We start from the raw sequence: 56364 nt of genomic DNA, 5'->3' as shown, positions 1-56364 counted from the left end.
GGACGTGCGCGTGGTCGGGCTGGAAATCGACCCGGATCGGGTGGTGCCGGGCCGCGACGGCGTCAGCTTCGCGCGCGGTGGTTTCGAGCTCGCCGGCCTGCGCCCGGTCCTCGTGCGCGCGTTCAACGTGCTGCGCCAATACCCGGAAGCGGCCGTCCCCGACGCCTGGTCGACCATCCTGTCCGGCCTTGCCCCCGGCGGCCTGCTCATCGACGGCACCTGCGACGAACTCGGCCGCCGCAGCGCCTGGGTCCTGCTCGACCACACCGGACCGCTATCGCTGACACTGGCCTGGGACCCGTTCACCGTCGACCGCCCCTCCGATATCGCCGAACGTCTCCCGAAGGCGCTGATCCACCGCAACATCCCCGGTGAAGGCGTACACGCACTCCTCGCCGCCGCCGACCGGGCCTGGTCCCACGCGGCGCCGCTGGCGCCGTTCGGTCCACGTGTGCGCTGGCGCGCGGCCGCAAACCTGTTGCGCGACCAGGGTTTCCCAGTGCGGGAGTACCGCAGGAGAATGCGCGACAACGTGCTATCGGTGCCGTGGGAAGTGGTGGCGCCGCTGCACCTGTATGAGCCGGTAGCCGTTCGCATCTGAGCCCGCAGACCACTCCGGTGGCACGCACATACTGGGTTTCTGCACTTAAATATTTCGGATGGAATATTCCTGGTGGGCTCCAATCTCGTTGTCTGCGAATGACTTACAACTGATTCGATAGTGCTATCGTGGTGCTCGGGGGTCTCGAGCGGTATCTGCGTGCAACAGCGAATCATCTGTCGCGGAAATGGGATGGTTGGTACCGGGCCGAAATGCCCGGATGATGCAAAAGCCCAGGATTCCTCCCGCGGCAGTGCCATTGCTCTACCCGTTTGCGGGTCGACCGGCCCGCCCTCGATGGGGAGGAACAGATGCAGGACACCACTTTGCCGCGCCGCCGACTGGGCAGTTATCTCACGGACTGGCGCACCCGCGCCGGGCTCAGCCTGAAGCAGGCGGCAGACCTACTCGGCATCGGTGCCACCAGCTTGTACCGGCTCGAGCACGGACAGAACGGCAGAGTCAACATAGGCCACGTCGAAGCGGCCTGCGAGCTGTATGGAGTGCCCGAACACCTCGTCGCCGCCTTCACCGGGCTGGCGCGGCAGACCAGCGAGAAGAGTTGGTGGCATGAGTTCGGGGATCTGATCCCCGAAAACTTCGACGTGTACATGGGGCTGGAATCTGCTGCGCAGAAGTTCATCTCGTACCACGTGGAGTTGGTGCCGGGAATCTTGCAGACTGCGGATTACACACGTGCGGTCGTGCGGGATGGGTATCCCGATAAGACCGCGGCCGAACATGAACGCCGCGTGCAGATGCGGCAGTACCGGCAGATGATCGTCACCCGCAAGCGGCGGCCACTCGAGGTCGATGTCGTGCTGCACGAATCCGTTCTGCGCCGCGTCATCGGCAGTCCCAAGATCTCCGCCGTGCAGTTGAAGCACTTGGCCGACATGAGTACTCGACCCAACGTCACCGTCTGTGTGCTTCCCTTTGCCGCAGGTGCTCCGACCACGGCGGTAAGCACCGGCCAATTCATCATCCTGAGCTTCGGCAACGACGCGACCGGAGCCCCGGCCGAGCCCTCCGTCGTCTACATCCCCGGCTACGTCGGTGACCTGTATTTGGAGAAACCTCAGGACGTGACCCGGTACCATCTGGCGCATAAGGCAATTCGGGACGCAGCCTTGGACGAAGTGGACAGCAGGGCTCTGCTCCGGCAGGTAGCGAAGGAGTTTCTAGCATGAACCTTGATCTATCCGGCGCCCGGTGGTTCAAGAGCCGCCATAGCGACGCCTCCAAAGAGTGCGTAGAAGTCGCCTTCGTCGACGGAGGCTTGGTAGGTGTCCGCGACTCCAAGAACCCCACCGGCGGCGCGCTGGTGTTCGGTCCGGGTGAGTGGGACGCATTCACCGCCGGAGTAGCGGACGGCAAGTTCGACCGCTGAGTCGTCAGAGCGGGAGCCGTGGGCAGACGTTGTCCAAGGCTCCCGTTTCACTGGTCGCTGCGTGAGCGCGCGTCGACCACAGCCCGGAGGGGCGTGGCTGCACCGTCGGCTGAGATCGCCGGCTCGGCAACACTTGCCCTAACCTTCACTATGCGCTGGGCTCTCATATTTTGAGCACTGTTGACCCGAACAGGCACTCACACCGGGATCCACCCCGGCCACCACGGGGGTACATTGTCTGGCCCGCAGACTGTCACTGGATAGTCGCCGCCCGGATTATGACGCCAGGCAAAGACAATCCAGACGATCGCCAGTACGCCGAGCAAACCCACTATCGGCGCCAGCACAAATCGTGCCGCCACTATATTGCTCCGCCGCGCAGCGAATGCGTTCACGAAATACCACCATGCACCAGCAGCCAAGAATAATAGGGGCGCATACAAAAATAGCAAAGTAAACGTATTTCCGGAATTTTCGCCGACGTCGCAAGCGCTCCAGGACCGACCGAGAAGCACAGCTCCCGAAAAGGCGGTGAGCAATCCGATGACAGTCGATCCAAGGATTCGGAGACCTGCCCCGCCCCCACCCAACGGCGCCTCGGAGCTTGTAACCGAGGTCATTTCGTAGACCGAATCTGCGGGACTTCCTGTCCGGCGACCGCATCAGCCAGAGTTACTGGGTCTACCTGCATATTCCCCTACCACCAGTCTCGACTTCGACGTTATCGAAAACCGTATCGAAACGTTCGCAGGAGCTCGGGGGCGCGTCGGTCGGCGTTCCTAACCGGCGGCCAGCGCCCGGCGCACGCGTACCGACGCCCAGGTACCCAAAGTCTCACCAGCCATGCGGATTTCGGTGGCGTCGCAGCGGTGGATGGCCAGCGCGTCGGCGACCACCTCGTCGAGGGCGGATTGGGCGATATCGGATTCGGCGAGATCGAGCACCGTACGGACGGGGGTGGTGACCAGGAAGGGGCCTGCGGATTCGAGATCGGCGCTCGGTAGTCGCCTGCGCTGTACCACCACCCGCTGGGTGACCGGTGGTCGTCCGGCGGCTGCGGACAGGTGCAGGTAGGTCGGGTGCAGCCGGCCGATTCCGTGCAGGTCGGCGGCACTCTGATGGGAGACGGCCACCGCGCCGTCGAACCAGGCCGCCCACATGGCGCATTCGTCGAGCGGGCCGTCCGGCCAGTTGGCCATCCGCAGCATTCCGACGCCGGTTCTGGTCACCGAACCGTTGCCGAGGCAGGCGCGAATCCGATCGGCGCAACCGGTGCGCAACACCTGACTGGTGGTGAAGAAGCCGGCGTGACGGCCGGCCAGCCGGCACAGCACCCGCCAACCCCGCCCGGAATCGGCACTCGAGGGCGCGAGAGGATCCGGAAGGAAACCCGGGCTGAACCGCGCCGCTTCACCGGCCATGGGAACCAGAGTACGTGGCAAACCTGTGGCTCATGTCACAATCGGTGGGTGCAGCTCCGTTACCGGTACCGCCTCAACCCCACGCCGGGCCACCGGGTGGCACTGGCGCGGGCGTTCGGGTGCGCTCGGGTCGTGTTCAACGACGCTGTCGCAGCACGGGAGGCAGCCCGACTTGCCGGCGTGCCGCTCCCGAAAGATGGGGAGCTGTCGAAAGTCCTCACGGCAGCAAAGGCCACGCCCGAACGAGCGTGGCTGGGTGAGGTGTCGTCGGTGGTGTTGCAGCAGGCGCTCGCCGACGCGAACACCGCTTACCGCAACTTCTTCGCGTCGGTCACCGGAAAACGTCAAGGCCCGCGACTCGGCACGCCCAGGTTCCGGTCGCGCCGCGACAACCGGCAAACGATCCGGTTCACCCGCAACGCCCGCTTCGCGGTGACGCCGGGCGGGAAACTTCGGCTGCCGAAGATCGGCGACGTGGCGGTGACGTGGTCGAGGGAGCTGCCGGCCCCGCCGTCGTCGGTGACGGTTATCAAGGACGCGGCAGGCCGGTACTTCGCTAGCTTCGTCATCGAGGTAGACCCAGAGCCAATGCCCCAGGTCGACACCGAAGTGGGTATCGACCTCGGGCTGGCCACATTCGCGGTGTTGTCGAACGGCAAGACAATCCTGTCTCCGAAGTTCTTCCGGCAGGCCGAACGCCGGCTCCGAAAGGCGCAGCAGAATCTGTCCCGAAAGGAAAAAGGCTCGAAGAACCGGGCCAAGGCTCGGGTGAAGGTCGCCCGGGCGCATGCACGGGTGCGGGACGCGCGGCTGGACTTCGCACACAAACAGGCCACGACAGTGATCCGCGAGAACCAAGCGGTCTACGTCGAGGACTTGTGCGTTTCCGGGCTGGCCCGGACCCGCCTCGCGAAGTCGGTCTACGATGCCGGCTGGGGGTTGTTCCTACGCCTGATAGAGGAGAAAGCCACCCGGTACGGACGCACGGTCGTGAAGATCAACCGCTGGTTCCCGTCGTCCCAGATTTGCTCGACGTGCGGCCGGGTCGATGGACCGAAACCGCTCCGGGTGCGCACCTGGGCGTGCCCGTGCGGGGTGATCCACGATCGGGATCTGAACGCTGCCATCAACATCCTCGCCGCCGGACGGGCGGAGAGACGAAACGCCTGCGGAGAGACGGTCAGCCTCCCCGCGTGAGTGGGGAGCACGACTCTGTGAAACAGGAACCCACCGAGAGCGCCGACGGCGCTGGTAGGAATCCCCGCCCTTCAGGCCGGGGAGGACGTCAAGAGACATCCCTCACCGCACCCTCAGAGCCGACACAGAAACGTCGGGAAGAATCTGGTCCATGCCCACGAAGATCCGCTCCACCCTGACGGTCAGTCGCCGCACCCTGGTGATCGCCCTCGTCGCGGTGGCCGTGCTGCTGGCGACCGTGCTGGTCGGCGGCGAGGCCTACGCGCGGCACGCGGTCTCGAGCTGCGTGAGCAGCCAGTTCGAGAAAGAGATGGGCTCCAAGATCGACGTCGGATTCGGTGCCAAGCCGATGCTGGTCACCTGGGTCGACGGCAAGTTGCCCGAGGTGAACGTCAACAGCGACGACGTGAAGTTCGGCCCGGCGGTCGGCATGCAGGTGCAGGCGACCTTCCGTGACATCGAGGTCACCGACAACGGTCGCGGGGGCGCCGCGATCGGCCGCTCCACCGCCGACGTCACCTGGAGCAACGACGGCATCGCCAAGACTCTCGGCGGGTTGGTGAGCAATGTCAGCTCTTCGGCGGCCGAGGGCAAGCTGACCATGGAGGTCCTCGGCGGCCTCGCTCAGGTGCAGGTCCAGCCGCAGGTGATCAACGGCGCCGTGCAGGTCGACGTCGAATCCGCGCACGTGCTCGGCATCGGACTGCCGACCGATCTGGTGCAGGGCATCGCCGATCTGCTGTCGGAGAGCTTGCAGATGTACCCGTTCGAGATGAAGCCGACGGGCTTGCAGGTCACCGATGACGGCATCCACGTGCAGCTGGCCGGCGGCCGCACCGAGCTGCCGGCGAGCAGCGAAGGCAGCTCCTCCTGCTGAGCGCCCGGCGTGCCCGACGACACCGCACCGGCCCGAGTTCAGGCCGCGAATCCCTCCAGTACCGCACGGGATTTGGACAATCCGAGCCGGGTGGCGCCTGCCGCGATGAGCGCGGCGGCGGCCTCGGCGGTGCGGATGCCACCGCTGGCCTTGATCCCGAGCCTGCCGCCGACGGTCTCGGCCATCAGCTCGACCGCGTGCACGTCGGCGCCGCCCGCGGGATGAAATCCGGTGGAGGTCTTCACGAAATCGGCGCCCGCCTGCTCGGCCGCCCGGCAGACCTGCACGATCGCCTCGTCCGGCAGCGCGGCCGATTCGATGATGACCTTCAGCAGCGCCCGGTCGCCGATCGCCTCTCGGACGGTCACGATATCGGCGAGCACCGCGCTGTAGTCGCCGGCGACGGCGGCGCCGACGTCGATGACCATATCCACCTCGGCCGCGCCCTGATCGACGGCGAGCCGCGCCTCCGCCCCCTTGACCAGCGAATGATGTTTGCCGGACGGGAATCCGGCCACCGTGGCCACCACCAGCCCCGGCGCGCGCACCGGCAGCATCGACGGCGACACGCAGATGGCGTACACGCCGAGTTCGCGGGCCTCGCGTACCAGTTCTTCCACCTGCTCGGCGGTCGCCTCCGGCGCCAGCAGGGTGTGGTCGATCATGTCGGCCACTTCGGCCCGGGTCAGCGACGCGGAATCTGCCATGGGGACAAAGTCTGGCATATCGCCTGCACACCGTTCGGCCCGGCGGAATCCCGATTGCGCGACGCGGGCGCTTCACGCACACTGCTGTTGGTCGGGAAGAGAGGACAACCGTGCTGATCCGACGCGAACGCGCCGGCGACACCGACGCCATCGCCGCAGTCCACCGCAGCGCCTTCGGCCCGCAGTACACCGGCCAGGAGGCCATCGAACCCCCCGAGGTCGATCTGGTCGAACGGCTACGCAGCGATCCCGGCTGGATCCCGACGCTGTCCATGGTCGCGGTGGAGCATGATGCCGTCGTCGGGCATGTCTGCCTCACCCGTGCCGCTGTCGGCCCGTTCCCGGTGCTCGCGCTCGGACCGATCGGAGTGCAGGCGGGCCATCAGGGTGACGGTGTGGGCGCGGCGCTCATGCATGCCGTCATCGGGGCGGCCGACGCTCTCGACGAACCCTTGATCGGGCTGGTCGGCCACCTGGATTACTACCCGCGCTTCGGCTTCGTCCCCGGCGCCCGCCTCGGCATCGCACCGGATGAATCGAGCTGGGCGAGCCACTTCCAGGTCCGTGCCCTCACGGCCTACGACGCCCAGATCGTCGGCGAGTTCCGTTACGCGGAGCCCTTCTACGGCTGATCGCGGTGGCCCGCGGCGCACTCGGTGCGAGCGGGCCTTGCTCACCTGCGAGGATGGGCGCATGAGTGCTGCTCCCTCCGCCCCCGACGATCGTCGTTACGTGCTGACCCTCGGCTGCCCGGACCGTCCGGGCATCATCGCCGAGATCACCTCGTTCATCGCGGGCTTCGGCGGATCGATCGTGGAGGCCGGTTACCACTCCGATGTGGAGACCGGCTGGTTCTTCACCCGGCAGGCCATCAAGGCTTCCACGGTGCCGTTCGATCTCGGTGAGCTGCGCACCCGCTTCGCCGACGTGGCGGCGAGCCTCGGCTCAGAAACCGACTGGCAACTGCTCGATTCGGGCGCGCGGCGCCGGGCGGTGCTGCTGGTCAGCAAGGATGGCCACTGCCTGCACGACCTGCTCGGCCGGGCGGCCTCCGGTGAGCTGCCCGCCACCATCGAGGCGGTGATCGGCAACCATCTCGATCTGGCCGAGATGGCCGAAGCGCACGGGGTGAAGTTCCATCATGTGCCGTTCCCGAAGGACCCGGCCGAGCGCGGCCCCGCCTTCGAGCAGGTCCGCGCCCTGGTCGACCAGCACGACCCGCACGCGGTGGTGCTGGCCCGCTTCATGCAGGTGCTGCCCGCGGAACTGTGCGAGCACTGGGCGGGCAAGGCGATCAACATCCACCACAGCTTCCTGCCCTCGTTCGTCGGCGCCCGGCCGTACCACCAGGCCTTCGCGCGCGGGGTCAAACTCATCGGCGCGACCTGTCACTACGTGACCCCCGAACTGGACGCCGGCCCGATCATCGAACAGGACGTCATCCGCATCGACCACGCCGACGACGTCCGCGACATGGTGCGTCAGGGCCGCGATATCGAGCGGGTGGTGCTGGCGCGCGGCCTGCGCTGGCATCTGGAGGGCCGGGTGCTGGTGCACGGCCGGCGGACGGTCGTCTTCTCCTGACCGGGTCGTCGCGCAGGCTCCGGCGAGTTCACACCGGCTGTGACCTGTGTGGGCTCGCCATAAGGTATGGGACGCCTCGGAATGGGATGCCGCAGCCGGCTTCGCAAATCACGGTCGAGCAAGGGGTCGCCGGCGCCCCAGCCGTCGAGATCGGCAGGCGTCGAACCGACCACGCAGGCTGGTGCAAGCTCAGCCGACGGCTTCGACCGGCTGGTACACCGAGTCGAGCACGCGCCCCAGTTCCTCGTTGAAGCGTTCGTAGGCTTCCACGTTCCCGAGGTGCCCGGTCGGCAGCACCTCATAGCGAACCAGACTGCCCACCTCCGCGAGGATTTCGGCGAGCTGCTCGGAGTGCACCGGGGGCGTCATATCGTCGAACGCTCCGGCCAGCAATGTGGTGGGGACGACCAGATTCCGTGCGGATTCGCCGAGATGCATATCGGCGAGGAGGAAGCCGAACTTCGCGCGGACCGAGGCCGGACAGGAGCGCACGACGGCCATGCTGAAATCGACCAGCTCGCGCGGGGCGTCCAGGGTCATGATCTGCCGCGCGAAGGCCCAGCGGACGGGGGCGATCGGCGGGAAGACGATGGGGGTGCCGAGGCCGAGGCGACCGAACCAGAACGGCAGCGGGATGATGCGGCCGCCGAGCCAGGACAGCGGCTTGTTGAACGGCGGCACCACGGTGGTCTCGGCGATCAGCGAATGCGGGCCGGTATTGCTGAGCAACACGGCTTCGGCCTGCGCGCGGACCCGGTCGGGATGCTTGCCCGCCCAGGCCTGCAGGGTCATGCCGCCGAGGCTGTGGCCGACGAGGACGGCGCGCTGGCCGGGACGCAGGGCGGTGTCGAGGACCGCGCAGAGATCGTCGGCGAGCAGATCGCAGTCGAGGGGGCTGGAGCCCAGTTCGCTCTCGCCGTGGCCGCGCTGATCGTAGGCGATGACGCGGTATTCGCCGGCGAAGGCGTTGATCTGCGGATACCAGTATTCGATGGCGCAGGTCCAGCCGTGCACCAGCACGATGACGTTGCCGTCGGCCGGTCCGTACGCGTGGACGCGCAGCTTGACGCCGTCCGGGGTGGTCACCGGAATGACGTCGTGCGGAACGGTCGGCGGGTTCAGTGCGGCGTTCTGGTAGGTACGTGACCGCAGGTTCGCACGGTGCACGTCCAGCAGGCCCCGAAGCTGGGTCGGGAGGCTCGCCAACGCCGTCGGCAACATTGCACGCATCGGACACTCCTTTGTGTTACTGATAGATACAGTAACCACTGGAGCGCGTGCTAGCTAGTGCTAGCAGTCAGAAAACTCCGGAGAACCGCGCGTCACCAGCGCAGACGGCAACGAAATTTTTTTCGGGTACGGCCGCTGTTCCGAAGGGCCAACCCTGGGCTGGTCAACAACCACCCACGCTGCTGCCCCAGGCCCGCGACCAGGGCAGAGTCGCGTCTTACCAGCGCGGACCGCGCTGGATCTCGTCCACCTTCGGCCGCACATCGGCGAGATAGATGCCCGTCGCGATGATGGCGATGAAGGCGAACAACCCCAGCCCCGCGAACGACAGCAGCAGAAGCAGCACCGCCACGCCGAGGATCGCCAGCCAGATCGGCTTGGTCAGCTTGTCTACCGCAGTAAACGCGTCCGGACGCTGACGTAGGGCATGAATCAGCGCGAAGATGGTCGCGCCGAAAGCCAGCAGCCACAGCACGAGCACGATAAGGCCGGTCACACCCTGCGCAATTTCCACTCCACCATGATAGGAGCAACCACCGCGGCCCACCGGCTACCGAGGGCGAGGAAACGAAAAGCGACGACCCCGCGCACCGGATCGGTACGCGGGGTCGTCGAGTAGCGCGACCGCAGGCCCATCACCGGACGTGCGGCAGGCGAATCAAGCCTTCTTCGCGGCGGTCTTGCGCGCCGGGGCCTTCTTCGCGGGGGTCTCGGCCTTGGCGGCGGGAGCCTTGGCCGGAGCCTTCTTGGCGGCGGGCGCCTTCTTGGCGGGGGCGGGCGCGGTCTCGGTGGTGACCTCGACGACCTCGGCGTCGACGACGGCGTCGGCAGCAGCCTCGGCCTCTTCCTCGACGACCTTGGCGGAACGGCCGATCAGGTCGTTGACCCGGCCCAGCACGTCCTCGGCCCGCTCGGCCGCGTCCTTGTACAGCGACTCGACCCGGCCGACCTGCTCCTCGACCAGGTGGTTGGCGCGCAGCCGCTCCACGGTCTCCTCACCGCGCACGGCGAGGTCGGAGTACAGGTCGAGAACCTGGCGGTAGTACTGCTCGGCCAGCTTGCGCAGCTCCTCGGGGGTGAACTTCTCGCGCAGCTCGGCGAGATCCTCCGGCAGCTCCGACGGCAGGCCGGAGAGGCGCTCGCGCAGCGAGTCGAACTGGCCCTGGACGTCGGCGGGGAGGTTGGCGATGCGCTCGCGGGCCTCGTCGACGCGGCCGGTGACATCGGCGGACTGGGCGCGCTCGCGCACCTGGGTCACGGCGTCGAGGACCGCGGTGTAGACGGCGTCACCGGCGCCCACGGTCGCGTAGAGCGGCTTGGTGGTGGCGTTGTCGGTCATGTTTCGTTCTCCTGGCGTGGCGGAGTGTCGGTCGTAATATGCGGAACGGCGCTGTCCCAGTCATCCCCCCCTGATTCGTTCCCTCCGTTTTCCCGGCGAAACGATTCGTAAATATCCAGCAAGACCTGCTTTTGCCGTTCACTGATCGTCGTGTCGGCGAGCAGGGCGTCCCGGACCGGGCTGTGCGGCCGTTGTTCGAGATAGCCGGCCCGTACGTACAACACCTCCGAGGACACTCGCAGTGCCTTGGCGATCTGCGCGAGCACCTCGGCGGAGGGGTTGCGCAATCCGCGCTCGATCTGACTGAGATACGGGTTGCTCACCCCCGCCAGCTGTGCGAGCTGGCGCAGCGAGACCTGGGCGGCCTCACGTTGCGCCCTGATGAAACCTCCGATGTCGTGCGCCGCGTTGGAGACGCGACCCCCCCGTTCCCCGAGACCGGAACCATCGTCCGGCTCCTCGGTGTGCTGGGCGGAAACCTCGGGCTGGTCTGCCATCACTCACCTTCTGGCGGTAGTACGTAACCAATGGTAGGACAGGGTGCTAGCTATTGCAAGCACTTGTGTTAGCACCCTTCGGGCAAATTTCCGGCAGCGCTGTCTCAGCCGCCGAACATCAGGTGCGACACCGTGTAGATGGCAAGTCCGGCAAGCGAACCGACCACCGTGCCGTTGATCCGGATGAATTGCAGGTCACGCCCGACCTGCAATTCGATCTTCTTACTCGCTTCTTCCGCATCCCACCTGGCAACGGTATCGCTGACGATGGTCGCGATCTCGTCGGCGTAGTTGGCCGCCAGATACCGTGCGCCGCGCTCGATCCAGCCATCCACTTTGCCGCGCGTGATCTCATCATCGCGCAGTTGCTCGCCGAGCGCTTGCACGTTTTCGGCAACCTTGCGGCGCAGCGTGCTGTTGGGGTCGTCGGCGGATTCCAGGATCAGCCGTTTGGCCGCGCGCCAGGTCGCCTCCGCCATACCGGTGATCTCCTCGCGGCCCATGATCTGGGACTTGATCCGTTCGGCCTTGGCGATCATCGCCTCGTCGTGCTGGAGGTCGTCGGCGAACTGCTCGAGGAAGCGGTTGGCGGCCAGGCGCACCTCGTGATCGGGCGTCGAGCGCACCTTCCAGGTGAATTCGACGACCTCGCGGTAGATCTTCTCCGACAACATGATGTTGACGAACTTCGGCGCCCACTGCGGAGCGTCGCGCAGCACCACCCGGTCGATGGTCTCCTGACTGCCGAGCGCCCATTGATGGGCGCGCTCGGCCAGCAGATCCAGCAGCGGCAGCTGACGATTGTCGGCGAGCAACTCGGCCAGCACCCGCCCGATCGGCGGACCCCACTGCGGTTCGGCGATCCGCTTGACGATGGTGTTGTCGATGACCTGCTCGACGTCCTCGTCACGCAGTACTCCGACCACGGCGCGCAGAATGGTCGAACTCTCCTGCGCCACGCGCGCGGCATTGGCCGGCTCGGCCATCCAACGGCCGACCCGCCACGACACCTGCGCCGAGTTGACCTTCGCGGTCACCACCTCGGGCGAGAGGAAATTGGTGCCGACGAAGCTGCCGAGGCTGGCACCGAGCTGATCCTTTTTGCGCTTGATGATGGCGGTGTGCGGGATGGGCAGACCGAGTGGATGCCGGAACAGCGCCGTCACCGCGAACCAGTCGGCCAGTGCGCCGACCATGCCCGCCTCGGACGCGGCCCGCACATAACCGACCCAATCGCCGCCGCCGCCGCGCGACTCGAGCCAGCGGCAGCCGAGATAGATCGCGGTCGCCAGCGCCAGCAGTCCGGTGGCCAGCGACTTCATCTTCCACAGATCACGACGTTTGCTCGCGTCATCGGTGAAGGAGGTGAAGCTGCTCGGCATCGTCGGCTGCGCGCCGGCGGCCTCGGAGCTACGGTCGCCGAGGACCGCGGTATCGCCGGGAGCGTTGTGCATGTCCTCCATTCTGCTGGCCTTTGCGCTCCGGCAGCGTCGCCGTGCGCAACCGGAGGGTCGCCGAGAGTGGCCTCATCGGTGTGACTCCGCTCGCATCCACCCCCCGAATGCGGTGATCGGCACCCCAAAAGGTCCTGCTGGGGAGTAATGGGACCTAAGCTGGGTGACACGGATCCGTTTCGAACGAGGGAGCCCACCCTGTCCACCGAAGACCTTGTCGACGTCGGTGAGCGCGCCGAGCGACCGGCGGCGGTGCGCACCGGCAACACCGATGGCCGCAAACGCCGGTGGCGACAGCACAAGATCGACCGCCGCGAAGAGCTGGTCGACGGCACCCTGGCCGCCGTACGCGCCCGCGGCAGCAGCGCCGGAATGGACGAGATCGCCGCCGAGATCGGCGTCTCCAAGACGGTGCTCTACCGCTATTTCGCGGACAAGAACGATCTGGTCCACGCCACCATGCAGCGGTTCATCGAGATCACGCTGATGCCGCGCGTCTACGGCGCGATCAGCCTGGATGCCGACGAGTACCAGCTGGTGCGCACCGCGCTCGGTGAGTACGTCGGCGCGGTCGACGAGGACCCCGAGGTCTATCGGTTCATCATGGGCAACGGCTCGGCCGACCAGTCCTCGCTGGCCGAATTCGAGAAGCTGTTCGCCGAGGTGGTCGCCGCCGCCATCATCAGCAGGGCCGACGATCTCGGGATCGAGACCGAGGGCGCGCTGCTGTGGTCGTATGTGCTGGTCGGCGGCATCCAGCTGGCGACGCACTGGTGGACCACGGACAAGACCATGTCGCGGGAGGAAGTCATCGATTACCTGTCGATGATGGCCTGGAGCGCGATCGAGGGCATGGCGCGCGCGGGCGGCTCGCGCACCAAGTTCAACGCCATGCCGCATGTGCTGCCGAAGCCCGTGGACACCCCCGAGATCGCCGAAGGCACCGTCTGAGCCAGTCGTGGCCCCGGATGTGACACGGGACTCGACATCGCGGCGCGGTTGGTTAGTCTGAACGCCAGCGGGGCGCTACAGAGGGGTTGCGTCTCCGTTCGCGCGTCGGCACCAACGGAGGTACCTCGATGGCGAAACAAGTGCCGACATCCCGGCTGGCTCGCGGGACGAAGCTCGGCGCGGTCGCGGCCGGATCCGTGCTGCGCAATCAGCGCGCGCGGCTGTCCATGCGCGGCCGCTCGGAAGCGGTGCGCGCGAAGATGGCCGAGGAATCCATGATCCGCACCACCGAACAGGTGGTCATGGTGCTTGGCACCATGAAGGGCGTGGCCATGAAGCTCGGCCAGATGATGTCGGTGCTGGATCTGGATCTGGTGCCGCCCGATCATCGCGAACGTTTCCAGAAGCGCCTCGCGGTGCTGCGCAATGCCGCGCCGACGGTGTCGTTCGAGGCCATGCGCGCGGTGATCGAGGAAGATTTCGGCCGCCCGCTCGACGAGGTGTTCGCCGAGTTCGAATCCGAACCGGTGGCGGCGGCCTCGATCGGCCAGGTCTACCGCGGGCGGCTGCACGACGGGCGCAAGGTCGCGGTGAAGGTGCAGTATCCGGGCATCGATATCGCGGTGCGCGCGGATCTGAAGAACCTGGCGATGTTTCGCCGGGTTCTGCAATCGGCGATGCCGTGGGTGACGCCGGCGGTGCTGGACGAACTTCGGCTGAATATGGAGGCCGAACTCGATTACCACGCCGAAGCCGAGACCCAGCGGCAGATCTCCGAGCTCTACGCCGGGCATCCGTTCATCGTGGTGCCCAGGCCGGTGCCGGAGCTGAGTACCCGGCGGGTGCTGGTCAGCGAATACCTGGTGGGCAGCGGTTTCGAAGAGATCAAGGAGATGCCGCAGGCCGAACGGGACCGGATCGGTGAGATCATCTACCGCTTCTATGTGGGTTCGCTGTTCGTGTTCAACGAGTTCTGCGGCGATCCGCATCCCGGCAATGTCATGCTCACCGAAGACGGGCGGGTCGGGTTTCTCGATTTCGGCCTGTTCAACCGGATGGATCCCGAGCACGTCCAGTTCGAGGCGGCGTGTCTGCGCGCGGCCGCCGAGGACCGCGCAGAAGACCTGCGGCAGTTGATGATCCAGCGGGGGGTGATCGACTCGCCCGAGGAGATCGGCCCGGAGGAATGCCTCGAGTATGTGCTCGCCGCCTCCGAATGGTGTCTCATCGATGAGGAGTTGACCATCACTCCGGAACTGGCCAGCGGCGCCTTCCTGCTCGCCGTCGACCCGCGGGCCAGCGAATTCACCGGGATGAAGCAGCAGAACCTGCCGCCGGAGCATCTGTTCTCCCGGCGCGCGGACTTCCTCACCTTCGGCATGCTCGGCCAGCTCGAGGCGACGGCCAACTGGCATCGCATCTCCCGTGAATGGCTCTACGGCGAGCCGCCGGTGACCGAACTCGGTCAGCAGCATCACCGCTGGCTGGCCGAACGCACCGGCGACGACACTGCACGATCCGGCAAGACTCGACACAAGGCATGAGGGAACATATGGCGGACAGCCGCGAATTCGATCTGATCCTCTTCGGCGCGACGGGTTTCGTCGGGAAGCTCACCGCGCAGTATCTGCTGGGCGCCGCGCCGGCGGACGCCAAGATCGCATTGGCCGGACGCTCGGTGGACAAGCTGACCAGGGTCCGCGATGAACTCGGCCCCGCGGCCGCGAAGTGGGAGCTGGTGGTCGCGGACGCGGCCGATCAGCCCGCCCTTGATGCGCTCGCCGCCCGCACCACCGTCGTGGTGACCACGGTGGGGCCGTACCTGCGTTACGGGCTGCCGTTGGTCGCCGCCTGCGCCGAGGCGGGCACCCATTACGCCGATCTCACCGGCGAGCCGTTGTTCATCCGCGAGGCGATCGACCAGTATCACGAGCAGGCCGTCGGCACCGGGGCCAAGATCGTCAATTCCTGTGGCTACGACTCGGTTCCGTCGGATCTGAGCGTGTATCAGCTGTACCGGCGAACCGTCGAGGACAATACCGGCGAACTCACCGACACCACGTTGATCGCCTCGCTCAAGGGCGGGGTCAGCGGCGGCACCATCGATTCCGGGCGCGCGATGATGGAGGCGGTGGCCGCCGATCCGGCCAAGCAGTCGGTGCTCAGCCACCCGTATTCGCTGAGCCCGGACAAGTCGATGGACCCGGATGTGGGCAGGCAGTCCGATCAGGCGTTGCAGAAGGCGAGCTCCATCGACCCGAGCCTGGACGGCTGGGTGGGCACCTTCGTGATGGCCATGCACAACACCAAGATCGTGCGCCGCTCCAACGGGCTGCTCGGCTGGGTGTACGGCAAGAACTTCCGCTACCGCGAGGTGATGAGCGCGGGTAAATCGCCGGTGGCGCCACTGGTGGCGGCCGGTATGTCGGGCGGGATCGTGGCCACGATGGCGGCGGGCGCGCTGCTCTCGCGGGTGAGCGCCGGCCGCAAGCTGCTGGATCGGGTGCTGCCCAAGCCGGGCACCGGCCCCAGCGAGCAGGCGCGTACCAGCGGCTGGTTCACCATGAAGACCTACGCGCACACCACCTCGGGCGCGAAATACGTCGCGACCTTCGCCGGGCAGGGCGATCCCGGCTATCAGGCGACGGCGGTGCTGCTCGGCGAGAGCGGGCTGTGCCTGGCCTTCGACGGGGCGAAGCTGCCGGAACTCGCGGGTGTGCTCACGCCGGCCGCGGCGATGGGCGATGCGCTCACCGAACGGCTGCGGGCGGCCGGGATGACCATCGAGGTCGAGCGCGCCTGAACCCGGCACGGCAATGAATCTCTCGCGGACAATGGAGTCGGCTCGATGAATCTCGCTCGGCGCACGATGAACAACCCGGCGCTGGCCGCGGTGTACGAACGGGCCTGGCGGCCTACGCTGTTCTATCTGGCCAGCGGCCGCACCACCGCGGCGGATCGGCGTTACGCGGCCGATTCGCTGCGGCTGCACAAGGCGCATCGGGTGCTCGATATCGCCTGCGGTCCAGGCAATTTCACGCGATATCTGAGTGAGCGGCTGCCCGAGGACGGTTACGCGGTCGGGGTGGATTACTCGCCGCCGATGCTGGCAAGGGCCGTGGCAGACAACGCGGGGCCGCGGGTGGGTTACCTGCGCGGCGATGCCCGGTTCCTGCCGTTCGCCGACGGATCCTTCGACGCGGTGTGCTGTTTCGGTGCGCTGTATCTGATTCCGGACCCGTTGGCGGCGGCGCGGGAGATGATCCGGGTGCTGGCGCCGGGCGGCCGGATCGCGATCACCACCAGCCACCGCGATGATTCGGCGTTCGGGCATGCGAGCCGGATCGTCGGCGGCTGGTCAGGTCTGCGGGTGTTCGACACCGAGACGTTCCCGGCCTTGTTCGCCGAGCACGGATTGGTCGAGATCGATCAGGAGATCCATCGGCTGCTGCAATACGTGTCGGCGACCCGTCCGGGCTGAGATCTCGCGTCGCCGGCCGGGCCGATCGCGCAGTCAGGGCGAGATCTAATTCGCTACCTCCGCTGCCGAATACGAAGTCGACCACATCAGCTTCGGCCAGCGGTGCACCGTGCTCTGCCGGGAGGCCGGTGACGCCGTCGCAGCGCGGATGTTCAAGTCGGGAGCCGATGTGGCGGTGCGGTTTTCACGCAGGTTCCGGTGGTCGGATCGGGTCCGCGAGCCACCACCACTATCGTGCGCGACATCACAGCCCGGTTCCGGTGCAGGCTTCCGAAGGCGGCGACACCGCGCATTTCCGACCGGTAGAGTCCGAATCGACGCGGCGGGGATGTGATGGACCGAGCGGAAGGGGGAGCCCAGGATGGCGGTACCGGAAACGGGGCAGAGCCGGGCTCGGCAGCTGTACGTCGCGGCGGTGGACGGCGGTGCAACGCCGTTCGAACTCGACGAGGACGTGGCCACGAATCTGGCCGCGGCCTGCGACATCCTGGTCGACGATCTGGATCGGGCCAGAGCCGGATCACATGTGATCACCGAGGTTTCCGGGTTCCCCGACCTACCCACCGGCCATGCGCTGGCCCGCGGATTCGGCATGAAGGGTCGCGAATATCTCGACACGTTGACCGCCCTCCAAGAGACCGCGCTGCTCTACAAGGCGGCTTATCTGGCGGCGGGCAAGAAGTTCGCCGACGCCGAGGCCGCCAACAAGGCCGCGATCGACCTCGTCGCCGCGCATCTGGCGCCGCGGTGAGGCGGGCCGTCGAGGGAGGAACGCACCATGGCTGACGACGCCGTACCCACCGGTGATACCGATCCCCCATACGCACCGGAGCGTGAACATTTCATCGGCTACACCCATCAGGAGATCTGGGACCGCGTGCACGAGGTGATGGATCCGGCCGCGCTCGACCGCGCGGCGGCGGTCTGGCAGGCCAATGCCACCGCGCTGGCCGAGGCGTTCCGCGTATTCGGCGATGCCACCGCTCGCGAGTTCGCGCGGTGGTCGGGACAGACCGCCGACGCGGCCGCACAGGCCACCCGTGATTTCATTCGCGTTGGCACCGATGCTCACGAGGTGTGCGCTGCGATCGCCGCGCTGTTCGAACTGGATCGCGACGCGGCGCAAACGGTTCGGGCTGCGATCCCGCCGCCGCAGCCGTATCGTCCGCTCGACGATCCCGCCGCCGAGGCCGTGCACGGCGGGCAACGAAGAATGGATCACGACATCGCGGCGGCGGCCGTCACCGCCGACGTCCAGGACCTCATGACACACGTCTACTCCCCCGCCATCCCCGCTTCGGGAGACCGGGTGCCCCGCTTCGCGGTACCCCGCACCGATTCCACCGGCGGCGGGAGCCTGCCACTGTGAAATGGGTACTCACCCCGGACGAATTCAGCTACGTCTGGCAGAACGAAACCGATCTGGATCGCCGCCCCTATCCGGTCAACATGGCGCCCGCCGCCACCGTGCGCACCGAGAGCGAACACCTGCGCCTGCGATTACCGCAGCGGTTCGCCAGACAGGCCGACCCCGATCTGGCTGCCGCGCTCATGCTGTGCGCTCGCGCCGACGCCACCACCGTCACCGTGTCCGGCGAACGCACCGCCTCAGGTAACGGAGACTGCCCCGACCGCATCTTGGCCTTCGCCGCCGTGGTGCACCAGCACGCCGCGATTCTGGTGGCCGCGCCCACCACCGTGACGGTGCAGATGAGTCATGCCCGCGCCCTCGGCGAGCTGCTGGTCGAGGTGATCGGGCCGGCGCGCCCGGGCCGGGCAGGCACGCTACGCGAACCGCAGGATGCGGTGCTCGGCGCCACCGACCACGCGGGCAATGGCCAGACCTTCTCCACCAACGGTGAGCGCGGCGCCGCCCGCTTCCGTCGCGCTCTGCGCAAACCGGTCGACGGGCGCGGCTTCATCACCGTCACGGTGGAACCGGACAATCCGATGTCGCCGCCGACCCGGCATCGCACCTGGCTCGACGTCAGCGGCGACGGACGGTATCTGCTCACCACCGCCGATGAGCTCACCCTGACACCGGTGTCCGATGCCGATTTCGCCCATCAGCTGCTCAAACTCGCCCAGATTCGCTGATCGCGCCTGCGAATGTGGTAGGTCTGACGGATGGTGAAGCACTGGTCGGTTCCGGTCCGGGAAGCATTGCAGGCCGACGGCGTGCGTATCGCCGATCTGGACACCTCCGCCCGTCCCGGTTTCGACGGCGACAGGAAGCTCGGTGAGGCCCTGCTGACCGAACGCGGAAAGGTGCTGTCGGATCTTCAGGAAAAGCTGTACGCCAACGGCCGATCCGGTGATTCACGCAGCGTGCTGCTGGTGCTACAGGGTATGGACACCGCGGGCAAGGGCGGCATCGTGCGGCATGTGATCGGGTCGGTGGATCCGCAGGGCGTCGACCACGCCGCCTTCGGGGTGCCCACCGAGGAGGAGAAGCGCCACCACTACCTGTGGCGCATCCGCAAGGAGTTGCCGCGCGGCGGCCAGATCGGCGTGTTCGACCGCTCGCACTATGAAGACGTGCTGGTGGTGCGGGTGCACAATCTCGTTCCCGCCACCGTCTGGGGTGAGCGCTACGACGAGATCAACGCCTTCGAACGCGAACTCACCGATGAGGGGATCACCCTGGTGAAGGTCGCCATGTTCGTCTCCCTCGACGAACAGAAGAAGCGCCTGCGCCAACGCCTCGAACGCCCCGACAAGTACTGGAAATTCAACCCCTCCGATATCGACGAACGCGCCTACTGGCCCTCCTATCAGGAGGCCTATCAGGCCATACTCGACCGCACGAGTACCGAGCGGGCGCCCTGGTACGTCCTGCCCGCCGACCACAAGTGGTATTCCAGGCTCGCCGTCACCGAACTGCTCATCGCGGCCTTACAGGACCTGGACCTCGATTGGCCGCCGGCGCACTTCGACGTCGCCGAGCAGCTCGCCCGCCTCGACGAGGCCTGATCAGTCAGCCGGACGGCCCGCCATCGCCTACGACCGGGCGGCCGCAGGCGATGGCGATCGACTAACGCTCGTCGACGATTTCACCGTTCTGCACGGTGCCGTCCGTGGTGAGCGCCAGGGTGGCGGTGACGGGCGGGAAGGCGGCCGAGGCGTCGAGCGCGGCCGCCAGCTGCTCGGCCGTTTCCCAGCGCCATACGTCCTGGTAGGTGCCGTCGTCGAGGCGGATGAGCCGAGTCTCGACCAAGCCGTCGAAACCGGAGCGGATGCCTGCGATCACCTGGGCGCGCTGGGCCAGCATCTGCTCGAGCTCGGCCGGATCGACGGAGTAGTGGTGCACACGAACTGCGGACATGAGGATTCCTTCTTTCTCGGGTGTGATTTCACGGGACCTGGTCAGGCCGGCTGCGGACGATTGCCGAGCACGGGCGCGGCGAATCCGGCGCCGCCCGTGGGCAGCCACGCCCGGGTGGCCAAGGTGGCGGCGGCGAATGCCATCGGCCCACCCCACTTGTCGACGCCGTCTCCGGCGGCGATGTGCGAGGCAGCGGCGCCGCCGTAGACGAACACCAGTCCGGCGTAGGCCCACTCCTTGGTGCGCGGATGACCAGGGGTCAGGATCGCGGCGAGCGCGGCCACTTTGGCAGTGCCGAGGATCGTCGCGAAGTACATGGGATAGCCGAGGTGGTCGAAAACTTCTCGGACATAGCGGATGCGGGCGAGGTCCCAATAGGAACCGACCGCCGTTTCGGCCAAGACAGCGGTGATCGGGACCCAGCGCGCGAGTCTCAGCGCACGCGAGCGCGCGAGGGTGTTCGGTCTGGTCATGGGCGTGTGGCTCCTTTCGACGAATGCGGTAACCAGATTCCGCCGTGCCAGCGCCGCGAACAACGGCGTATCCTGCAACGATCGTTAATGCCTGTGTTCACGATCGGATCGGCAGTGGAGCTACGTGACATCGAGATATTCCTGACCCTCGCCGAGGAACTGCACTTCGGGCGCACCGCCCAACGCCTGCACATATCCACCGCACGGGTGAGCCAGGCGATCCGCCTCCAGGAACGCCGGTTGGGGGCGAAGCTGTTCGAACGGACCAGCCGCCGTGTGGAACTCACCCCGCTGGGCGAACGGCTGCGCGAGGAGCTCTCGGTGGGCTACCGCACCATCCAGGGCGCGATCGATTTCGCGACGGCCACCGGTCGCGGCATCGGCGGGCTGCTGCGGGTCGGATACACCGCCGCCTGGTGCGGTACCACGCTGATCGCGGCGGCGGACCGGTTCACCGCACGTTATCCGGGTGGCGAAGTGCAGATCCGCGAGGTGCAGGTGGGCGACTACCGGCAGTTGCGTGCCAGGGAGATCGAGCTGCAAATGAGTGAGTTCCCGATCGAGGAACCGGATCTCATCACCGGCCCGGTCGTCTTCGCCGAACCGAGGGCGCTGGTCATCTCATCGAATCATCCTGTGGCACAGCAGAAGTCACTGACCATGGAGGATCTGGCCGGCATCCAGCTGATCGACGGCATCGGCCCGTCGCAGGCGATCAACAGCTTCCATTTCCCGACCCACACCCCCTCCGGCGCACCGATCCCGCGCGGCCCGGCGGCGGCCACATGGCCCGAGGTTCTCACGCTCATCAGCGCGGGCAAAGGTGCCTGCCCCTGCTCTGTTCGCGCCGCCGACTTCTACCCGCGCCCCGGGCTGAGCTTCATCCCCTTCGCCGATGCTCCACCGATCGAGTTCGGCCTGGTCTGGCATGCCGACGGCCCTGTCGCCCGGATACAAGCCTTCGTCGACACAGTGCTCGAAGGCCTGGCTGCCTGAGCGGCGAGTGGCAGGTACGTTCGAACGTTTCCTCCCGGCACCGACATGGCGCGCGGCGGCTCCGCCGTTCCATACACCCTTGTCTGGAACTGGGGCGACGTCTACCATTTAATGAGACTCCGGGTCCCAGATAATTTCCCCCGGAGCTGGCACGAGGGAGACACCGATGACGCTGTCTGTGGCACGTGAGGCCGCATCCGCTGATCAGACCTACCGCGAGGTACTCCAGGGGCTGTCAGAGGGGTCGGTCAACAAGCACTTCGACCCGTACGTCGACATCGACTGGGACTCCCCCGACTACGGCGTCGACCGCACCGATCGGCGCTGGATCCTGCCCGAGGCCGATCCGCTGGGCCGCCATCCCTGGTACAAGTCGCTGCCCGTCGAGAAGCAGATCGCGATAGGTATGTGGCGCCAGGCCGGGATCGCCAAGGTGGGACTCGACTTCGAGCAACTGCTGATCCGTGGGCTCATGCAGTACGTGGTGTCGCTGCCGAACGGCGATCCGGAATTCCGCTTCATCACCCATGAAGCCGCCGAAGAGTGCAACCACACGCTCATGTTCCAGGAGATGATCAATCGCATCGGCGAGGACGTCATCGGCATGGGCTCCATCGACCGCAAGCTGACGATGATCATCTGGCCCGCGGTGAAGTACTTCCCCGAGTTCTTCTTCACCATGGTGCTCGGTGGTGAGGAACCCATCGACCATTTGCAGAAGTCGATTCTGCGCGGCGGCGACCAGATGCATCCGATGGTGCAGCGGGTCATGCAGATTCACGTGGCGGAGGAAGCGCGGCACATCTCCTTCGCGCACGAATATCTGCGCCGCAACGTGCCGAAGATGCACCCGGCCACCCGCTTCGCGCTGTCGCTGCTGTTCCCCACCGCCATGCGCATCATGTGCGAAATGATCGCGACCCCGCCGAAGGAGTTCATCGAGAAATTCGAGATCCCGCAGTCGGTGGTGAAGGACATGTACTGGCGCAGTGAGGAATCCAGCAATGCCCTGCGCGATATCTTCGCCGACGTGCGCGCATTGGCCGAACAGAGCGGTCTGATCAACCCGGTGTCGAAGCTGGTGTGGAAGGTGCTCGGCATCGACGGGAAGCCGTCGCGGTACCGGAGCGAACCGGTTCGTCGCGCGGTCGCCTGATCTCCGGGGACGTTCGCTCCCCGGGCGGGAGCCAGATGTGTCCCGCCGCCGAGGCATCGGCCCGGCGGCGGGACACCGCCGTCAGTCGGCGACGAGCCGCGTCCGCATGTGCGAGTGTTCGCGCTGCCGCCGGATGACATATGTCCCCGGCACGCTGCCGGTGGCGCCGTGTTCGGGATGCATCAGGTAGGCAACGGATTCCGCGGCGAAGATGCCGAGCGCGAGCCCGGACGGGTCGGCGACGTCGGTCGTCCACCGGCAGGTACCGGGTTCGGCGACCAGCGCGTGCGGATTCCCGCCCGCGGCGCCGCGCAGCACCTCGATGCCGTCGGGCGGGACGGGCCACCAGCTCGCGTCCGGGCTCGGCGTGACCGAGTCGAGCAGGTACAGCGGGATGACGATCAGGTCGCCCTGGGCGTGCATGCCGCGGATCACCGGGATGCGAAGGGACGCGTCGAGTTGTTCCAGGACAAGGGATTCGGTCATGGTCATCACCTCAGGTGCGGTGTAGGAGCTGGGAGTATTGCGTGCCGGTCAGGCCATAGGTCCAGGCCGCGGCGTCGACGGGATCGGTGAGATATCGGGGAACGGTCAGGCCATAGCGGCGGCGGGTGCCGTCGCGTTCGACGGAACCGTTCACCGCGACCAGCACTCGCTGGTCGTCCGGTAGCTCGTAGAGCATCAGTTCGTAGCCGTGATTGCCGGGATCGGGCGCGCAGGCCAGCAGTTCCATGCCGGCTTCCTCGACATAGGCGGGCCAGCCGAGTCGTTCGATGGCGCAACGCCGCACCTCGACATTGGTTTCCCGGTCGATGGCTTCGGCCGTGGGGTCGGTGATCACCCAGCCGGGCACCTGTGTCCCGTGCCAGAAGAACAGTTCCCAGCCGTCGGAATAGCGGATGGCGGGGCCGTCGGCGCAGTGCAGGCGCAACCGGCCCCGGTCCCCCGCATCCTCCGCCGCCAATATTTCGGGACGCTCGGAAACGACGCACAGATCCTCGTCCGGCCACCACGGGCCACAGGCCGCCGCTACCGCCGCCCACAGCTCCCACGCGCGGGCATGTTCACCTGCCCGATTGGGCGGGAAATCCGACCACACGACCGAGCCCGACCCGCAGTGCACGTTGTTCCGGATCGAACTCGGCCCGCCACCGGCTGCCATGATGATGCGGCCGATAGTGCCCGCCCATGAAGACGTCAACGGACCGGCGATGTTCTGCTCGAAGGGCTCCAGCGCGCACGCCCATCGGTCGTACTCGCGTCGCGACATACCGACGGTCACCCGCATGCGGCTGTGAATTCGCGAAAGTAACTGCACGACAGCGGGTTCAGGAGATGTTATCGGTCGCGGCCCGCGCTTGGCTCCCGGCTCACCGGTCGCACGGGCGATCAGCGGCGAGGAGACCCATCGAAAGCGTGGTGGGCCGAGACCGGCGAGTTCGTAGATTTCGGAGATGGCCGCCTCAGCGGCGCGACGATCGGCCGGTTCGGTGCACAGCATCCGGCCGAGCCATTTCTTGCGGATGTTCGCAGCTTCCCGCTGCCCGAGAACACTCACCGGATGGCGGTGGTGTCGTCCTTTCCAACGATCATGCGATCAACAGTGACAGATCGGGACAAGATCGGCAAGCACTCCTCCTGCGCAGCGTCCCGGAACCGCCTGGCATGGGCGGATCGGTGCGCGTCATCCGAAGGCGCAGTACGTGCAGCGATGCCGGGTGCTCAGGGGCTCGCATCCGAATGTCAGGTGGGTTCGACCGGCGCACGTCAGGGCGCCGGTCGTCACCGTGATTCAGCCGACGCGAATCGACCCGAGCAGGTCGAACAGTTCACCCGCCACATGCTCGGGCAGCTCGAGACCCGGGAAGTGGGTTTCGCCATTGAGCCGGGAGTAGCTGAACCACGGGTTCTCGGCGGCGAATTCGGCGTGCAGCGCATCGTATTCGGGGGCCTTCGGATGGGAGAAGACGTGCCGGATCGGCGGCGGTGTGCTCATCTTCTCCATTCGACCCATCGGGGAACCCCATGTGCGATAAGCCTTTTCGACCTCGCGCCCCGAGCGGGCCCACATGTCGTAGCCGTGCCCGCCTGCCTCGAATCGGACGTGGTTGAGCACGGTCTCGTCGGTGCTGCCGTCGAGCCAGGATCGCAGCAGTTCATCGCGCGCGGCCTTCCAGGTGGCCGGGTTCTGCAGGGCGGCGACACCGGCGGCGAACTCCGGGGGCGGCGGGGTCATGATGAGATCGAGCAGCAGGACCGCAGGCACCCGCTCGGTACCGAGCTGGTCGGCCATGTCCAGGCCGACCCAGCCGCCGTGCGCATGCGACAGCGGCACGAACGACTCGACCTCGAGCGCGTCGAGCAGCCCGATGGTGTCGGAAACCTGTTCGGCCACACCGAAATCACCAACCAGTGTGCGATCCGGTCCGTGACCACGCCAGCACACCCGGATGACGCGATGCTTGTCCCGCAAGTACGGCAGCAGCGGGTTCCAGGCGCGGTGGTCGTGGGCCCAGCCGTTGAGCAGCACGATCGCCGGCGTATCGGGTGCGTAGCCCTGGTCGTCGAAGGCGATCTCGACGCCGTTGATCTTCATCGTGTTGATCATGTTTCTCTCCTTCTCCCGAGCCGCGGCAGTGCGGGCACGGACGATTCGCCGGTTCAGGCGGCCTGATCACTGGTGGTCGGCCGGAGCCGGGTGGCAGCCAGCTGGGAATCGGTGAGACCGGGCAGGCGACCGGCCACCATCAGCAGCGGATCACGCACGGCGTCGGGCAGGCTGTTGAGCAGGCGCATGCGGTAGGACGTCTGCTGGGTGCGTTCGATGCCCGGCCGTTGCTCGCGCTCCCAGCGGAGCAGCGCCTCGGACATCGGCAGGTCGGCGCTGACGGCGGCGGCCAGCGAGACCGCGTTGATCATGGCCGTGCCTCCGCCTTGCCCCAGATACGGCGGTTGCGCGTGCGCGGCATCGCCGAGGAAGGCCACCCGGCCGCGTGACCAGGCCGCCAGCCGGATGAATTCGAAGTTGTCCCAGCGGATCTGCACGTCCGGTGTGGTGCGCAGCAGTGATTCCAGATAAGGGAAGCTGCGCACCCAGGAGTCGACGTCGATGTGGTCGCCGCGGGTGGCGGCGTCATCGGCATCGGCGACCAAGGCGAGGTAGACGTGTTCGGGGGTGCACGGGGTGTACAGCAGCCTGCGCCGGCCTTGGAAGTGCTCGAGATGTTTGACGCTGTCCGCGGCGGGAAGGTAGTCGGTGGACGCGGGCACCATGAGCCGGGCCGCGCCCTCCCGCATCCGGATGCGGCGGGTGGTGAGACCGAGCCGGTCACGCAACCGCGAATGCACACCATTGGCGACGACGACCAGATCCGCCCTCGCGGCCCGGCCGTCCTTGAACTCGACCCGTCCGTCCGGGTCGGCCGCCACAGCAGCCGAGTCGGTGACGAGGTCGACGCCGGCCCGGGTGGCCGCCTGCACCAGCGCGTCGATCAGCCGGTCACGTAGCAGTGTGTAGCAGCGCGGTCCGCCCTCGGCGTTGATATCGATCCGGTACAGGGTGCGCCCGGTGCGCGACCGGGCTTCGATCGCCGGGCCGATATGCGCGCCACGCGTGGCGTCGGCGAACGCACCGATCTCCGCGAGCGCGGATAACCCGTTGTCCCATATATAGATTCCGGCGCCGATCGCCCGGATCGCGGACTGCCGTTCGTGCAGTCGCACGGTCCAGCCCTTGCGGGCCAAGGCGGTCGCGGCGGTCAGCCCGCCGATGCCGCCGCCGATTACTTCAGCGTGCCGGTCAGCCATGGAACGCGGTCCTCTCTGGTGGAACTGGGGGCGACAGCGTTGGTCGCGGATCGGGATGTGACAGTGCCGGGCCACGCGACGCGATCGGCTCGTCCGGACGGGGCAGGATCTGGGTCGAGCCGGCAGTCGCCCGGTCTCGCCATCTGTCAGGGCGACAGCTGGGTACGCGGCGGGATGCGCCCTGTGTACGAATCCGGCAGTACCGGGATCGGGGTTCGTCGGTCACGGAATGGGTTGAGCGGCAGAAGAACCGGGCGCATGCCGGGTCCACCCGGGATCACCGGTATGGACGAAGGCGCCCCACTGCTTCCGCGTCGGCGCACCGAGCATGCGAACCTCGGCGGGCGTGAGCGGGCGCAGCATGGCCGAGTCGTGCCAGGCGGAATCGTCACCGAAGAGCAGGGGCAGTTCCAGGCAATGGCAGGCGCCGAACGGGTTGTCCGGATGCAGGGTGTGCACCCGGTAGCGGTAGACCTCGGCGCCATGCGCGGCGAACAGATCGGCGAACGCGCTGGTGCCGTCGTCGAAGGCTTTGCGCCCGACCAGGTTCTGCACGGCAGACACCAATCGTGCGCCCGCCAACGGCACCGAGCGGATCCTCGAGAACACCGGATGCGGACCGTCGTAGAACGCCCGCATTTCCTCGGCTGTCGTGCCGATCACGAGCTGCGTCCCCGCCGCACGCCCGCGCACCTCGCGTTCCCAGCGCGCCCGGTCCGGCAGCGGATCGGCCCCGGCGACCGGCAGAAAGGGCGGTGCCGAATTGAGCCCGCCCGGACCGGCGAGCTTCTTCGCCGCCGCGGCCTGCGCGGCCAGGATCTGCGTCAGCGGTGCGTCCTGTGGATCACCGCCGAGCGCGGTGAGAAACGCCTGCGCCGCCCGCTGCGCTTTCGCGGCGCTCTGAAAACCGATTCCGAACGGTGAACTCTGCACGATCGCGCGCCGGAACAGTCCGCGCGTCGATTCGATGCCGAGCATCGCGACGATGGAATGCGCCCCCGCCGACTGCCCGGCCACCGTGACCAGGCCGGGATCACCGCCGAATCCGGCGATGTGCTCGCGCACCCACTCCAGCGCGGCGATCTGGTCGAGCAATCCGAGATTGCCCGGCGCGACGCCGGGCATCCGCAGATAACCGAGCACCCCGAGCCGGTAGTTGATCGACACGACGACGATGCCGGTCTCGCGAACCAACTCGGTGGCGTCGTACAGATTCCACGCACCACCGCCCGCGAGGTAGGCCCCGCCGTGGATCCACACCATGACCGGCCTACTGCCCGGTTCGGCGGCGGCGGGCGCGGTGACGGTGAGCTCGAGGCAATCCTCGGATTGCGGCAACCGGACGGGCACGCCCATCACCGGTTCCAGCCGGCCCGGCAGCTGCGGCGCGGTAACCGGCGAGCGGTGCTGGTGCGGCCCCTCGTACGCGATCGGCTCCGGTGCGCAGAACCTTGCGGCCCTGGCATACGGGATCCCTCGGGACACCACGACGTCACTGTCGTTCATGTCGCTCCTCCTACGAATATCGCAAGTTGACTTGCGTTACCGCCACGCTAGGCCCCCGACCGAGATAACGCAAGAGCACTTGCGATAATGGGCACATGGCCGATGAGGCGAACCACACTCCGCAGTTGCGCGGCGCTCGACTGCGGCGCGCGGTCCTGGACGCGACACTCGCGCGTATCGAGGCCGTCGGCATCGACGAGGTGCGCGTGGCCGATATCGCCGCCGCCGCGGGCGTGCACGAGACCTCGATCTACCGGCGCTGGAAAACCCTGCCGAGGCTGCTGCTGGACGCGCTGCTCTCCCGGATGGAAACCCAGATCCCGATTCCGGACACCGGATCGGTGCGCGCCGACCTGCTGGAATTCATGACGATGCTGGTGGGCTTCGCGCGCAGCCCCTCCGGTGCCGCCCTCATCCGCTCCACGAGCATCACCGACACCGACGCCGAGGCCGACGCGGTCCGGCGCGAATTCTGGGCGGTGCGGCTGGCGGCCTCACAGCAGATCGTGCGCCGCGGCATCGAGCGCGGGGAGATCGCCGCGACGGTGGATCCGCGGCTCGCCATGCTGACTCTCGGCGGGCTCGTGCACATCTACATCACCCAGCTCGACGGCACGATCCCCGACGACCTCCCCGAGACCGCGGTCGACCTGCTGATGGCCGGACTCACACCGCGCTGACCAGGTCTGTACCCAATGCGCGCGAGAACACGCCGCGTATTTCGGAAACTCTCAGGTTCACCGACCATGATGTGCGCGTGCCCGCTGACGCCGGAACACCGCGTCCGGCTCTACCATCAGGGCAGCAGGCAACGCGAAAGCGAGCGAAAGGCGTGGTGAACGCACGGTGAGCAACAACCCGGGTCGGAAGAATCCGCTGGCGGCGGCCGAGCGCGCCGACCGCAACCGCAAGATCGCGATCCAGGTGGGTGTCGCGGCGGTGCTCGTCGGCCTCGTCGCCGCGATCGGCATCGGGATCGCCATGCGCGGCTCCGACTCCGAGGACCTCGGCCCGATCCCCAGCGTGATCGCGGGCGCCCCGGCGAATCCGGGCGCGACCCCGGCCGCGGAAGCCCCGGATCCGGCGGCCTCCAACGGCGCCATCATCGTCGGCAATCCGGACGCGAAGGTGACCGTGCGCGTCGTCGCCGACCTGCAATGCCCGATCTGCAAGTTGTTCGAGGAAGCCAACGGGCAGGTGCTCGCCGATGGCGTCGCCGACGGCACCGTGAAGGTCGAATACAACATCGCGTCGTTCCTCGACCAGATGTCGACCACCGAGTTCTCCTCGCGTGGCGCGAACGCCGCCTACTGCGTTACCGATACCGGCGTCGACAAGTTCCAGGCCTGGTTGCAGGCCATGTTCGCGCAGCAGCCGCCCGAGGGTGGCAACGGCCTGTCGGATGAGCAGCTGATCGAGATCGCCAAGTCGGTCGGCTACACCGATCCGAAGGTCGCGCAGTGCATCAACGATCGCACCTACGACAAGTTCGTCCAGGCCAAGTCGAAGAAGCTGCTGGATGAGGGCATCAAGGGCACGCCGACCGTCTTCGTCAACGGTGAGCAGGTCCAGACCCGTGAGGCGCTGTTCCAGCCGGGTGGGCTGGCGCCGCTGATCGCGCAGGCCGCGGGGCAGTGATCGCGGCCGCCCCCAGATCCGCCTGGGTTCTGCTGATCGGTGGTCTGGCCGGCTGGATCGCCTCGTTCACCCTCACCGTCGAACGGTTCAAGCTGTTCGTCGACCCCGCCTACCAGCCCTCGTGCAGCCTCAACCCGATCCTGTCCTGCGGCTCGGTGATGACCACCGATCAGGCGGCGCTGTTCGGGTTCCCCAACCCGATCATCGGCGTCGCCGGATTCGCGGTGGTCGTCACGCTGGCCGTGCTCGCGGTGGCCGGGGTGGCCCTGCCGCGCTGGATCTGGGTGGGGCTGTGGCTCGGCACCATCGCGGGCACGGTGTTCATCTGCTGGCTGATCTTCCAGAGTCTGTACCGGATCGGCGCGCTGTGCCCGTACTGCATGGTGGTGTGGGCGATCATCACGCCGCTGCTCGCGGTCCTCACCCAAACGCTGTGGGGTGGCTCGCGCGGGCCGATGCGGGTGGTCGCGGAATGGCGGTGGACGATCGTCGCGCTGTTCTACGCGGTGGTGCTGCTGCTGATCTTCCTGCGCTTCCAGGACTATTGGCTGTCACTGGTCTGAGCGCGGGCTAGTTCGGCGTCCCCGGCGCGAGGACGACGCGGACGGTGCGTTGCCCGCCCGGCCCGCTGACGCCCAGTTCGACGATGTCGTGCGGTCTGTGCTTGTTGATCGCGGCGCGCAGGGCGCGAGCGCTGGTGACGATCTTGCCGTCGATCGAGGTGATGACCTCGCCGTCGGCCAGTCCGGCATTGTGCGCGGGCAATCCGTAGATGGCGACGTCGACCCGGGCGCCACTCGGCTTGGCGTCGGAGATCAACACCCCGAGGGTGGCGGTGGGGCCGACGTGCACGGTCTCGGTCGGCGTTCCGGAACGGATCTGGCGCACCACCCGCATAGCGGTGTCGATGGGCACCGCGTAACCCACGGGCGGACGTTGCGCCCGCACACCAGGCTCCTCGTCCTCCTGATCACCGGACGCCGCCGCGATCACTCCCACCACCGCGCCCGAGTGATCGGCCAGCGCGCCACCGGATTGGCCGGAACTCACCTCGGCGCTCACCTCGACCATCCCGGACAGTGCCTTACGGGACAGATCCGCGGAATTCAACGCCAGGATGGTGCTGTCCAGGTCGGAGATGCGCCCGGCCACCGCTGTGGGCTCCCCGGTGCCGCCCGCATTGCCGATGGCGAGCACCTCGTCACGCACTCGCAGACCCGACGAGCTGCCGAGCCTGGCCGTCGTCAGCCCGGTGGCGCCGACCAGTCCGAGCAGGGCGATATCGGTGCTCGAGTCATAGCCGAGCACCTGCGCGTCGTAGACCAGGCCGTCCGAGACCCGGGTGACCTTCACCGACTCGGCGCCCTTGACCACGTGATGACTGGTGAGCACCTGGCCGTCGGCGGTCAGCACGATTCCCGATCCGGCCGCGCCCACCCCGAACGGCTTGGTGGCGACGTTGATGTTCACCAGCACCGGCTCGATTCCGGCCGCCACGGCCACCGGATCCAGCGGTGGACGCGGCGCGACGACGGCGGGCGCTGCCGCGGGGATCCGTTCCAGCGAAGGCCAGCCGGGCAGCTCACCGCGGTATCCGAGGAAGGCCGCGACGGCAAGGACCGTGGCGACGACGGCCGCACCCAACCGGCCGGCGCCACCCCGTCGACGGGGGTGGTCGTCCCGCAGGTCATCGCGCGAATCGTGCCGGTCGCCGTCCATGCGCCTCCCACTTCACCCGCAGCCGATCACACCATTGTCTCCCGAGCGCTCGGCTGGAGGCTCGCGAATTCCGGTCGCAGGGCGGTGAGCTGGGCTTCTACGCCCGAATCAGTCTGATTTACGGCGCCGGAGGCGGATCAATCGATGGTGCGGCCGTTCGGGTTTGGGCAGTGGTGGTGGCGCGTTCTCGGTGGGCACTTCCACGTCGTAGCGGCGGATATACGCGCCCGCGAACGCCTGCAAGGTGGCCGTCACCGGGATGGCGAGCAAGGCCCCGGTCGGCCCTAGTATCGCCGCGCCCGCGAGCACCGCGCCGAACGCGACCGCCGGATGCATGTCGAGAGTGGTGGCGGTGATCCTCGGTTGCAGCACATAGTTCTCGAACTGCTGGTACAGAATGATGAATCCGAGCACCCACAGCCCGTCGGGTGGATTGTTCACCACCGCAACCACCACCGGCAGCGCACCGGCCAGATAGGTGCCGACGGTCGGGATGAACTGCGAGACCACGCCCACCCACAACGCCAGCGCGAACGCCGAGGGCACATCGAACACCCGCAGCATGATGTAGTGCGCCAGCGTCGACACCAGCGCGAGCAGGCCACGCGAGTAGATGTAGCCGCCGGTCTTCTCCACCGCGATATCCCAGGCGCGCAACACATGCCGCTGCTTTCTCGGCGGCAACAGCGAGCAGACCGCGTTGCGGAAGCGCGGACCGTCGGCGGCGAAATAGTAGGTGAACAACAGCACCCCGAGCGCCTGGAACAGCGCAGACACGGCAGTCGTGCCGATGCCCCACACATTGCCCGCCAGGCCCATCGCCGGGCCCTCCAGGCTGGAACTCCACTCGGTGGCGTACTTCTCGATGTCGTCGCCCGACATCTCGGTGTGGAAGGTCTTGTTGATCAGGTCGACGGCCTCGTCGGCATAGCGTGGCGCGTTCTCCACCAGGGTGGTGACCTGTTCCACCAGCAGCGAGCCGAGCGTCCACACGAATGCGACCATCACCAGCAGCAGCGTCAGGAACACCGCGCCGGTGGCCGGGCCGCGCCGCCAGCCGTGCCGGGCCAGCCAGTTCACCGACGGTTCGATGGCGAAGGCGAGGAACAGCGACACCATCAGCACCGTCAGCAACCCCTGCAATTGCTGCAGTAGCCAGAACGCCGCGACGAAACCCGCCACCGTCGCCGCGGCGAGCAGGAACGCCCGCAGCAGCCACGGTGGCGGATTCAATTGGCCCGCGGAACCGGGCCGGTCTGCTGGTCTCTGATCGTCCTCGGCAGCCACCCCGTCAAGTTACCCAGGCGCGCGCGTGGCTACCGTTCGACGCCTCACATGGTCGCCACGTCGATGACGAACCGGTACCGCACGTCGCTGGCGACCACGCGGTCATACGCTCCGTCCAGTTCGTCGGCGGCGATCACCTCGATCTCGGCGCCGATGCCGTGCTCGGCGCAGAAGTTCAGCATCTCCTGGGTTTGCGCGATACCACCGATCATCGAACCCGACAGTGAGCGGCGGTAGCCGGCCAGCGTCATCGGGCGCACCGACAGCGGCTGCTCCGGCAGGCCGAGGATCACCAGGGTGCCGTCGAGGGCGAGCAGCTTCATGTACGAGTCGATCGGCAGGTCGGCCGAGACGGTGTTGATGATCAGGTCGAACTGCCCGCGCAGTTCACGGAAGGTCTGCTTGTCGCTGGTGGCGTAGTAGTGGTGGGCGCCGAAGCGCTTGCCGTCTTCCTGTTTGCTCAGCGAGTGGCTGAGCACGGTGACCTCCGCGCCGAGGGCCGCGGCGATCTTCACCCCGACGTGGCCGAGCCCGCCCATGCCGATGATGGCGACCTTCTTGCCCGGGCCGGCCTGCCAGTGCCGCAGCGGCGAGAACAGGGTGATGCCCGCGCACAGCAGCGGTGCGGCCACATCGAGCTCGATGCCGTCGGGGATGGACAGCACGAAGTTCTCGGTCACCACGACCTGGGTGGAGTAGCCGCCCATGGTGTAGCCGCCCGGTTGCACGGCGTCGGGGACGGGCGTGTTGTAGGTCATCGTGGACCCGCCGGTGCAGTACTGCTCCTCACCGGCCAGGCACGCCCGGCAGACGCCACAGGAATCGACCATGCAGCCGACGCCCACCCGGTCGCCGACCTTGTGCCTGGTCACCGCGGAGCCGACGGCCGCGACGATGCCCGCGATCTCGTGCCCGGGCACACACGGGTAATTCGCGCCGCCCCATTCGTTGCGGGCGGTGTGGATGTCGGAGTGGCAGATGCCCGCGTACTTGATGTCGATCAGCACATCGTGTGGCCCCAGCTCACGACGTTCGATGGCGACCTTCTCGAACGGCGCGTCCGGTCCGGCCATGGCGTAAGCGGTAGCAGTACTCATGCGTTCATGCCTACCGCCGCATGCGGGTGTTTGCCAACTGTCGGCTGGATCCGCCGGGTGACCAGCAGGCCGGCGGACGGGTGCACGATGCCGGTTACGGGCGTGCCGACGCTGCGGCTCGCCCGCGCTCGACTCAGCCCGCCGCGCGGGTGGCCCGGCGCGGGCGACGATGCCGGGCACCGGCACCGGTGGGCGCGGAGTCCTCGAACCGGCGCGGAGTGTCGGCGTTGTGGCCGCGCGCGTTCGAGCCGTGCGGAGCGCCGGACCGATCGGAGCGGCCGGCCTGCTCGCCGCGACGGGCGGGCTGCCTGGTGCGGCCCTGGCCGTCGGCGTGGCGGGCCTCCGAGGCACCGGTACCGCGGCGCTCGCCCTGACGTTCGTTGCGATCACCCTGCGGGCCACCGCGGCGGCCGCCGACCCGGTGTTCGGTGGCAGCCCGGCCCGCGGCCGGGCGATTGCGTCGCGAACCGCCGCGACCGGCGGACTGCGCGGCCCCCGGCTCGGCGTTACGGCGGAAGCCGCGCGTACCACGGTCGTCCTGGCGCGGGCTCGCCGCGCGATGCTCGGGCGCGGCCACCGCGCCGATCAGGGCGGTCACGGCCGGCGAGGTCGCGCTGGCACGCTGCGGGGTGACGGTGAGACCGGCCTTGCGCAGCAGCACCGCGACATCCTTGCGCTGCTCGGGCAGCACCACGGTGACCACGTCACCGGAACCGCCCGCACGCGCGGTGCGCCCGGAACGGTGCAGGTAGGCCTTGTGTTCGGCCGGCGGGTCGACGTGCACGACCAGCTCGACGTCGTCGACGTGCACGCCGCGCGCCGCGATATCGGTGGCGACCAGGACCCGCGTCGTGCCGTCGGCAAAGGCGCTGAGATTGCGGTCGCGGGCCGCTTGGGAGAGGTTGCCGTGCAGGTCGGCGGCCGGAATGCCGGAGTCGGTGAGCTGCTTGGCGAGCCTGCGGGCATGATGCTTGGTCCGCATGAACAGGATCCGGCGGCCGGTGCCGGAGGCCAGCGCGCGCACCAGATCCTTCTTGGCGTCGGCGCCCGCCACCTCGAACACGTGGTGGGTCATGGTGGGCACCGGGCTCGCGGCGGTGTCGACCGAATGCGTCACCGGCTCCCGCAGGAACCGCTTGACCAGCCGGTCCACCTCGTTGTCGAGGGTGGCCGAGAACAGCAGGCGCTGGCCGCCGGCCGGGGTGGCGGTGAGGATGCGGGTGACGGCGGGCAGGAAGCCGAGGTCGGCCATGTGATCGGCCTCGTCGAGGATGCTGATCCGCACGGCGTCGAGCGAGACGACACCCTGGCGCATCAGGTCCTCGAGCCGGCCGGGGCAGGCGACGACGATATCGGCGCCCGCACGCAGGTCACGGGTCTGCCGGTTCACCGGCACGCCACCGAAGATGGTGACCACGCGCAACCCGCAGGGCCGGGCCAGCATCTCGACGGTGGCCGCGATCTGAGTGGCGAGCTCGCGGGTGGGTGCGAGGATCAGCCCGGCGGGATGACCGGGCCTGCTGGTCGCGCCGGCGAGCCGCTCGACCATGGGGATGCTGAAGGCGAGGGTCTTGCCGCTGCCGGTTTTACCGCGGGCGAGCACATCGCGCCCGGCCATGGTGTCGGGCAGGGTGGCGGCTTGGATCGGGAACGCGCCGGTGATGCCCGCGGCGTTCATCGCATCGATCAGTGCGGCGCGCACACCGAATTCGGTGAAGGGCGCGACGGGGGCAGCCGTGGACACGGCGGCAGAAGCTTTGTCGGACATGGAGATAACAGGTGCCTTTCCGGCATCGGAGCGAGACCGCAGCGTCGCGCAGGACTCGAATCCTCACCCGATGGTGGCAGCGCCGCGATGACCGGCGCGAAAGCTGAACATCCACGACGGAGTTGGGAACCTGCGCGAAAGATCAGCGCACGGAACCTCCGCAACCCTACCGCATCCGCACCGTCTCCGTTGGCGGCCGACGCCGCCCGGCCGGACCGCTCATCGACGCGGCCGCCAGATCACTGGTCACAGCCGTGATCTCGGCGGCCTCGCCCCGACTGGGAGCTACGTCACACCTGCCGCTGCGGCCTGTCGGCCATCATCTGTCGTCCGGGGCGCGCCTCGATCGGCTCGCCCCACTCAGGTGCGCACCTCGTCCGGTGATCGCCGACGCCGAAGCCAGGGGGCCGGGCACCGCGCCGGACGTCATCCCAGACCGGCCCGCACCGCGACGGCGATTCCGCGCAGCGTCGCCTCCAGGGCATCGCGCACCCTGCGCTGACGCGTGCGGCTGTAGCGCGCGGTATCGAATTCGACCTGCACGGTCATCCGGTCGCCGACGGTGAAGACGGTCAGCTTCGGCGATATGTCCGGCGCCATAGCGAAGATGTCATCGCGGACCAAGACGAGCCCGTTCGGCAGCGAATGCGCAGGCAAGCGACCGATATTGGAGATGGTGAAGCTCGGCGGGGTCGACAGCACGGCCGCCATCACCGGATCGTCACCGACCCGCCGCGCGGCCAGCAGCACCATGGCCGCTTCCCGTCGTTCGAGGGCGTCACGGACACCGGCGTCGACCCGGCGGCTCAGCTCGACCGGACTGGCATCGTCGTCCACGAATACCGGCGTCCCGATGCCGGAGGCGAAGTTGACCAGCACGGTGTCGGGCAACGGTGGACTCACCCGGGAGCGCATATCGGCCGCGTGCCCGCAGTTCAGCAGCAGCGGCCCCGGCGCATCGAACTGCTCGCGCACCGCGACCAGCGCGGCGCCGGTGAACAGACTGTTGACCGAAACACCGTGCGCGCGGGCGGCCGCGATGAGCGCGGCGGTCTCGTCCGGTGTCGATTCGATGCGCACCATAGCGAATCGGCCACCGGGGTCGGCATTTCCGTCGTACGGAAACGCGGCAGGCGCCGAGCCCGGCAGGGCGGCCGCGACCTGCGCCCGGACCTGCGCCACCCACTCCGACACGGCGGCCTCGCCCACCAGCTCGGCCATGCGATGGTCGAGCGCCTGCGGAATCCGCTGGTCGGTCGCCGCGCTCGGGATCGGCGCGCCCGTCACGTGCGCGGTATAGTGCCGCCACAGCTGATCCAGCAGCGCGAAAGCCGATCTGCCGTCGGCGATTCCGTGATGGATGCCGAGCACGAGCTGGACCCGGTCGCCGTCGCGCAGGAGCTGGGCCCGCAACAGCCCGCTCGACCAGTCCACCGGAACGTTGACCAGCCGGAAGTATTCGGCCTCGGCTCCGGCGCGCACCTCGAGCCGAGGCCGCCAATCGTCGTCGACCACGAAGTGCTGGACGCCTGCCGCGTCGAGGACCACCTGGCTGCGCAGCAGCGGATGCGCGGCGACGACCTCATCCAGCGCCAGCCGCAGTAGTTCCTCGTCCACTCGGCCGCGCACGGTGGAGCCGATATAGAGCGGCATGCCCGCGGTGCGGACGCTGCCGACGCGGGCGTCGGGGGTGAAGTAGGCGCTCTCGAAGGGCGATAGCGGACGGTGCTCGGTCATCGGACTCTCGTTTCCCTGCGTCGGTTCGGCCTGCACCGCCGAACATACAGGCGTTTCAAACATTTGTCACAGACGTATGTTTGAAACATCCGTCACGAACAGGCGTCAGCCGGCTTGCTATGGTGCCGAGGTGGGAACTCGCGAGGATCTACTCGACGCGGCCAAGGCGTGCCTGGCCGAACGTGGCTACGCGCGCACGACGGTGCGCGATATCGTCGCCGCATCCGGCACCAACCTGGCCGCCATCAACTACCACTTCGGCACCCGCGACGCGCTGCTGCATCAGGCGATGCGGGAATCCAGCGGTGCGGCGGTCCAGCAGATCCTCGACTCGCTGGCCGCCGACGATCCCAGCGACCCGGCAGGCAGGCTCGAGACCTTCCTGCGCCGGCTGATCGACTCGTTCGGCGCGAATCCCGGCCTCTGGTCGGCCAGCATGGAAGGGCTGGCGCAGGCCATGCACGCGCCCGAGCTGCGCGCCGAGATCGGCGCCGCACAGGACGAGGCGCGACGTGGACTGGCACAGTTCGGCGGCCCCGGCGGCGACGATGCCGTCGGCGCCGTCCTGCACACCCTGATCAGCGGCCTGCTGGTGCAGTGGGTGATCGACCCCGCTCACACGCCCGGCCCCGAGCAGCTCAGCGCAGGCCTGCGCGCCCTCACCGACCGGCTCTCCCCCAACGCCACGCCCGAATAGTCCACCGACGACAAGAGCCGCCTCCCCGCGAACGGGAAAGCGGCCCTTGTGGATTCGAGCTATTCGGCTGGCGCGCCGGCTTCGGCTTCCGCCGCGGCGGCCGCTTCCGCACGCCGCCGCACCCGGCGCGCCGCCGCGACCATGTTCCGCAGCGACGGCTCCAACTGCCAGTAGTGCCTGGTCTTCAATCCGCCGTCCGGGTTCGCCCACAGCCGCTGCGGCGTGACGGCTTCGGCTGCGGCGGTGAGCAATTCATCCAGCTCATCGATATCGGGGATGCGCGCCGAACGACTTTCGTACACACCGGGGCCGACGCCGTGGCTGAGGCCCTGGCCGGAGGCGCAATCTTCCTTGAGCGCGTTGAGCACCCATTCGATGGAACGGGTGGCCACGATCGCGGTGACGTCGGCGTCGAGCTGTTCGATCGCCTCCACCACCTCGGCGCGCCCGGAATAGCCGATGTGCGTGTGGATCTGGGTTTCCGGTTTGACGCCCGAGGTGGCCAGCCGGAACGCACCGACCGCCCAGCGCAGGTACTCCTTACGCCCCTCCGGTCGCGGCGGCAGCAGTTCCCGGATGGCGGGCTCGTCGACCTGGATGATCGAGATACCCGCCTTCTCCAGATCCACCACCTCATCGCGGATCGCCAGAGCCACCTGGTCGGCGGTCTCGTACAGCGGCTGGTCCTGACGCACGAACGAGCGCGCGATCATGGTGACCGGGCCGGTGACCATGCCTTTGACCGGTTTGTCGGTCAGCGACTGCGCGTAGCTGATCCACTCCACCGACATCGGCTTCGGGCGGGAGACGTCGCCGTAGATGATCGGCGGCCGCACACACCGTGAGCCGTAGACCTGCACCCAGCCGAAATGCGTGGTGGCGAAGCCGTCGAGCAGTTCGGCGAAGTACTGGATCATGTCGTTGCGCTCGTGCTCACCGTGCACGAGCACATCGAGGCCGATATCTTCCTGCAACCGGACGGTCGCCTCGATCTCGGCTTCGATCCGCTTGCGGTATTCGTCGTAGGACAGCCGGCCTTCGCCCAGGTCGTAGCGGGCCTGGCGGATCTTGGCGGTCTGCGGGAAGGATCCGAGCGTGGTCGCGGGCACCAGCGGCAGGTTCAGCTTCGCCTGCTGGGCGGCGCGGCGCTCGGCATACGGCTCACGTTCGCGCATCTCCGGGGTGATCGCATAGACCCGCTGGCGCACGGCGTGCTTCTGTTTGAAGTGCACCTCGGTCGGGCGCTTGCGCCATTTGTCCGACGGGCCCTCGGTGAGCGCCTTGGCCAGCGAAACGACTTCGCCCACCTTCTGTTTCGCGAAGGCGAGCCGATCGGCGACATTGCCCTCGATGTCGTATTCGGCGAGCACGTCGTAGGGCACGTGCAGCAGGGTGGTTCCGGTGGAGACCACCAGGTCGGGGCAGACCTTGGCCAGCTCGTTGAGGTATTCCAGGGTGACGTAACGGTCCGCGCGCCAGACGTTCTGGCCGCTGATCACGCCCGCGTAGAGGCGCTTGCGGCGGATGCCGGGAATCTTGGCCAGATCCTCCGGGCGCATCCGGTAAGAAGCCAGATCCAGTCCGATGGCCTCGACATTGGTGCGCGCCAGAATGGTCAGCGCCTCACCGAAATCGCCGTACTGACCGGTGACCAGGATGCGCGGACGCAGCGGCGCCTTGGTCAGCCGCTCATAGGCCCGCTCGAAGGCGGCCAGCTCGGCCTCGGACCGTTCGCTGGTGAAGCACGGCTCGTCCAGCTGCACGCAGGTGGAGCCGCGCTTGGCCAGGATCTCGAACAGCTGCTCGTACACCGGCAGCAGCTTGTCCAGCAGCGACAGGGTGTCGAAACCGCCGGACTCGCCGGGGATGTGCCCGGCCTTCGACAGCAGCAGCAGCGACAACGGGCCGAGCACCACCGGCCGCAGCTCGATGCCGCGGGCCATGGCGCGATCCCATTCGTCCAGCAGCGCCTCGGGGTGCAGGGAGAACTCGGTGGTCTCGTCCAGCTCGGGCTGACGATAGTGATAGTTGGTGCCGAAGAACCGCACCAATTCCAGCGGCGGCAGATCCGGGCGGCCACGCGCCATCAGGAAGTAGAAGTCGAGCGGATCCATCCCCTCCTGCAAGTCCCGGAACCGGGCGGGCACCGCACCGAACAGCAGCGCGTTGTCGAGGATGTGGTCGTAGAAGGAGAAGGTATTGCCAGGCACCTGGGTCAACCCGGTGGCGGCCAGCTCGTCGAACTGGCGCTCCTGGATATCGCGCCCGACCTCGAGCAGCTCATCGCGGGTGATGCCGCCGTGCCAGTACGCCTCGAGCGCGCGCTTGAGTTCCCGGTGCGGCCCGATCCGCGGATATCCGAGGACGCTCGACCCGAAACCATCGGTGACGTTGACCATGACGGGGACACTCCCTTTCGATCACCTGCGCGACATCCACCAGCGGAGATGGGTGCCGCAGAACGCTGCGCTCGGCGCCGACCGATCCAACGGCCGACTGTTGAGCAGCTTATGCCCGGCAGCGGCGGCAGCTACCGGATACCCGGCGAAGTACGTCTATCGGGCCACTACGCTCGCCGCCGGTGGCGTCATGCCAGGCAATCCGACGAACCCGACCCAACGAGACAACTGATCTCGTGCGGGCCGGGTAACTCGCCGGGTACGCCCAAAATTAGTTCGGCACCCAACCGCCGGCACGGATGCCCAAACCCCATCGGCACACCGCCGCCCGCAAAATACGCGGAGAGGCGGAACTGCGAGGCGGAACTGCCAGCTACTTGCTGTTGTATTGGTAGAACCCCGCGCCGGTCTTCTTGCCGAGCAGTCCGGCCTCCACCATGCGCATCAGCAGCGGCGGCGCCGAGTACAGCGGCTCCTTGAATTCGGCGTACATCGAGTCGGCGATGGACTTGACGGTGTCGAGGCCGACGAGGTCGGTCAGCGCCAGCGGGCCCATCGGGTGGGCGCAGCCGAGCACCATGGCCTTGTCGACGTCTTCCTTGGTGGCGAAGCCGGACTCGACCATGCGGATGGCCGAGAGCAGGTACGGCACCAGCAGCGCGTTGACCACGAAACCGGAGCGGTCGGCCGAACGCACGACCTGCTTGCCCAGCACCTCACCGGCGAAGGCCTCGGCGCGCGCGGACACCGAATCGCTGGTCTTCAGCGTGGTGACCAGCTCGACCAGCGGCAGCACCGGCACCGGGTTGAAGAAGTGCATGCCGACGACCCGCTCGGGGTTGTTGGTGGCGACGGCGATCTTCATGATCGGGATGGAGGAGGTGTTGGAGGCCAGCACCGCGGCGGGATCGGTGACAACCTTGTCCAGCTCGGAGAAGATGGCGGTCTTGACCTTCTCGTCCTCGAGCACGGCCTCGACGACCAGCTGGCGATCGGCGAAATCGCCCAGGTCGGAGGTGAAACGCAGGCGCCAGGCGGCCTGCTCGCGCTCGCGTTCGGTGATCTTGCCGCTGCTCACGCCGCGATCCAGCGAGCGCAGGATGCGCGCGCGACCGGCGGCGGCCAGCTCCCGGGTCTGCTCGTAGACCAGCACGTCGACGTGCGCGCGTGCACACACCTCCGCGATTCCGGCACCCATCTGTCCGGCGCCGATGACACCGACACGTTGAATCTTTTCGCTGCTCACGTCCAGCTCCTGGGGTAGGTCTTGGCTGTCGGGGTTGTCGGCGCCCGGTGGTGACCGGCACCTTCAGTTGATCAAGTTATAGGGATGCCCTCCCGCCCGGGGCTGTTCGGGCGGGAGGGCGGTACACCCCTACCGGGGTAGAGGACTCGCTATGGAGTTGGCCTCACGGCGCCACCCGGGGGTGACGCCGTCAGACGCCGATCAGTGGAACTGACCCTCTTCGGTGGAGCCCTTCAGGGCGGCCGTCGAGGTGTTGGGGTCGACGGTGGTGGCGATGCTGTCGAAGTAGCCGGCACCGACCTCACGCTGGTGCTTGATGGCGGTGAAGCCACGCTCGGCGGCAGCCTTGAACTCGCGCTCCTGCAGGTCGACGAAGGCGGTCATGCCCTCGCGAGCGTAGCCGTGGGCCAGGTCGAACATGCCGTAGTTGAGCGAGTGGAAGCCGGCCAGGGTGATGAACTGGAACTTGAAGCCCATCGCGCCGAGCTCCTTCTGGAACTTCGCGATGGTCGCGTCGTCCAGGTGCGCCTTCCAGTTGAAGGACGGGGAGCAGTTGTAGGCCAGCAGCTGGTCCGGGAACTCCGCCTTGACGGCCTCGGCGAACTTCTTCGCGACCTCGAGGTCCGGCACGCCGGTCTCCATCCAGATCAGGTCGGAGTACGGGGCGTAGGCCTTGGCACGCGCGATGCAGGGCTCGATGCCGTTCTTCACACCGAAGAAGCCCTCGGAGGTGCGGGTGCCGTCCAGGAACTCACGGTCGCGCTCGTCGACGTCGGAGGTGATCAGGGTGGCCGCCTCGGCGTCGGTGCGGGCGATGATCACGGTGGGCACGCCGGCGACGTCGGCGGCCAGGCGAGCCGAGGTCAGGGTGCGGATGTGCTGCTGGGTCGGGATCAGCACCTTGCCACCGAGGTGGCCGCACTTCTTCTCCGAGGCGAGCTGGTCTTCCCAGTGCGAACCGGCGACGCCGGCCGCGATCATGGCCTTCTGGAGCTCGTAGACGTTGAGCGCGCCACCGAAACCGGCCTCACCGTCGGCGACGATCGGGGCCAGCCAGTTCTCGACCGAGGTGTCGCCCTCGACCTTGGCGATCTCGTCGGCGCGCAGCAGCGCGTTGTTGATGCGGCGCACGACCTGGGGCACCGAGTTGGCCGGGTACAGCGACTGGTCCGGGTAGGTGTGGCCGGACAGGTTCGCGTCACCGGCGACCTGCCAACCGGACAGGTAGATGGCCTTCAGGCCGGCGCGGACCTGCTGCACGGCCTGGTTACCGGTGAGGGCGCCGAGCGAGTTGATGTAGTCCTCGTTGTTGACGAGATCCCAGAGGATCTCCGAGCCGCGGCGAGCGAGCGTGTGCTCCTCGACGACGGTGCCCTGCAGCTTGACGACCTGCTCGGCCGTGTAGTTGCGGGTGATGCCCTTCCAGCGGGGGTTGGTGTCCCAATCCTGCTGGATTTCGGCAGCGGTCTTCGGGGTGCCGACAGTCGACATCTGTGACTCCACTTCCTCGTTCGGTCGGTGCCGCACCGTTCGTGCTCCGCTGAGGGAGGTTTCGCTCGAACTGCTGGAGCGGCAATTTGCAGGCTTGCTAGGCCCAAGGGGTGTACTTCCACACGATGGCACATCCAGAAATAGCCGTCTACCTGTTGGTACTGTGAATCTCAGCTAGGTTTCACCCGTCGTTTGCTAACTCTGCGAAATTTGCGGGCTAATTGCAAGCGTGAAATCTACTCGCGGGTAGCGCTGACATGCGGTTTTAGCGTAACGCTCGTACTGTTTGGGATCAGAGGGTGGTGCGGCACCCCGCGCGGCCGACGCGCCGGGTTGTGAGCACACTCACAGAGCTCGCGGCCGGGCCATTGTGCGACCCGTCACGCGCGGACACGCGAAGCCGCCCGGACCGGTTACCGAGCGACCACTCGTCCCACTCGCCGGAATCATCCGGCCGCATCCGCGACACGACGGCACGGCACGCCGAACCACATGGGAACCGGAACCTGCGCCGATGACCGCGGGCGATCGGCGACGCCGAGCGACCGAGCCAGCCCAATCGCTACCTGCACCGACGCGGGCCGGGCAGGATTGCGAGCGACCGATCGGGCAGACTCGACACCAGTCGTCTCCCGGACGAGCGTCCAGTTACATCGACGGCTCACGCGACGAGTCGCAGTGCGGCAGGCACAGTCGCAGTGCGTCAGACAGGAGCACCATGCGGACCACCAGCATCACCGCCGCCATCGTGACCAGCTGCGCCGCCGCGGCATTGTTGCTGCCCAGCGCGCACGCGGCGCCCGCCGAGACCGGCGTGGTCGACTCGATCCAGCCGCTCTCCCCGGCGGCGACCCTGCCCGGCTCGGTGAATTCGGTCCGCATCACCTACTCGTCCACCGGCGCGGGCGATGTCCCCATGCAGACCAGCGCCGCGGTCTACTTCCCGCCGGGGCAGGCACCCGAGGGCGGCTGGCCGGTGATCGCGTGGGCGCACGGCACCGTCGGCCTCGGTGACGACTGCGCCTACAGCATCGCCGGGCCCGGTGCGGTGGAACGGGACTGGGCCTATCTGGGTACCTGGCTGGATCAGGGCTACGCCATCGTCGCCGCCGACTACGCAGGTCTGGGCGGGCCCGGTGAGCATCCGTATCTGAACGGCGTGGTCGAGGCCCACAATGTGGTCGACGCGGTGAAGGCGGCGACGCGCCGATTCGACACGCTGTCGAACAAGTGGGTGGTGGTCGGGCAGTCACAGGGCGGCGGCGCCGCGGTGTTCACCGCGCGCTACGCCACCGAGTTCGGTGGCGGGGAACTGGATTATCGCGGCGCGGTCGGCACCGGCGTGCCCGCCTACATCGAGGACATCCTGCTGCCCCTCGGCCCGGGCATGCCGCCGATCGAGCTGAGCTCGCACACCACCGCGTACGTGCTCTACATCCTCAACGGCCTGCGCACGACCTATCCCGAGCTCGACATCGAGTCCTTCCTGACCGATGCCGGTCGCGCCTGGCTCGCGCGCGCCCGGCAGGCCTGCATCGTGGCCTTCGGCGACGAACTGAGCGCGAACAATGTCGTCGTCGGTGATCTGTTCGCCCGCCCGCTCAACCAGATTCCGAACCTGCACGGCCTGCTGCGCGGCTACATGGGCCTGCCCGAATCCGGCTACGACAAGCCGCTGTTCCTCGGCCAGGGCCTGCGCGACACCGACGTCATCACCCCGCAGACGCTGCACTTCGCCGCGACCCTTGCCGCCGCGGGCGAGCCGGTCACCCTGCACACCTATCCGACCGGCCACGACGGCGCCGTCAACGATTCGCTGCCCGACTCGCTGCCGTTCGTGCGCGACCTGTTCGCCTGACGCGGCGCGGAACCCGGCCGGATCCACGGCCCGGCTAACTCCGCGCAGCATTCATCCTCCGGTCACCACGACGTCATTCGGCTGGGTAACGATCGCCGGAATTCTCGCCGCGGCGAGAAGGCGTGTCGAGCAGGAAGGGGCCGATGGTGGCCAGGATGAGACGGCCGTGGTTGATCGCCACGGTGGCAACGGTTTCGGTGGCGGTTCTCGCCTGCGGAACCGATGACGGTGACGCGGGCCCGCCCGCAGCAGACGGCTGGCAACGCGACGCCGCGACCAGTTACCACCGGCTGGCCACCTATCCGGTCTTCCGCAATCTGCCCGCGGGCACCGCGCCGGATGCCAGCACCGTCGCGGAGATCTCGGCGGTCACCGAGGACGGCGAGACGCTGATCTACACCGACGCGCCGGGCAAGCGCATCGGCTTCCTCGACCTCAGCGATCCGGCCGCGCCCGCAGGGGCGGGCTCGATCTCGCTCGAACAGCTCGGCCATGCCGACGATCAGCCCACCTCGGTGGCGGTGGCAGGCGATTACGTGCTGGTCGTGATCGACAGCAGCGGAGGCGATTTCGCGCATCCCTCGGGCCGGGTGGATATCGTCCGGATCAGCGACCGCACCAAGGTGCACAGCATCGATCTCGGCGGCCAGCCCGACTCCATCGCGGTGAGCAAAGACGGCACCCGCGCGGCCATCGCCATCGAGAACCAGCGCGACGAGAAGTTCACCCCCGAGGGCGGCGAGGAAGGTGATCTTCCCCAGCCGCCCACCGGTTTCGTGCAGATCCTCGACCTGGCCGGCGAGCCGAACCAGTGGTCGGCGCGGCCGGTGCGCATCGACGAGAACGCCGCCCGCGACGCCGGTCTGGATACACCGCAGGACCTGGAGCCCGAGTACGTGAGCATGAACTCGCGCGGCGAAGTGGCGGTGACGCTGCAGGAGAACAACGGCATCGCCATCATCGACGCCGCGAGCGCGACCGTCCGGAAGGTGTTCTCGGCGGGCAAGGTCGGCGTCGAGGGCATCGACACCACCGAGGACGGCGCCATCGACCAGTCCGGATCGATCACCGATGTCGCGCGCGAGCCCGACGCCGTCGGCTGGATCGGCGACGGCCACATCGCGGTGGCCAACGAAGGTGATTGGAAGGGCGGCAGCCGTGGCTGGACCGTCTTCGACGCCGCCACCGGCGAGGTGGTGTGGGATGCGGGCAATACCTTCGAGCAGTTGACCGTGCGCACCGGGCTGCACGCCGAGGGCCGCGCGGAGAAGAAGGGACCGGAACCGGAGGGCCTCGCCGTCACCGAACTGGACGGAAAGCCGGTCGTGCTGGTCGGTTCCGAGCGCAGCAACTTCGTCGCGGTCTACGACGTCGCCGACCCGGCCGCGCCACGATTCCGACAGATCCTCGCGACGAATGTGGGGCCGGAGGGGATCCTGCCGATCCCGTCGCGCAATCTGCTCGCGGTGTCGTCGGAGGAAGACGATGCGGACAAGGGCCTGCGCGGCGCGGTGACGATCTTCGGCTACGGCGGCGAATTCGCCGGCAGGGGTGTGCCGCAGTTCCCGTCCGTCGTCTCCGCCGACGGCGCGAACGGCGCACCGATCGGCTGGGGCGCGCTCGGTGCGCTGAGTGCCGATCCGGCCGCCGCCGACCGCCTCTACACCGCCACCGACTCGGCGTACGGCCCGTCCCGGATCCTCGGCCTCGACGTATCGACCGAACCCGCCGTCCTCGATACCGAGCTGCCGATCACCGAGAACGGCGCCCCGGTGAGCCTGGATATCGAAGGCCTCGCCGCGCGCGCCGACGGTGGCTTCTATCTCGCGGTGGAGGGCGCGGACGGGCCGGGCAACGCCCTGGTTCAGGTGACCCGGAACGGGGTCGTCGAACGGCGTATCGCTCTGCCCGGCGAGATCAGCGCAGGACTCGGCAAGTACGGGCTGGAGGGCGTGGCCGTCCAGGGCTCGGGCGCCGAGGAAACCGTCTGGGTGGTGTTGCAACGCGAACTGAAGTCCGATCCGAAGGGCCTGACGCGGATCGGCAGGTACGCACCGGCGTCGGGCGAATGGCAGTGGTACGGCTACCAACTCGACACCACCTCGACCGACGGCGATTGGATCGGCGTCTCGGAGATCGCGGTCGACGGCGATTCGCTGCTGCTGCTCGAACGGGACAAGCTCAGCGGTCCCGCCGCCGCGGTGAAGGCCGTCTACCGGGTCGCGATTCCCGGTGCGCCGGGTGTCGTGGGCGCCGCGGCGCCCACGGTGCTGCCCAAGACCCGCGCGCACGATCTGCTGCCGGAGCTGTCGGCCACCAACGGCTGGGTGCAGGAGAAGGTGGAGGGGATGGCGATCGCCGGGAACGGCGCGCTGTATGTCGTCACCGATAACGACGGCGTCGATGACGCCACGGGTGAGACCGTCTTGATCCGGGTCGAGCTTTCCTGAGATCCGCACCGGCGGGCGGCGTCGATTCGTTTCCGGTGCCGCCCGCCGCACTGTGGCGCGAACCACTTCCCGCTGATGGTCGTAGTGTGGCGAATACCACTCTCGGCCGATCATTCATTCAGGCTTGAATTCATCGGGCGCACCGTAACGCTTTGCATGGTCTGAAAACGCTGTGACCAGGCGGCTGACCCGTTGATATGTCTCGCATTTCACAGCCCGCGCGACATTTCTTGGTGACCGGCCACAAGCCTTGGCGTGACGTTCACACGAGCGCTACCCAAGATTGCGGCAGGCACACCTATTTGTACTCCCGGGACGATATGGTGTGCGTCACGTGCGCCGGATTCGGCGACGGGCGTCGTCCGGTGAACGCCCGCGCGACCGGTGCACGGGTGGATCGGAGTTGTGTGATGCGGGACATCGTCGACGACCTGTTGCGGGTGTGGCACTCGGGCCGGACGGGCGGATTGGCGACCATTGTGCGCACCAATGGTGCGACCGATCTACCCGTGGGCGCGGCCATGCTGGTCGACCCCGACGGCGGTGTCTTCGGCTCGATCACCGCCGGCGGCATCGAAGAGGCCGCCTATGAGGCCACCGCGACCTCGGCCCGCACCGGACAGCGCGGCATGCACCGGCTCAGCGTCACCAATTCGCTCGACCCCGGCCGCGACGACGGCGTGATCGACGTATTCACCGAGCCGTTCTCGCGCGATCACTTCCCGGAGTTCCCGACGGTCGCCGCCGAAATCGCCGCGCATCGCCGGGTCACCGTTTTCACCGTGGTGTGGAATCCGGAGCCGGAGGTGATCGGCCAGCACCTGATCACCGACAAACGGCACAACACCGAACTGGTCTCGCTGCCGCAGTCCGATATCTTCGTCTCCTCGTTCGCCCCGCCGCCGCGGCTGATCATCTTCGGCGCCAATTCCTTCGCCGCGGCATTGTCGACCCAAGGGCAACTGCTCGGTTATCGAATCACCATCTGCGATACCCGGCCCAATTTCGCTACCCCGGAATCTTTTCCCGGCGCCGAAGTGGTGGTGGACTGGCCGCACCGATACCTCAATACGCTCTCGGCCGCCGGTGAGATCGACGCCGACACCGGCATCATCGTGGTCGCCCAGGATCCGAAATTCGAGATCCCACTGCTCACCGTCGCGTTGCGGCTGCCCGAGGTCGGGTACCTGGCCGCACTCGGTTCACCCTCGGTGCACGCCCGCCGCGTGGACGATCTGCGCGCGGGCGGTTTCGACGACGCACTGCTCGCGCGCCTGCACTCCCCCGCCGGCCTGAGCATCGGCGCCCGCACCCCGGCCGAAACCGCCGTCGCCATCGCCGCCGAACTGCTGGCCGCTCGGGCCGGACGCGCGGCCGGGCGCACCGGCGAACGCAGGCAATCGGTCGGCACACTCGCCCAGCGCGCGATCTGAGCCACGATGAGTTCGGCTCACCCCGAGCCGAACCACCCCCGGTTGGATGAGATGACGGCCGCGCCCGGTTACACCCAGGGTGAATCCGTTCCTCGCCCTGCTCGACGCCGAACTCCACATCGCCGGCTCGGAGATTCTGTGGCGCGAGATCGTCGGCAACGGCTTCGGCATGGCCTCGGCGCTCGGCGGTATGCGGCGGCGGGTGTGGGCGTGGCCGATCGGCATCGCGGGCAATGCGCTGCTGTTCACGGTGTTCGTCGACGGGGTGTTCAATACCCCGCAGCAGTTGAACATGGCCGGACAGGCGGGCCGTCAGCTGATGTTCGTCGCGGTCAGCGCCTACGGCTGGTGGAGTTGGTATCGCTATGCGCGCGCCGAGACCGGGCTCGAGCACCGCGGGGTCGATCCGCGCTGGGCGAGCGCACGGGAACGCTGGCTGCTGGTCGCGGCCATGGCGGTCGGCACGCTCGGCTTCGCCCAGGTCTTCGCCTGGATCGGTTCCTACGGCCCCTGGGCGGAGGCGTGGATCTTCACCGGCTCGGTGCTGGCCACCTACGGGATGGCGCGCGGATGGGCGGAGTTCTGGCTGATCTGGATCGGCGTCGATATCGTCGGCATCCCGCTGCTCGTACGAGCCGGGTACTACCCGTCGGCGGTGCTGTATCTGGTGTACGCGGGATTCGTGGCGTGGGGCTTCACGGTCTGGGTGCGCACCCTGCGCCGCGCGGCGTCGGATCGGGCCGATGAGCAACCGTCGCCCGCGCTCACACCCTAGGCCGGATCGGTTCGCCGTCTACCCGGCGGCGGACACTACCCGCGCCGGCGGGCGCGGCCACCCGCTGCCGCCGATTTCAGGCGATCGCACAAATGCCCGCCGCGAAACTTCGGGACGGCTGATAAACCCGCACCGATCGCACCCCAGCGGTTGCGCGCACCGCGTAGGCGTGGACAGTTGAGGTCGTGATCCTCACCGTGACAATGAATCCCGCCTACGACATGACCTACCGAGTCGAAGAACTCGAACGGGGTCGGGCGCATCGGGTGCGATCGGTCGAGCAGCGCATAGGGGGCAAGGGAATCAATGTCACCAGGGTGCTCAACCAGCTCGGCAAATACGCCCGCGCCACCGGTTTCGCCGACCACGCCTTCGCCGCCGCGGCCGAACTGGAACTGCCGGTCGATTTCGTACACGCGCTGCCCTGGGTGCGCAGAACCGTGGTGATCAGCGAATCCGGTTCCGGAACGGCCACCGCGCTCTGGGAGCCGGGTGCGAGGATCACCAATCCGCATGCGGCCGAACAACTCGCGGTGCGCGTGGCCGGTCTGCTGCCCGATATCTCCGGGCTGGTGATCGCCGGTTCGCTACCCGGCGGCATCGATCCGGAACTACCCGCCCAGATCGCGCGCAGCGCCCTGGAGCACGGCGTGCCGACCATCTGCGATCTGGACGGTGAGGCGATGCGACTGGCCGCGCGGCTACCCGGGGTGGTACTCACCCCCAACCGCGGTGAGCTACGACGGCTCACCGATTCCGATCCGCGGACACCCGCCGAGGTCGTCGAATCGGTGCGGCCGCTGATCGCGGGCGGCGTGCTCGCGGTGCTGGCCAAGCGGGGCGCCGAGGGCATGGTCGCGGTCACCGCCGAAGGCGCGTGGACGGCCGCGCTGCCCGAACCGCTCGCGGGCAATCCGACCGGGGCGGGCGATTCGGCCACCGCCGCCGTCATCGCGGCGCTGTCGACCAGGAAGGCGCCGGACTGGCCTGCGATCCTCACCGACGCCGTCGCCACCTCGGCCGCGGCCGTTGTCATCCCGGTCGCGGGCGAAATCGACCGCCGGCTGCGCAGCCATCTCGCACCCACCGTGCGGGTCGAGCAGATCTCCGCCGATCCGGACGGCCGCGAGATCGCCGAGGCCGTACAGCCGCGGGCCTGAACGCCTACTTGAGCACGTACGGGGATACCGAGCTGCGGTGCTCGCTGATGTCGAGCACCTTGCCCAGCGGGGGAAACGCGCGCTGCGGGCAGTTGGCACGTTCGCAGACGCGACAGCCGGCGCCGATGGGGGTGGCCTTGGCTTCGCCGAGATCGATGCCGTCGGCGTAGACCACCCGTCCGGCATGGCGGAGCTCGCAGCCGAGCCCGATCGCGAAGGTCTTGCTCGGCTGCCCGTAGGCCGTGGCACGGCGTTCGACGGTGCGCGCCACCCACAGGTACTTGCGGCCGTCGGGCATCTGCGCGATCTGGGTCATGATCTTGCCCGGATAGGCGAAGGTCTCGTACACATTCCACAGCGGACAGGTGCCGCCGCTGGAGGAGAAGTGAAACCCGGTGGCGGACTGGCGTTTCGACATATTTCCGGCCCGGTCCACCCGGACGAACGAGAACGGCACGCCGCGCAATTCCGGTCGTTGCAAAGTGGAGAGCCGGTGACAGATCGTCTCGTAGCTCTGGGTGAAGAACGCCGACAGCCGTTCGATGTCGTAGCGGAAATCCTCGGCGATTTCGTGGAAATGCGTGTACGGCAACACCGTCGCCGCGGCGAAATAGTTCGCCAACCCGAGCATGGCCAGCTTCCTGGCGTCCTCGGAGGCGAAACTTCCCTCGTCGACGAGCCTTTCCAGCAGTGGCCCGCATTCGAAATAGGCCAGTTCGGCGGCGAGTTTGAAGGTGCGCTGGCCGCCGGACAGGTGCGGTGCGATCTCGAGCCGGAGACTGTCCGGATCGTAGCGGTGCAGCACGCCCTCACCGAGGTCGATCCGCTCGATGATACGTACACCGTGCGCGCGCAGCATGCGTGCGATCTCGCTGTTCACGTCGCCGCCGTGGAACCGGATCCGATTGGCGAGTTCCTCTGCGGCGGTGTCCAATTCGTGGATGTAGTTCTGCCGCTGATAGAAATAGTCGCGCACTTCCTCGTGCGGTTTGCTGATCGTCGCGCTACCCGAGCCGTCGGCGAAACGATCCTCGGTGGCGGCCGCCAGCTGAGCGCTGGTATTCCGATAGCGGCTGTGCATGTTCACCAGCGCGCGCGCCATACTCGGATGCGCGGAGACGATTTCGGCGATCTCCTTGGCGTCGGCCTCGATACCGAGCTCGGCGTCCATCACCACTTCTTGTAGTTCGGCGATGAGCCGCGTGTCGTCCTGCGACGAGAAAAAGGTGGCATCGACGCCGAACACCTCGTTGATCCGCAGCAGCACCGGGACGGTGAGCGGACGCACGTCGTGTTCGATCTGATTCAGATAGCTCGCCGAGATCTCCAGTTGTTGAGCGAGCGAGACCTGGCTGAGCCCGCGTTCGGTCCGCAGCTGACGAAGCCGCGCCCCGACGTAAGTCTTGGCCATGCGTCCAGCTTATGGCTGATTTCGCAAACCTGCCAATAGCAGAATTAGCAGTGGGTTCGAGCAATATGTCACAGCGGCGGGTTACCGTCGTCTGGTGCTGTTCACCGATGTCGTGCGAGCGTCGGAGACCGTCCGCGCCACCCGCTCGCGGAAAACGAAGATCGCCGCGCTGGCCGAGTTGCTGAGCGCGGCGCAGGCCGACGAGCTCGCCGCCGTCGTCGCCTGGGTGTCGGGAGAATTGCGGCAGGGCCGCATCGGCACCGGCTGGCGCACCCTCACCGGGCTCGGCGAGACTGCCGCCGATACTCCCACCCTCACCGCGGCCCGGGTGGACGAGTTGTTCGGCGAACTGGCCGCCACCTCCGGCCCCGGCTCGGCGAATCGGCGCAAACAACTGCTGAGCGAGCTGTGGCGCACCGCGACCGCCGATGAGCAGGCCTTCCTGCTGCGTCTGCTGACCGGTGAGCTGCGGCAGGGCGCACTCACCGCCGTGGTCACCGAAGCGGTGGCCCGCGCCGCCGACGTCCCGCTCGAGCTCGTTCGCCGGGCCTACATGTTGTCCGGGAAGCTGCCGGTCACTGCCATCGCCGCGCTGACCGGCGGCGAAGCGGCGCTGCGCGAGTTCCGCTTGGAGGTGGGCCGCCCGATCCAGCCCATGCTCGCCTCCCCCGGCGCCGCGCTCGACGACGCCCTCGCCGAATTCGACGGCGCCGTCAGCGTGGAACACAAACTCGACGGCGCCCGCATCCAGGTACACCGCGACGGCGACCAGGTGTGGGTCTTCACCCGCACCCTGCGCGATATCACCGCCAACGTGCCCGAGCTGGTCGAGTTGGTCGCGGGACTGAACTGCACCAGCGTGGTCCTGGACGGTGAAACGCTGGCCCTCACCGACACCGGGCGTCCGCGCCCCTTCCAGGAGACGATGGCGCGGTTCGCGTCCGCTGATCCAGGGCAGGGCGTCGCCGTCCCGCCGCCATCCAGCGCATTCGGCGACTCCGGCGTGCCCGGCGGTTCCCGTGACCCCGGCGGCTCGGGCAGCCCCGGCGGTACCGGCAGCCCCGGCGACTCGGGCGGCGAAGGCAGCCCCGGCGGCTCAGGGAGCTCAGGCGGTTCAGGCGACCCCGCCGACTCGGGCGGCTCGGGTGGCTCGGTCGACCCGGCCGGCTCGGAGCCGACTGTCCCGACGGAGCTACGGCCGATGCCGACTTCCACCCGCGAGCTGCTGCTGCATCCCTACTTCTTCGATTGCCTGCATCTCGATGGCCGCGACCTGCTGGACGAGCCGCTGCTCGAACGGCGCGCGGCGCTCACGAAAGTGGCCGGGGAACACAGCATTCCCGCCCTCATCCGGCCCGATGCGGAGGCGGCGGCGGAGTACTTCGACGGGGCGCTGGCCTCGGGCCACGAAGGCGTCATGATCAAATCCCTCGACGCGCCGTACGCGGCGGGGCGGCGCGGCCGGTCCTGGCTGAAGATCAAGCCGACGCACACCCTCGACCTGCTGGTTCTCGGCGCGGAATGGGGCTACGGCCGGCGCACCGGCTACCTGTCGAATCTGCATCTCGGTGCCCGCGACCCGGCGTCCGGCGAACCGGTGATGGTCGGCAAGACCTTCAAGGGCCTCACCGACGCCCTGCTGCACTGGCAGACCGCCGAATTCCCGCGCCATGAACGCACCCGCGACCAGCACACCGTGTATCTCTGGCCGGAGCTGGTGGTGGAGATCGCCCTCGACGGCGTGCAGACCAGCACCCGCTACCCCGGCGGCGTCGCCCTGCGCTTCGCCCGGGTCGTCCGCTACCGGCCGGACAAGACGCCCGAGCAGGCCGACACGATCGATACCGTGCGCGCGTTGCTGCCGTGAGCGGACCGGCGGCGCCCCCTTTCCGCGCGGGACATGCTCGGTGTTCGTCGACGTCGACGCCGCCCGGCGGCAGGCGAGCGGCAGGGCCGGCCGAGTCGGCGCGCGGTGGCGACCGTCCGGGCTGCCAGGGGCGCGTTCAGGGTTCCGGCCAGGTGGGCGGGTCGAGCCGCGATTGGATGCGCTCCACATCGGTGTCCGACGGCATCTCGTTGGTGATCTTGGTGATGAGCACCTGGATGTCGATGCGGTCCGGGTTCTCGCCGGACCGCAGCAGTTCGGTGGCGATCTGGCGCACCTCGTCGTCGGAGAGGCGGCGGCGCAGCAGCGCCAGCAGCGGGATGTAGTCCGATTCGGGCACACCCTCGGGGTAACCGGCGCGCAGCCAGTCGATGATGGCGTTCAGGAAGGGCGGCATGGGGCATCAATCGGGCTCGGTGAGCGGTTCGGCCAGCGGCCAGCCGCCGGCCGCCAGGTGCGAGGCCACTCGCGAGATGTCGTCCGGGGCGGGCTGTTCCTTGGCGATGCGGGCGATCGCGTCCTCGATATCGGCGAGGGTGATCTCGCGCTCCGGGTTCTCCCGCGCCAGCTCCTCCGCGACGGCGGCCACCTCGTAGTCGGTGAGGTGGCGGTGCAGCACGGCGAACAGGGCGACGTAATCCGAGCGCGGCACGCCCTGCGGGTAGCCGGCGCGCAGCCAGCCGATGATCCGGCCGAGCAGCTTCGGCCGCTCCGGCTCGGACTGGATGGGGTGGGTCGAATCGGTCACTGCACGCCCTTCAGGACTCGCCGAACAGATGGATGCCGAACCTGGCGGCGAGAAACGCTTTGGCCGTATAGAGCACACCCGCCACCACCGCGGCGATCACCAACCCCAGACATACCAGAGCCCCGGCGAGCGCCGGATAGTTGCGCCGGATCACCCCGCCGTCGGCGCGGATCTCCGAGGCCGACCAGAACCGCACCCCGAACGCGAAAATCATCGGCAGCCCCGCGCCGAACACCAGACCGGCCGCGACGACCTTCCACAGCGAGTTCAGATTCGTGACAAGAGTGTGCACAGCGAGCTCCTAAACCTGGGCCGAACGATTGTGGCCGGTGTCGGGGCCAGGCGCCGGGCCGTGCCGCACATCCTCGATGATGCCGGTGTCCACGGATCCGTCGCCGCCGGCCGCTGGGCCGTCACCCGGCCATTCGTTGACGTTGGTGGTGTCGACGGGGTTGCGCCGCGACCGCAGGTAGATCAGCCCGGCCAGGCCGATCAGCAGGGCGAAGACCACGAGCACGCCGGGCAGGCCGCCGATGAAGTGCGCGATGGCCCAGCAGATGGCGCCCATGATTCCGGCGGCGGGCAGCGTCAGCAGCCAGGCCACCACCATGCGGCCCATCACACTCCAGCGCACCTCGGCGCCCTTGCCGAGTCCGGTGCCGAGGATGGAGCCGGTGGCGGTCTGCGTGGTCGACAGCGGCAGGCCGAAGTGCGCCGAGGTCAGGATGATCGCAGCCGAGGACGATTCGGCCGCAAGGCCCTGCGGCGAGTCGATTTCCACCAGCCCCTTGCCGAGGGTGCGGATGATGCGCCAGCCGCCGAGGTAGGTGCCGGCCGCGATCGCGACGGCACAGGCGGCCATCACCCACAGCGGCATCTCGTCGTCTTTGGTGAGGCTGCCGTGCGCGACCAGCGCCAGGAAGATGACGCCCATCGTCTTCTGCGCGTCGTTGGTGCCGTGCGCCAGCGAGACCAGCGACGCCGAACCCACCTGACCCCAGCGGAATCCCTCGTTGACCTTGCTTTCTTCGGCGCCGCGGGTGATCCGGTACACCAGCCAGGTGCCCACCGCGGAGACCAGGGCCGCGATGACCGGCGCGAGCACCGCCGGGATGACGATCTTGGCGAGCACGCCGCTGGATCCGTCGGCCCAGATGACCCCGCTCCAGCCGAGCGCGGCCAGGGTGGCGCCGATGAGACCGCCGAACAGGGCGTGCGAGGAACTCGACGGCAGGCCGAACAGCCAGGTGAGCAGATTCCACAGGATGCCGCCGACCAGTCCGGCGAACACGATGATCAGCAGGTCGTGCCCGGACACCGCGTCGAGTTGCACGATTCCCTTGGCCACTGTCGCCGCGACCGCCACCGACAGGAACGCACCGATCAGGTTCAGCAGCGCCGACAACGCGACCGCGACCCGTGGGCGCAGCGCCCCGGTGGCGATCGAGGTGGCCATCGCGTTGGCGGTGTCGTGGAAGCCGTTGGTGAAATCGAATACGAGTGCCGTGACGATGACGATGAGCAGAACCAGCAATTCAACGGTCACGCCGTCCAGTGTGCGGTATCCGTTTTG

Annotated in this window: 54 protein-coding genes (1 of these 54 only partly in view); 27 read left to right on the top strand and 27 right to left on the bottom strand. The window is 67.9% G+C overall.

The features are described from left to right. The 3 genes from AC4HOU_RS10555 to AC4HOU_RS10545 all read left to right on the top strand — a co-directional run. Window positions 1-601, top strand: partial view of a class I SAM-dependent methyltransferase gene (locus AC4HOU_RS10555; RefSeq protein ID WP_490724429.1) — the 3' portion only. Its footprint begins 224 nt before the window's first position; the window shows 601 of its 825 coding nt (coding positions 225-825); the start codon falls outside the window, past its left edge; the stop codon is at window positions 599-601. 311 nt (window positions 602-912) lie between these two features. After that, entirely contained in the window at window positions 913-1791 is an 879-nt protein-coding gene (locus tag AC4HOU_RS10550) for a helix-turn-helix domain-containing protein (RefSeq protein WP_194989274.1), read from the top strand. Continuing rightward, window positions 1788-1991: a DUF397 domain-containing protein gene (locus AC4HOU_RS10545; RefSeq protein WP_194989275.1), complete on the top strand. Its 204-nt coding sequence runs from the start codon at window positions 1788-1790 to the stop codon at window positions 1989-1991. The genes AC4HOU_RS10550 and AC4HOU_RS10545 overlap by 4 nt, the downstream gene beginning before the upstream one ends. 779 nt (window positions 1992-2770) lie before the next feature. Here the strand turns inward: AC4HOU_RS10545 and AC4HOU_RS10540 are convergent. After that, window positions 2771-3412: a type IV toxin-antitoxin system AbiEi family antitoxin gene (locus AC4HOU_RS10540; RefSeq protein ID WP_228805877.1), complete on the bottom strand. Its 642-nt coding sequence runs from the start codon at window positions 3410-3412 to the stop codon at window positions 2771-2773. Window positions 3413-3460: 48 nt separating this feature from the next. On the opposite strand from AC4HOU_RS10540, the gene AC4HOU_RS10535 reads away from it, so the two are divergent. Further along, window positions 3461-4609: an RNA-guided endonuclease InsQ/TnpB family protein gene (locus tag AC4HOU_RS10535; RefSeq protein WP_490724428.1), complete on the top strand. Its 1149-nt coding sequence runs from the start codon at window positions 3461-3463 to the stop codon at window positions 4607-4609. A gap of 151 nt (window positions 4610-4760) precedes the next feature. Next, window positions 4761-5486: an LmeA family phospholipid-binding protein gene (locus AC4HOU_RS10530; RefSeq protein WP_163810260.1), complete on the top strand. Its 726-nt coding sequence runs from the start codon at window positions 4761-4763 to the stop codon at window positions 5484-5486. A 38-nt stretch (window positions 5487-5524) separates the two neighbouring features. On the opposite strand, the gene deoC is transcribed toward AC4HOU_RS10530, so the two are convergent. Next, on the bottom strand, window positions 5525-6193 hold the full coding sequence (gene deoC, locus AC4HOU_RS10525; RefSeq protein ID WP_163810258.1) for a deoxyribose-phosphate aldolase: 669 nt from the start codon (window positions 6191-6193) through the stop codon (window positions 5525-5527). A 110-nt stretch (window positions 6194-6303) separates the two neighbouring features. On the opposite strand from deoC, the gene AC4HOU_RS10520 reads away from it, so the two are divergent. Together AC4HOU_RS10520 and purU are read left to right on the top strand one after the other, a co-directional pair. Continuing rightward, entirely contained in the window at window positions 6304-6825 is a 522-nt protein-coding gene (locus AC4HOU_RS10520) for a GNAT family N-acetyltransferase (RefSeq protein WP_194989278.1), read from the top strand. A gap of 61 nt (window positions 6826-6886) precedes the next feature. Next, a complete protein-coding gene (gene purU, locus AC4HOU_RS10515) occupies window positions 6887-7777 on the top strand; it encodes a formyltetrahydrofolate deformylase (RefSeq protein WP_194989279.1) in 891 nt (296 codons plus the stop codon). 189 nt (window positions 7778-7966) lie between these two features. On the opposite strand, the gene AC4HOU_RS10510 is transcribed toward purU, so the two are convergent. From AC4HOU_RS10510 to AC4HOU_RS10490, 5 genes are all read right to left on the bottom strand, one after another. Then, the gene (locus AC4HOU_RS10510; RefSeq protein WP_163810262.1) at window positions 7967-9007 is read right to left on the bottom strand and encodes an alpha/beta fold hydrolase; all 1041 of its coding nucleotides are present in this window, start codon (window positions 9005-9007) and stop codon (window positions 7967-7969) included. A 217-nt stretch (window positions 9008-9224) separates the two neighbouring features. Continuing rightward, complete coding sequence (locus AC4HOU_RS10505) at window positions 9225-9521, bottom strand: DUF2516 family protein (RefSeq protein ID WP_104360649.1); 297 nt, start codon at window positions 9519-9521, stop codon at window positions 9225-9227. Between the two features lie 144 nt (window positions 9522-9665). Further along, window positions 9666-10346: a heparin-binding hemagglutinin gene (locus AC4HOU_RS10500; RefSeq protein ID WP_194989281.1), complete on the bottom strand. Its 681-nt coding sequence runs from the start codon at window positions 10344-10346 to the stop codon at window positions 9666-9668. After that, window positions 10343-10843, bottom strand: coding sequence for a helix-turn-helix domain-containing protein (locus tag AC4HOU_RS10495; protein ID WP_138458789.1), 501 nt, complete (start codon window positions 10841-10843; stop codon window positions 10343-10345). The genes AC4HOU_RS10500 and AC4HOU_RS10495 overlap by 4 nt, the downstream gene beginning before the upstream one ends. A 104-nt stretch (window positions 10844-10947) precedes the next feature. Continuing rightward, window positions 10948-12297, bottom strand: a complete 1350-nt coding sequence (locus tag AC4HOU_RS10490) for a DUF445 domain-containing protein (RefSeq protein ID WP_375139364.1) — start codon at window positions 12295-12297, stop codon at window positions 10948-10950. 252 nt (window positions 12298-12549) lie between these two features. Between AC4HOU_RS10490 and AC4HOU_RS10485 the strand changes: the two genes are divergently transcribed. The 8 genes from AC4HOU_RS10485 to AC4HOU_RS10450 all read left to right on the top strand — a co-directional run bounded on the left by AC4HOU_RS10485 (window position 12550) and on the right by AC4HOU_RS10450 (window position 19702). Beyond that, window positions 12550-13248: a TetR/AcrR family transcriptional regulator gene (locus AC4HOU_RS10485; RefSeq protein ID WP_163810554.1), complete on the top strand. Its 699-nt coding sequence runs from the start codon at window positions 12550-12552 to the stop codon at window positions 13246-13248. 128 nt (window positions 13249-13376) lie between these two features. Beyond that, window positions 13377-14792: an ABC1 kinase family protein gene (locus AC4HOU_RS10480; RefSeq protein WP_163810268.1), complete on the top strand. Its 1416-nt coding sequence runs from the start codon at window positions 13377-13379 to the stop codon at window positions 14790-14792. A gap of 8 nt (window positions 14793-14800) precedes the next feature. After that, entirely contained in the window at window positions 14801-16051 is a 1251-nt protein-coding gene (locus AC4HOU_RS10475; protein WP_194989283.1) for a saccharopine dehydrogenase family protein, read from the top strand. Between the two features lie 45 nt (window positions 16052-16096). Then, on the top strand, window positions 16097-16729 hold the full coding sequence (locus AC4HOU_RS10470; protein WP_194989284.1) for a class I SAM-dependent methyltransferase: 633 nt from the start codon (window positions 16097-16099) through the stop codon (window positions 16727-16729). A gap of 361 nt (window positions 16730-17090) precedes the next feature. Continuing rightward, window positions 17091-17480: a hypothetical protein gene (locus tag AC4HOU_RS10465; RefSeq protein ID WP_163810274.1), complete on the top strand. Its 390-nt coding sequence runs from the start codon at window positions 17091-17093 to the stop codon at window positions 17478-17480. A 27-nt stretch (window positions 17481-17507) separates the two neighbouring features. Beyond that, entirely contained in the window at window positions 17508-18098 is a 591-nt protein-coding gene (locus tag AC4HOU_RS10460; RefSeq protein ID WP_490724427.1) for a hypothetical protein, read from the top strand. Continuing rightward, the gene (locus AC4HOU_RS10455) at window positions 18095-18826 is read left to right on the top strand and encodes an ESX secretion-associated protein EspG (RefSeq protein WP_163810278.1); all 732 of its coding nucleotides are present in this window, start codon (window positions 18095-18097) and stop codon (window positions 18824-18826) included. The genes AC4HOU_RS10460 and AC4HOU_RS10455 overlap by 4 nt, the downstream gene beginning before the upstream one ends. Before the next feature lie 30 nt (window positions 18827-18856). Then, on the top strand, window positions 18857-19702 hold the full coding sequence (locus tag AC4HOU_RS10450) for a polyphosphate kinase 2 family protein (RefSeq protein WP_163810279.1): 846 nt from the start codon (window positions 18857-18859) through the stop codon (window positions 19700-19702). A 61-nt stretch (window positions 19703-19763) separates the two neighbouring features. Here the strand turns inward: AC4HOU_RS10450 and AC4HOU_RS10445 are convergent, their stop codons facing one another. Both AC4HOU_RS10445 and AC4HOU_RS10440 read right to left on the bottom strand, forming a co-directional pair. Then, window positions 19764-20054 (bottom strand): hypothetical protein, encoded by a 291-nt coding sequence (locus AC4HOU_RS10445; RefSeq protein ID WP_163810282.1) that lies wholly within the window; start codon window positions 20052-20054, stop codon window positions 19764-19766. Between the two features lie 41 nt (window positions 20055-20095). Next, window positions 20096-20527 carry a DoxX family protein gene (locus tag AC4HOU_RS10440; protein WP_194989286.1) on the bottom strand — a complete coding sequence of 144 codons (432 nt, stop codon included), beginning with the start codon at window positions 20525-20527 and terminating at the stop codon, window positions 20096-20098. Window positions 20528-20614: 87 nt separating this feature from the next. Here AC4HOU_RS10440 and AC4HOU_RS10435 point away from each other — a divergent pair, with 87 nt between their 5' ends. Further along, complete coding sequence (locus AC4HOU_RS10435; RefSeq protein WP_490724426.1) at window positions 20615-21523, top strand: LysR family transcriptional regulator; 909 nt, start codon at window positions 20615-20617, stop codon at window positions 21521-21523. 166 nt (window positions 21524-21689) lie between these two features. Further along, entirely contained in the window at window positions 21690-22679 is a 990-nt protein-coding gene (locus AC4HOU_RS10430; RefSeq protein WP_195020135.1) for an AurF N-oxygenase family protein, read from the top strand. An 81-nt stretch (window positions 22680-22760) separates the two neighbouring features. Here the strand turns inward: AC4HOU_RS10430 and AC4HOU_RS10425 are convergent, their stop codons facing one another. From AC4HOU_RS10425 to AC4HOU_RS10405, 5 genes are all read right to left on the bottom strand, one after another. Beyond that, window positions 22761-23165 carry a DUF8820 family protein gene (locus AC4HOU_RS10425; protein ID WP_194989289.1) on the bottom strand — a complete coding sequence of 135 codons (405 nt, stop codon included), beginning with the start codon at window positions 23163-23165 and terminating at the stop codon, window positions 22761-22763. A gap of 10 nt (window positions 23166-23175) precedes the next feature. Then, the gene (locus tag AC4HOU_RS10420; protein ID WP_195020136.1) at window positions 23176-24237 is read right to left on the bottom strand and encodes a DUF6745 domain-containing protein; all 1062 of its coding nucleotides are present in this window, start codon (window positions 24235-24237) and stop codon (window positions 23176-23178) included. A 234-nt stretch (window positions 24238-24471) separates the two neighbouring features. Continuing rightward, complete coding sequence (locus tag AC4HOU_RS10415) at window positions 24472-25284, bottom strand: alpha/beta fold hydrolase (RefSeq protein WP_324197405.1); 813 nt, start codon at window positions 25282-25284, stop codon at window positions 24472-24474. A 56-nt stretch (window positions 25285-25340) separates the two neighbouring features. Continuing rightward, window positions 25341-26486 (bottom strand): FAD-dependent oxidoreductase, encoded by a 1146-nt coding sequence (locus AC4HOU_RS10410; protein ID WP_194991143.1) that lies wholly within the window; start codon window positions 26484-26486, stop codon window positions 25341-25343. A 222-nt stretch (window positions 26487-26708) separates the two neighbouring features. Further along, a complete protein-coding gene (locus AC4HOU_RS10405; protein ID WP_195020138.1) occupies window positions 26709-27992 on the bottom strand; it encodes a carboxylesterase family protein in 1284 nt (427 codons plus the stop codon). A gap of 95 nt (window positions 27993-28087) precedes the next feature. Between AC4HOU_RS10405 and AC4HOU_RS10400 the strand changes: the two genes are divergently transcribed. The 3 genes from AC4HOU_RS10400 (at window position 28088) to AC4HOU_RS10390 (ending at window position 30193) form a co-directional block, all read left to right on the top strand. Continuing rightward, window positions 28088-28672 (top strand): TetR/AcrR family transcriptional regulator, encoded by a 585-nt coding sequence (locus tag AC4HOU_RS10400; protein WP_195020139.1) that lies wholly within the window; start codon window positions 28088-28090, stop codon window positions 28670-28672. A 166-nt stretch (window positions 28673-28838) separates the two neighbouring features. Next, window positions 28839-29630 carry a DsbA family protein gene (locus tag AC4HOU_RS10395; protein ID WP_194991140.1) on the top strand — a complete coding sequence of 264 codons (792 nt, stop codon included), beginning with the start codon at window positions 28839-28841 and terminating at the stop codon, window positions 29628-29630. After that, window positions 29627-30193, top strand: a complete 567-nt coding sequence (locus tag AC4HOU_RS10390; RefSeq protein ID WP_163810304.1) for a vitamin K epoxide reductase family protein — start codon at window positions 29627-29629, stop codon at window positions 30191-30193. The genes AC4HOU_RS10395 and AC4HOU_RS10390 overlap by 4 nt, the downstream gene beginning before the upstream one ends. Before the next feature lie 7 nt (window positions 30194-30200). On the opposite strand, the gene AC4HOU_RS10385 is transcribed toward AC4HOU_RS10390, so the two are convergent. The 5 genes from AC4HOU_RS10385 to AC4HOU_RS10365 form a co-directional block, all read right to left on the bottom strand. Next, entirely contained in the window at window positions 30201-31349 is a 1149-nt protein-coding gene (locus AC4HOU_RS10385) for a S1C family serine protease (RefSeq protein WP_194991139.1), read from the bottom strand. A gap of 108 nt (window positions 31350-31457) precedes the next feature. Next, window positions 31458-32636, bottom strand: coding sequence for an AI-2E family transporter (locus AC4HOU_RS10380; protein WP_195020140.1), 1179 nt, complete (start codon window positions 32634-32636; stop codon window positions 31458-31460). Between the two features lie 44 nt (window positions 32637-32680). After that, window positions 32681-33733, bottom strand: coding sequence for an NAD(P)-dependent alcohol dehydrogenase (locus AC4HOU_RS10375; RefSeq protein WP_163810311.1), 1053 nt, complete (start codon window positions 33731-33733; stop codon window positions 32681-32683). A gap of 133 nt (window positions 33734-33866) precedes the next feature. After that, complete coding sequence (locus tag AC4HOU_RS10370) at window positions 33867-35501, bottom strand: DEAD/DEAH box helicase (RefSeq protein WP_195020141.1); 1635 nt, start codon at window positions 35499-35501, stop codon at window positions 33867-33869. Window positions 35502-35927: 426 nt separating this feature from the next. After that, window positions 35928-37238, bottom strand: a complete 1311-nt coding sequence (locus AC4HOU_RS10365) for a phthiocerol/phthiodiolone dimycocerosyl transferase family protein (RefSeq protein WP_195020142.1) — start codon at window positions 37236-37238, stop codon at window positions 35928-35930. Window positions 37239-37368: 130 nt separating this feature from the next. Between AC4HOU_RS10365 and AC4HOU_RS10360 the strand changes: the two genes are divergently transcribed. Then, a complete protein-coding gene (locus tag AC4HOU_RS10360) occupies window positions 37369-37935 on the top strand; it encodes a TetR/AcrR family transcriptional regulator (protein ID WP_195020143.1) in 567 nt (188 codons plus the stop codon). Window positions 37936-37994: 59 nt separating this feature from the next. Here AC4HOU_RS10360 and metE read toward each other — a convergent pair whose 3' ends face one another. The 3 genes from metE to aceA all read right to left on the bottom strand — a co-directional run bounded on the left by metE (window position 37995) and on the right by aceA (window position 43071). Beyond that, the gene (metE, locus tag AC4HOU_RS10355; protein WP_195020144.1) at window positions 37995-40334 is read right to left on the bottom strand and encodes a 5-methyltetrahydropteroyltriglutamate--homocysteine S-methyltransferase; all 2340 of its coding nucleotides are present in this window, start codon (window positions 40332-40334) and stop codon (window positions 37995-37997) included. Window positions 40335-40707: 373 nt separating this feature from the next. Further along, entirely contained in the window at window positions 40708-41580 is an 873-nt protein-coding gene (locus AC4HOU_RS10350) for a 3-hydroxybutyryl-CoA dehydrogenase (protein ID WP_163810321.1), read from the bottom strand. Between the two features lie 201 nt (window positions 41581-41781). Then, complete coding sequence (aceA, locus tag AC4HOU_RS10345) at window positions 41782-43071, bottom strand: isocitrate lyase (protein WP_163810323.1); 1290 nt, start codon at window positions 43069-43071, stop codon at window positions 41782-41784. Between the two features lie 718 nt (window positions 43072-43789). Between aceA and AC4HOU_RS10340 the strand changes: the two genes are divergently transcribed. From AC4HOU_RS10340 to AC4HOU_RS10320, 5 genes are all read left to right on the top strand, one after another. After that, the gene (locus AC4HOU_RS10340) at window positions 43790-44929 is read left to right on the top strand and encodes an alpha/beta hydrolase family protein (RefSeq protein ID WP_195020145.1); all 1140 of its coding nucleotides are present in this window, start codon (window positions 43790-43792) and stop codon (window positions 44927-44929) included. A gap of 155 nt (window positions 44930-45084) precedes the next feature. Next, window positions 45085-47379 (top strand): esterase-like activity of phytase family protein, encoded by a 2295-nt coding sequence (locus tag AC4HOU_RS10335; RefSeq protein ID WP_490724425.1) that lies wholly within the window; start codon window positions 45085-45087, stop codon window positions 47377-47379. A 410-nt stretch (window positions 47380-47789) separates the two neighbouring features. Next, window positions 47790-48812 (top strand): XdhC family protein, encoded by a 1023-nt coding sequence (locus AC4HOU_RS10330; protein ID WP_163810329.1) that lies wholly within the window; start codon window positions 47790-47792, stop codon window positions 48810-48812. Window positions 48813-48891: 79 nt separating this feature from the next. Then, window positions 48892-49587 (top strand): nicotinamide mononucleotide transporter family protein, encoded by a 696-nt coding sequence (locus AC4HOU_RS10325; RefSeq protein ID WP_490724424.1) that lies wholly within the window; start codon window positions 48892-48894, stop codon window positions 49585-49587. Window positions 49588-49772: 185 nt separating this feature from the next. Further along, window positions 49773-50747, top strand: a complete 975-nt coding sequence (locus AC4HOU_RS10320) for a hexose kinase (RefSeq protein WP_163810333.1) — start codon at window positions 49773-49775, stop codon at window positions 50745-50747. Between the two features lie 4 nt (window positions 50748-50751). Here AC4HOU_RS10320 and ramB read toward each other — a convergent pair whose 3' ends face one another. Beyond that, window positions 50752-52158 (bottom strand): acetate metabolism transcriptional regulator RamB, encoded by a 1407-nt coding sequence (gene ramB, locus AC4HOU_RS10315; RefSeq protein ID WP_163810335.1) that lies wholly within the window; start codon window positions 52156-52158, stop codon window positions 50752-50754. Window positions 52159-52252: 94 nt separating this feature from the next. Between ramB and AC4HOU_RS10310 the strand changes: the two genes are divergently transcribed. After that, window positions 52253-54025, top strand: a complete 1773-nt coding sequence (locus tag AC4HOU_RS10310; RefSeq protein WP_324197360.1) for an ATP-dependent DNA ligase — start codon at window positions 52253-52255, stop codon at window positions 54023-54025. Window positions 54026-54161: 136 nt separating this feature from the next. Here AC4HOU_RS10310 and AC4HOU_RS10305 read toward each other — a convergent pair whose 3' ends face one another. Genes AC4HOU_RS10305 through AC4HOU_RS10290 form a run of 4 tightly spaced genes read right to left on the bottom strand, consistent with a single transcriptional unit; the run spans window position 54162 to window position 56337 of the window. Next, window positions 54162-54440: a DUF3349 domain-containing protein gene (locus AC4HOU_RS10305; RefSeq protein WP_036540677.1), complete on the bottom strand. Its 279-nt coding sequence runs from the start codon at window positions 54438-54440 to the stop codon at window positions 54162-54164. Window positions 54441-54446: 6 nt separating this feature from the next. After that, entirely contained in the window at window positions 54447-54791 is a 345-nt protein-coding gene (locus tag AC4HOU_RS10300) for a DUF3349 domain-containing protein (RefSeq protein ID WP_280212087.1), read from the bottom strand. Window positions 54792-54801: 10 nt separating this feature from the next. Beyond that, a complete protein-coding gene (locus AC4HOU_RS10295; protein WP_195020147.1) occupies window positions 54802-55083 on the bottom strand; it encodes a hypothetical protein in 282 nt (93 codons plus the stop codon). A gap of 9 nt (window positions 55084-55092) precedes the next feature. Next, a complete protein-coding gene (locus tag AC4HOU_RS10290) occupies window positions 55093-56337 on the bottom strand; it encodes an inorganic phosphate transporter (RefSeq protein ID WP_490724423.1) in 1245 nt (414 codons plus the stop codon). Between the last annotated feature and the right edge of the window lie 27 nt (window positions 56338-56364).

The organism is Nocardia sp. JCM 38205 (assembly GCF_058222935.1).
This window is presented reverse-complemented; position numbering and strand designations above follow the sequence as displayed.

What these genes read in the sequence shown, in the direction of transcription:
- AC4HOU_RS10440 (WP_194989286.1), bottom strand. Translation starts at nt 20,527, where the DNA reads ATGACCAGACCGAACACCCTCGCGCGCTCGCGTGCGCTGAGACTCGCG.
- AC4HOU_RS10405 (WP_195020138.1), bottom strand. Translation starts at nt 27,992, where the DNA reads ATGAACGACAGTGACGTCGTGGTGTCCCGAGGGATCCCGTATGCCAGG.
- AC4HOU_RS10425 (WP_194989289.1), bottom strand. Translation starts at nt 23,165, where the DNA reads ATGACCGAATCCCTTGTCCTGGAACAACTCGACGCGTCCCTTCGCATC.
- AC4HOU_RS10550 (WP_194989274.1), top strand. Translation starts at nt 913, where the DNA reads ATGCAGGACACCACTTTGCCGCGCCGCCGACTGGGCAGTTATCTCACG.
- AC4HOU_RS10480 (WP_163810268.1), top strand. Translation starts at nt 13,377, where the DNA reads ATGGCGAAACAAGTGCCGACATCCCGGCTGGCTCGCGGGACGAAGCTC.
- AC4HOU_RS10385 (WP_194991139.1), bottom strand. Translation starts at nt 31,349, where the DNA reads ATGGACGGCGACCGGCACGATTCGCGCGATGACCTGCGGGACGACCAC.
- AC4HOU_RS10450 (WP_163810279.1), top strand. Translation starts at nt 18,857, where the DNA reads ATGGTGAAGCACTGGTCGGTTCCGGTCCGGGAAGCATTGCAGGCCGAC.
- AC4HOU_RS10465 (WP_163810274.1), top strand. Translation starts at nt 17,091, where the DNA reads ATGGCGGTACCGGAAACGGGGCAGAGCCGGGCTCGGCAGCTGTACGTC.
- AC4HOU_RS10495 (WP_138458789.1), bottom strand. Translation starts at nt 10,843, where the DNA reads ATGGCAGACCAGCCCGAGGTTTCCGCCCAGCACACCGAGGAGCCGGAC.
- AC4HOU_RS10330 (WP_163810329.1), top strand. Translation starts at nt 47,790, where the DNA reads ATGCGGGACATCGTCGACGACCTGTTGCGGGTGTGGCACTCGGGCCGG.
- AC4HOU_RS10305 (WP_036540677.1), bottom strand. Translation starts at nt 54,440, where the DNA reads ATGCCGCCCTTCCTGAACGCCATCATCGACTGGCTGCGCGCCGGTTAC.
- aceA (WP_163810323.1), bottom strand. Translation starts at nt 43,071, where the DNA reads ATGTCGACTGTCGGCACCCCGAAGACCGCTGCCGAAATCCAGCAGGAT.
- AC4HOU_RS10410 (WP_194991143.1), bottom strand. Translation starts at nt 26,486, where the DNA reads ATGGCTGACCGGCACGCTGAAGTAATCGGCGGCGGCATCGGCGGGCTG.
- AC4HOU_RS10365 (WP_195020142.1), bottom strand. Translation starts at nt 37,238, where the DNA reads ATGACCGAGCACCGTCCGCTATCGCCCTTCGAGAGCGCCTACTTCACC.
- AC4HOU_RS10340 (WP_195020145.1), top strand. Translation starts at nt 43,790, where the DNA reads ATGCGGACCACCAGCATCACCGCCGCCATCGTGACCAGCTGCGCCGCC.
- AC4HOU_RS10460 (WP_490724427.1), top strand. Translation starts at nt 17,508, where the DNA reads ATGGCTGACGACGCCGTACCCACCGGTGATACCGATCCCCCATACGCA.
- AC4HOU_RS10490 (WP_375139364.1), bottom strand. Translation starts at nt 12,297, where the DNA reads ATGCACAACGCTCCCGGCGATACCGCGGTCCTCGGCGACCGTAGCTCC.
- AC4HOU_RS10530 (WP_163810260.1), top strand. Translation starts at nt 4,761, where the DNA reads ATGCCCACGAAGATCCGCTCCACCCTGACGGTCAGTCGCCGCACCCTG.
- AC4HOU_RS10500 (WP_194989281.1), bottom strand. Translation starts at nt 10,346, where the DNA reads ATGACCGACAACGCCACCACCAAGCCGCTCTACGCGACCGTGGGCGCC.
- AC4HOU_RS10470 (WP_194989284.1), top strand. Translation starts at nt 16,097, where the DNA reads ATGAATCTCGCTCGGCGCACGATGAACAACCCGGCGCTGGCCGCGGTG.
- AC4HOU_RS10475 (WP_194989283.1), top strand. Translation starts at nt 14,801, where the DNA reads ATGGCGGACAGCCGCGAATTCGATCTGATCCTCTTCGGCGCGACGGGT.
- ramB (WP_163810335.1), bottom strand. Translation starts at nt 52,158, where the DNA reads ATGGCCAAGACTTACGTCGGGGCGCGGCTTCGTCAGCTGCGGACCGAA.
- AC4HOU_RS10375 (WP_163810311.1), bottom strand. Translation starts at nt 33,733, where the DNA reads ATGAGTACTGCTACCGCTTACGCCATGGCCGGACCGGACGCGCCGTTC.
- AC4HOU_RS10540 (WP_228805877.1), bottom strand. Translation starts at nt 3,412, where the DNA reads ATGGCCGGTGAAGCGGCGCGGTTCAGCCCGGGTTTCCTTCCGGATCCT.
- AC4HOU_RS10445 (WP_163810282.1), bottom strand. Translation starts at nt 20,054, where the DNA reads ATGTCCGCAGTTCGTGTGCACCACTACTCCGTCGATCCGGCCGAGCTC.
- deoC (WP_163810258.1), bottom strand. Translation starts at nt 6,193, where the DNA reads ATGGCAGATTCCGCGTCGCTGACCCGGGCCGAAGTGGCCGACATGATC.
- AC4HOU_RS10510 (WP_163810262.1), bottom strand. Translation starts at nt 9,007, where the DNA reads ATGCGTGCAATGTTGCCGACGGCGTTGGCGAGCCTCCCGACCCAGCTT.
- AC4HOU_RS10435 (WP_490724426.1), top strand. Translation starts at nt 20,615, where the DNA reads ATGCCTGTGTTCACGATCGGATCGGCAGTGGAGCTACGTGACATCGAG.
- AC4HOU_RS10545 (WP_194989275.1), top strand. Translation starts at nt 1,788, where the DNA reads ATGAACCTTGATCTATCCGGCGCCCGGTGGTTCAAGAGCCGCCATAGC.
- AC4HOU_RS10335 (WP_490724425.1), top strand. Translation starts at nt 45,085, where the DNA reads ATGAGACGGCCGTGGTTGATCGCCACGGTGGCAACGGTTTCGGTGGCG.
- AC4HOU_RS10400 (WP_195020139.1), top strand. Translation starts at nt 28,088, where the DNA reads ATGGCCGATGAGGCGAACCACACTCCGCAGTTGCGCGGCGCTCGACTG.
- metE (WP_195020144.1), bottom strand. Translation starts at nt 40,334, where the DNA reads ATGGTCAACGTCACCGATGGTTTCGGGTCGAGCGTCCTCGGATATCCG.
- purU (WP_194989279.1), top strand. Translation starts at nt 6,887, where the DNA reads ATGAGTGCTGCTCCCTCCGCCCCCGACGATCGTCGTTACGTGCTGACC.
- AC4HOU_RS10370 (WP_195020141.1), bottom strand. Translation starts at nt 35,501, where the DNA reads ATGTCCGACAAAGCTTCTGCCGCCGTGTCCACGGCTGCCCCCGTCGCG.
- AC4HOU_RS10430 (WP_195020135.1), top strand. Translation starts at nt 21,690, where the DNA reads ATGACGCTGTCTGTGGCACGTGAGGCCGCATCCGCTGATCAGACCTAC.